The 56,146-nt window shown below is 68.5% G+C and carries 57 protein-coding genes and 1 pseudogene (2 of these 58 running past the window's edge); 32 read left to right on the forward strand and 26 right to left on the reverse strand.

Annotated elements, in window-relative coordinates; translation table 11 throughout:
* Nucleotides 1-106, forward strand: the final stretch of a protein-coding gene (locus ACZ6DL_RS07665; protein WP_466049810.1) for a dTDP-4-dehydrorhamnose 3,5-epimerase family protein. 458 nt of this gene lie to the left of the window's left edge; 106 of the gene's 564 nt are visible here — the last part of the coding sequence; the start codon falls outside the window, past its left edge; the stop codon is at nt 104-106.
* Here ACZ6DL_RS07665 and ACZ6DL_RS07670 read toward each other — a convergent pair.
* Genes ACZ6DL_RS07670 through ACZ6DL_RS07685 form a run of 4 tightly spaced genes read right to left on the reverse strand, consistent with a single transcriptional unit; the run spans nt 84 to nt 3,824 of the window.
* A complete protein-coding gene (locus ACZ6DL_RS07670) occupies nt 84-1,118 on the reverse strand; it encodes an NAD-dependent epimerase/dehydratase family protein (protein WP_466049812.1) in 1,035 nt (344 codons plus the stop codon). The genes ACZ6DL_RS07665 and ACZ6DL_RS07670 overlap by 23 nt on opposite strands.
* Nucleotides 1,119-1,123: 5 nt before the next feature.
* The gene (locus ACZ6DL_RS07675) at nt 1,124-1,792 is read right to left on the reverse strand and encodes a PIG-L deacetylase family protein (RefSeq protein WP_466049814.1); all 669 of its coding nucleotides are present in this window, start codon (nt 1,790-1,792) and stop codon (nt 1,124-1,126) included.
* A complete protein-coding gene (locus ACZ6DL_RS07680; protein WP_466049816.1) occupies nt 1,771-2,544 on the reverse strand; it encodes a glycosyltransferase family protein in 774 nt (257 codons plus the stop codon). The genes ACZ6DL_RS07675 and ACZ6DL_RS07680 overlap by 22 nt, the downstream gene beginning before the upstream one ends.
* Nucleotides 2,544-3,824 (reverse strand): methyltransferase domain-containing protein, encoded by a 1,281-nt coding sequence (locus tag ACZ6DL_RS07685; protein ID WP_466049818.1) that lies wholly within the window; start codon nt 3,822-3,824, stop codon nt 2,544-2,546. Before ACZ6DL_RS07685 ends, ACZ6DL_RS07680 begins: the two co-directional genes overlap by 1 nt.
* Before the next feature lie 559 nt (nt 3,825-4,383).
* Between ACZ6DL_RS07685 and ACZ6DL_RS07690 the strand changes: the two genes are divergently transcribed.
* From ACZ6DL_RS07690 to ACZ6DL_RS07700, 3 genes are all read left to right on the forward strand, one after another.
* Nucleotides 4,384-5,793, forward strand: a complete 1,410-nt coding sequence (locus ACZ6DL_RS07690; RefSeq protein ID WP_466049820.1) for a sugar transferase — start codon at nt 4,384-4,386, stop codon at nt 5,791-5,793.
* A 203-nt stretch (nt 5,794-5,996) separates the two neighbouring features.
* The gene (locus ACZ6DL_RS07695; RefSeq protein WP_466049822.1) at nt 5,997-6,824 is read left to right on the forward strand and encodes an alpha/beta fold hydrolase; all 828 of its coding nucleotides are present in this window, start codon (nt 5,997-5,999) and stop codon (nt 6,822-6,824) included.
* 119 nt (nt 6,825-6,943) lie between these two features.
* The gene (locus tag ACZ6DL_RS07700; protein ID WP_466049824.1) at nt 6,944-7,351 is read left to right on the forward strand and encodes a hypothetical protein; all 408 of its coding nucleotides are present in this window, start codon (nt 6,944-6,946) and stop codon (nt 7,349-7,351) included.
* Nucleotides 7,352-7,439: 88 nt separating this feature from the next.
* Here ACZ6DL_RS07700 and ACZ6DL_RS07705 read toward each other — a convergent pair whose 3' ends face one another.
* From ACZ6DL_RS07705 to ACZ6DL_RS07715, 3 genes are all read right to left on the reverse strand, one after another.
* Nucleotides 7,440-8,624 (reverse strand): glycosyltransferase, encoded by a 1,185-nt coding sequence (locus ACZ6DL_RS07705; RefSeq protein WP_466050466.1) that lies wholly within the window; start codon nt 8,622-8,624, stop codon nt 7,440-7,442.
* A gap of 170 nt (nt 8,625-8,794) precedes the next feature.
* Nucleotides 8,795-9,538 carry a lysophospholipid acyltransferase family protein gene (locus ACZ6DL_RS07710; protein WP_466049826.1) on the reverse strand — a complete coding sequence of 248 codons (744 nt, stop codon included), beginning with the start codon at nt 9,536-9,538 and terminating at the stop codon, nt 8,795-8,797.
* 11 nt (nt 9,539-9,549) lie between these two features.
* A complete protein-coding gene (locus tag ACZ6DL_RS07715) occupies nt 9,550-10,299 on the reverse strand; it encodes a lysophospholipid acyltransferase family protein (RefSeq protein WP_040864199.1) in 750 nt (249 codons plus the stop codon).
* Between the two features lie 119 nt (nt 10,300-10,418).
* Here ACZ6DL_RS07715 and ACZ6DL_RS07720 point away from each other — a divergent pair, with 119 nt between their 5' ends.
* Both ACZ6DL_RS07720 and ACZ6DL_RS07725 read left to right on the forward strand, forming a co-directional pair.
* Nucleotides 10,419-11,342, forward strand: a complete 924-nt coding sequence (locus ACZ6DL_RS07720; RefSeq protein WP_466049828.1) for a hypothetical protein — start codon at nt 10,419-10,421, stop codon at nt 11,340-11,342.
* A 41-nt stretch (nt 11,343-11,383) separates the two neighbouring features.
* Nucleotides 11,384-12,922 carry a Rieske 2Fe-2S domain-containing protein gene (locus tag ACZ6DL_RS07725; protein ID WP_466049830.1) on the forward strand — a complete coding sequence of 513 codons (1,539 nt, stop codon included), beginning with the start codon at nt 11,384-11,386 and terminating at the stop codon, nt 12,920-12,922.
* Nucleotides 12,923-12,973: 51 nt separating this feature from the next.
* Here ACZ6DL_RS07725 and ACZ6DL_RS07730 read toward each other — a convergent pair whose 3' ends face one another.
* The 6 genes from ACZ6DL_RS07730 to serS form a co-directional block, all read right to left on the reverse strand.
* A complete protein-coding gene (locus tag ACZ6DL_RS07730) occupies nt 12,974-13,315 on the reverse strand; it encodes a BP74-related protein (protein WP_466049832.1) in 342 nt (113 codons plus the stop codon).
* A 166-nt stretch (nt 13,316-13,481) separates the two neighbouring features.
* Nucleotides 13,482-14,507: a TlpA family protein disulfide reductase gene (locus ACZ6DL_RS07735; protein WP_466049834.1), complete on the reverse strand. Its 1,026-nt coding sequence runs from the start codon at nt 14,505-14,507 to the stop codon at nt 13,482-13,484.
* Nucleotides 14,508-14,561: 54 nt separating this feature from the next.
* The gene (locus tag ACZ6DL_RS07740) at nt 14,562-15,515 is read right to left on the reverse strand and encodes a DMT family transporter (protein ID WP_466049836.1); all 954 of its coding nucleotides are present in this window, start codon (nt 15,513-15,515) and stop codon (nt 14,562-14,564) included.
* Between the two features lie 78 nt (nt 15,516-15,593).
* Nucleotides 15,594-17,003: an MFS transporter gene (locus ACZ6DL_RS07745; RefSeq protein WP_466049838.1), complete on the reverse strand. Its 1,410-nt coding sequence runs from the start codon at nt 17,001-17,003 to the stop codon at nt 15,594-15,596.
* Nucleotides 17,004-17,147: 144 nt separating this feature from the next.
* A complete protein-coding gene (locus tag ACZ6DL_RS07750; protein WP_466049840.1) occupies nt 17,148-18,935 on the reverse strand; it encodes a putative bifunctional diguanylate cyclase/phosphodiesterase in 1,788 nt (595 codons plus the stop codon).
* 175 nt (nt 18,936-19,110) lie between these two features.
* Nucleotides 19,111-20,373 carry a serine--tRNA ligase gene (serS, locus tag ACZ6DL_RS07755; RefSeq protein WP_466049842.1) on the reverse strand — a complete coding sequence of 421 codons (1,263 nt, stop codon included), beginning with the start codon at nt 20,371-20,373 and terminating at the stop codon, nt 19,111-19,113.
* A gap of 92 nt (nt 20,374-20,465) precedes the next feature.
* Here serS and ACZ6DL_RS07760 point away from each other — a divergent pair, with 92 nt between their 5' ends.
* From ACZ6DL_RS07760 to ACZ6DL_RS07785, 6 genes are all read left to right on the forward strand, one after another.
* Complete coding sequence (locus ACZ6DL_RS07760; protein WP_466049844.1) at nt 20,466-22,166, forward strand: aldehyde dehydrogenase family protein; 1,701 nt, start codon at nt 20,466-20,468, stop codon at nt 22,164-22,166.
* A 75-nt stretch (nt 22,167-22,241) separates the two neighbouring features.
* On the forward strand, nt 22,242-23,381 hold the full coding sequence (locus ACZ6DL_RS07765; RefSeq protein WP_466049846.1) for a septum formation family protein: 1,140 nt from the start codon (nt 22,242-22,244) through the stop codon (nt 23,379-23,381).
* A gap of 10 nt (nt 23,382-23,391) precedes the next feature.
* Nucleotides 23,392-23,742 carry a metallopeptidase family protein gene (locus ACZ6DL_RS07770; protein WP_393231410.1) on the forward strand — a complete coding sequence of 117 codons (351 nt, stop codon included), beginning with the start codon at nt 23,392-23,394 and terminating at the stop codon, nt 23,740-23,742.
* A 164-nt stretch (nt 23,743-23,906) separates the two neighbouring features.
* Nucleotides 23,907-24,218 carry a PE domain-containing protein gene (locus tag ACZ6DL_RS07775; protein WP_040864191.1) on the forward strand — a complete coding sequence of 104 codons (312 nt, stop codon included), beginning with the start codon at nt 23,907-23,909 and terminating at the stop codon, nt 24,216-24,218.
* A gap of 42 nt (nt 24,219-24,260) precedes the next feature.
* Nucleotides 24,261-25,430, forward strand: a complete 1,170-nt coding sequence (locus ACZ6DL_RS07780) for a PPE domain-containing protein (protein ID WP_466049849.1) — start codon at nt 24,261-24,263, stop codon at nt 25,428-25,430.
* Nucleotides 25,427-26,254 carry an ESX secretion-associated protein EspG gene (locus ACZ6DL_RS07785; RefSeq protein ID WP_040864189.1) on the forward strand — a complete coding sequence of 276 codons (828 nt, stop codon included), beginning with the start codon at nt 25,427-25,429 and terminating at the stop codon, nt 26,252-26,254. The genes ACZ6DL_RS07780 and ACZ6DL_RS07785 overlap by 4 nt, the downstream gene beginning before the upstream one ends.
* A gap of 19 nt (nt 26,255-26,273) precedes the next feature.
* Here the strand turns inward: ACZ6DL_RS07785 and ACZ6DL_RS07790 are convergent, their stop codons facing one another.
* From ACZ6DL_RS07790 to ACZ6DL_RS07800, 3 genes are all read right to left on the reverse strand, one after another.
* Nucleotides 26,274-26,942 carry a histidine phosphatase family protein gene (locus ACZ6DL_RS07790; RefSeq protein WP_466049851.1) on the reverse strand — a complete coding sequence of 223 codons (669 nt, stop codon included), beginning with the start codon at nt 26,940-26,942 and terminating at the stop codon, nt 26,274-26,276.
* A complete protein-coding gene (gene pheA / locus ACZ6DL_RS07795; RefSeq protein WP_466049853.1) occupies nt 26,939-27,853 on the reverse strand; it encodes a prephenate dehydratase in 915 nt (304 codons plus the stop codon). The genes ACZ6DL_RS07790 and pheA overlap by 4 nt, the downstream gene beginning before the upstream one ends.
* A 96-nt stretch (nt 27,854-27,949) precedes the next feature.
* A complete protein-coding gene (locus ACZ6DL_RS07800; protein ID WP_466049855.1) occupies nt 27,950-28,363 on the reverse strand; it encodes a hypothetical protein in 414 nt (137 codons plus the stop codon).
* A 199-nt stretch (nt 28,364-28,562) separates the two neighbouring features.
* Between ACZ6DL_RS07800 and ACZ6DL_RS07805 the strand changes: the two genes are divergently transcribed.
* The 5 genes from ACZ6DL_RS07805 (at nt 28,563) to ACZ6DL_RS07825 (ending at nt 33,067) form a co-directional block, all read left to right on the forward strand.
* A complete protein-coding gene (locus ACZ6DL_RS07805; protein WP_466049857.1) occupies nt 28,563-29,330 on the forward strand; it encodes a DUF2470 domain-containing protein in 768 nt (255 codons plus the stop codon).
* A 264-nt stretch (nt 29,331-29,594) separates the two neighbouring features.
* Nucleotides 29,595-30,389 carry a CPBP family intramembrane glutamic endopeptidase gene (locus ACZ6DL_RS07810; RefSeq protein ID WP_466049859.1) on the forward strand — a complete coding sequence of 265 codons (795 nt, stop codon included), beginning with the start codon at nt 29,595-29,597 and terminating at the stop codon, nt 30,387-30,389.
* Between the two features lie 128 nt (nt 30,390-30,517).
* Nucleotides 30,518-31,885: an LCP family protein gene (locus ACZ6DL_RS07815; RefSeq protein WP_466049861.1), complete on the forward strand. Its 1,368-nt coding sequence runs from the start codon at nt 30,518-30,520 to the stop codon at nt 31,883-31,885.
* Between the two features lie 10 nt (nt 31,886-31,895).
* The gene (locus ACZ6DL_RS07820; RefSeq protein WP_466049863.1) at nt 31,896-32,447 is read left to right on the forward strand and encodes a ferritin; all 552 of its coding nucleotides are present in this window, start codon (nt 31,896-31,898) and stop codon (nt 32,445-32,447) included.
* Between the two features lie 71 nt (nt 32,448-32,518).
* Entirely contained in the window at nt 32,519-33,067 is a 549-nt protein-coding gene (locus tag ACZ6DL_RS07825) for a ferritin (RefSeq protein WP_357043446.1), read from the forward strand.
* A 220-nt stretch (nt 33,068-33,287) separates the two neighbouring features.
* Here the strand turns inward: ACZ6DL_RS07825 and ACZ6DL_RS07830 are convergent, their stop codons facing one another.
* The 4 genes from ACZ6DL_RS07830 to ACZ6DL_RS07845 form a co-directional block, all read right to left on the reverse strand.
* Nucleotides 33,288-34,208, reverse strand: coding sequence for a DUF5926 family protein (locus tag ACZ6DL_RS07830; protein WP_357043131.1), 921 nt, complete (start codon nt 34,206-34,208; stop codon nt 33,288-33,290).
* A 404-nt stretch (nt 34,209-34,612) separates the two neighbouring features.
* The gene (locus ACZ6DL_RS07835) at nt 34,613-35,380 is read right to left on the reverse strand and encodes a glycerophosphodiester phosphodiesterase (protein ID WP_466049866.1); all 768 of its coding nucleotides are present in this window, start codon (nt 35,378-35,380) and stop codon (nt 34,613-34,615) included.
* Entirely contained in the window at nt 35,377-36,330 is a 954-nt protein-coding gene (locus tag ACZ6DL_RS07840; protein WP_466049868.1) for a DUF4328 domain-containing protein, read from the reverse strand. The genes ACZ6DL_RS07835 and ACZ6DL_RS07840 overlap by 4 nt, the downstream gene beginning before the upstream one ends.
* Before the next feature lie 110 nt (nt 36,331-36,440).
* Nucleotides 36,441-36,809, reverse strand: a complete 369-nt coding sequence (locus ACZ6DL_RS07845) for a rhodanese-like domain-containing protein (RefSeq protein WP_373686182.1) — start codon at nt 36,807-36,809, stop codon at nt 36,441-36,443.
* 516 nt (nt 36,810-37,325) lie between these two features.
* On the opposite strand from ACZ6DL_RS07845, the gene ACZ6DL_RS07850 reads away from it, so the two are divergent.
* Complete coding sequence (locus tag ACZ6DL_RS07850) at nt 37,326-37,937, forward strand: hypothetical protein (protein ID WP_393231445.1); 612 nt, start codon at nt 37,326-37,328, stop codon at nt 37,935-37,937.
* A gap of 73 nt (nt 37,938-38,010) precedes the next feature.
* Here the strand turns inward: ACZ6DL_RS07850 and msrA are convergent, their stop codons facing one another.
* The gene (msrA, locus tag ACZ6DL_RS07855; protein WP_466049871.1) at nt 38,011-38,691 is read right to left on the reverse strand and encodes a peptide-methionine (S)-S-oxide reductase MsrA; all 681 of its coding nucleotides are present in this window, start codon (nt 38,689-38,691) and stop codon (nt 38,011-38,013) included.
* A 191-nt stretch (nt 38,692-38,882) separates the two neighbouring features.
* Between msrA and ACZ6DL_RS07860 the strand changes: the two genes are divergently transcribed.
* The 3 genes from ACZ6DL_RS07860 (at nt 38,883) to ACZ6DL_RS07870 (ending at nt 41,411) form a co-directional block, all read left to right on the forward strand.
* Nucleotides 38,883-39,506: a superoxide dismutase gene (locus ACZ6DL_RS07860; protein ID WP_039794275.1), complete on the forward strand. Its 624-nt coding sequence runs from the start codon at nt 38,883-38,885 to the stop codon at nt 39,504-39,506.
* 309 nt (nt 39,507-39,815) lie between these two features.
* Nucleotides 39,816-40,343, forward strand: coding sequence for a peptidase (locus ACZ6DL_RS07865; RefSeq protein WP_357040772.1), 528 nt, complete (start codon nt 39,816-39,818; stop codon nt 40,341-40,343).
* 291 nt (nt 40,344-40,634) lie between these two features.
* Entirely contained in the window at nt 40,635-41,411 is a 777-nt protein-coding gene (locus ACZ6DL_RS07870) for a TMEM165/GDT1 family protein (protein ID WP_466050468.1), read from the forward strand.
* 313 nt (nt 41,412-41,724) lie between these two features.
* Here the strand turns inward: ACZ6DL_RS07870 and ACZ6DL_RS07875 are convergent.
* Nucleotides 41,725-42,153 (reverse strand): annotated as a pseudogene (locus tag ACZ6DL_RS07875) (TetR/AcrR family transcriptional regulator); the annotation flags it as partial.
* Here ACZ6DL_RS07875 and ACZ6DL_RS07880 point away from each other — a divergent pair.
* A complete protein-coding gene (locus ACZ6DL_RS07880; RefSeq protein WP_040864299.1) occupies nt 42,128-42,895 on the forward strand; it encodes an SDR family NAD(P)-dependent oxidoreductase in 768 nt (255 codons plus the stop codon). The pseudogene ACZ6DL_RS07875 and the gene ACZ6DL_RS07880 sit on opposite strands and share 26 nt — an antisense overlap.
* Nucleotides 42,896-42,958: 63 nt before the next feature.
* Here ACZ6DL_RS07880 and ACZ6DL_RS07885 read toward each other — a convergent pair whose 3' ends face one another.
* From ACZ6DL_RS07885 to ACZ6DL_RS07895, 3 genes are all read right to left on the reverse strand, one after another.
* Nucleotides 42,959-43,777: a class I SAM-dependent methyltransferase gene (locus ACZ6DL_RS07885; protein WP_357040779.1), complete on the reverse strand. Its 819-nt coding sequence runs from the start codon at nt 43,775-43,777 to the stop codon at nt 42,959-42,961.
* Nucleotides 43,778-43,952: 175 nt separating this feature from the next.
* The gene (gene htpG, locus ACZ6DL_RS07890; RefSeq protein ID WP_466049874.1) at nt 43,953-45,911 is read right to left on the reverse strand and encodes a molecular chaperone HtpG; all 1,959 of its coding nucleotides are present in this window, start codon (nt 45,909-45,911) and stop codon (nt 43,953-43,955) included.
* Nucleotides 45,912-45,938: 27 nt separating this feature from the next.
* Entirely contained in the window at nt 45,939-47,621 is a 1,683-nt protein-coding gene (locus ACZ6DL_RS07895; RefSeq protein ID WP_466050469.1) for a TM0106 family RecB-like putative nuclease, read from the reverse strand.
* Between the two features lie 225 nt (nt 47,622-47,846).
* Here ACZ6DL_RS07895 and ACZ6DL_RS07900 point away from each other — a divergent pair, with 225 nt between their 5' ends.
* The 9 genes from ACZ6DL_RS07900 (at nt 47,847) to rraA (ending at nt 53,835) form a co-directional block, all read left to right on the forward strand.
* The gene (locus ACZ6DL_RS07900; RefSeq protein WP_466049875.1) at nt 47,847-48,491 is read left to right on the forward strand and encodes a DUF6474 family protein; all 645 of its coding nucleotides are present in this window, start codon (nt 47,847-47,849) and stop codon (nt 48,489-48,491) included.
* 14 nt (nt 48,492-48,505) lie between these two features.
* Nucleotides 48,506-49,042 carry a hypothetical protein gene (locus ACZ6DL_RS07905; protein WP_466049876.1) on the forward strand — a complete coding sequence of 179 codons (537 nt, stop codon included), beginning with the start codon at nt 48,506-48,508 and terminating at the stop codon, nt 49,040-49,042.
* Between the two features lie 37 nt (nt 49,043-49,079).
* A complete protein-coding gene (locus tag ACZ6DL_RS07910; protein ID WP_466049877.1) occupies nt 49,080-49,739 on the forward strand; it encodes a YcnI family copper-binding membrane protein in 660 nt (219 codons plus the stop codon).
* Entirely contained in the window at nt 49,736-50,275 is a 540-nt protein-coding gene (locus tag ACZ6DL_RS07915; RefSeq protein WP_357040794.1) for a copper resistance CopC family protein, read from the forward strand. Before ACZ6DL_RS07910 ends, ACZ6DL_RS07915 begins: the two co-directional genes overlap by 4 nt.
* A gap of 50 nt (nt 50,276-50,325) precedes the next feature.
* On the forward strand, nt 50,326-51,234 hold the full coding sequence (locus tag ACZ6DL_RS07920) for a CopD family protein (protein ID WP_466050471.1): 909 nt from the start codon (nt 50,326-50,328) through the stop codon (nt 51,232-51,234).
* 102 nt (nt 51,235-51,336) lie between these two features.
* Complete coding sequence (locus ACZ6DL_RS07925) at nt 51,337-51,792, forward strand: SRPBCC family protein (protein ID WP_466049878.1); 456 nt, start codon at nt 51,337-51,339, stop codon at nt 51,790-51,792.
* A 184-nt stretch (nt 51,793-51,976) separates the two neighbouring features.
* Nucleotides 51,977-52,351: a DUF5313 family protein gene (locus ACZ6DL_RS07930; protein WP_040864169.1), complete on the forward strand. Its 375-nt coding sequence runs from the start codon at nt 51,977-51,979 to the stop codon at nt 52,349-52,351.
* A gap of 49 nt (nt 52,352-52,400) precedes the next feature.
* Nucleotides 52,401-52,766, forward strand: coding sequence for a DUF5313 family protein (locus ACZ6DL_RS07935; protein WP_466049879.1), 366 nt, complete (start codon nt 52,401-52,403; stop codon nt 52,764-52,766).
* Nucleotides 52,767-53,346: 580 nt separating this feature from the next.
* Nucleotides 53,347-53,835, forward strand: a complete 489-nt coding sequence (gene rraA / locus ACZ6DL_RS07940; protein WP_396988080.1) for a ribonuclease E activity regulator RraA — start codon at nt 53,347-53,349, stop codon at nt 53,833-53,835.
* 50 nt (nt 53,836-53,885) lie between these two features.
* On the opposite strand, the gene ACZ6DL_RS07945 is transcribed toward rraA, so the two are convergent.
* Nucleotides 53,886-54,104 (reverse strand): RNA-binding S4 domain-containing protein, encoded by a 219-nt coding sequence (locus ACZ6DL_RS07945; RefSeq protein WP_466049880.1) that lies wholly within the window; start codon nt 54,102-54,104, stop codon nt 53,886-53,888.
* Nucleotides 54,105-54,406: 302 nt separating this feature from the next.
* Between ACZ6DL_RS07945 and lysX the strand changes: the two genes are divergently transcribed.
* Nucleotides 54,407-56,146: the 5' portion of a bifunctional lysylphosphatidylglycerol synthetase/lysine--tRNA ligase LysX gene (gene lysX / locus ACZ6DL_RS07950; RefSeq protein ID WP_466049881.1), read on the forward strand. It continues 1,584 nt past the right edge of the window; only the first 1,740 of its 3,324 coding nucleotides appear in the window; its start codon is at nt 54,407-54,409; its stop codon lies off the right edge, out of view.

Here is a 56,146-nt window from a genome sequence, read left to right on the forward strand (position 1 = left end):
GGACTTGGGGATCGCATGGCCGCTGCCGGTGACGGCGGTGTCGGATCGCGACGCGAACGCCGGACGATGGAGCCATCTGCGGGCTACCCTGTCACCGGCGCGGTGACCGCACGCAGTCGCGGGTCCAGTGCGCCGGACGCTCGCAGCCGCTGCAGCCGCGCGAGCCGGGTGAATCGCTGGAAGAAGTCCTCTTGGGTGAGGCCACGCTCGGTGTATTCGCGGTAGAGCTCGGCGGCGCCATCGGACACCGACCACTGTGCCTCGAAGCCGAGCACCGCGCGGGCCGCGGAGAAGTCGACCCGGTAGGAGCGGGGGTCGGCCCCGGTCTCCCCGGTGATCAGCAGTCGCGAACCCGGGACGGTGGCCACTACCGACTCGGCGATCTCGGCCACGGTGAGGTTGTTTCGCTCCGTGCCGATGTTGAACGCCCGGCCGGCGACGGCCGTCGCCGGTGCGGTGAGGCAGCGTTCGAACGCCGCCGCGATGTCGCGGGCGTGGACCAGCGGCCGCCAGGGCGTGCCGTCGGAGAGCACCTTGACCGCACCGGTGAGGACGGCGTGTCCGACGAGGTTGTTGAGCACGATGTCAGCGCGAGGACGAGGCGAGAATCCGAATGCGGTGGCATTGCGCAGGAAGACGGGAACGAAGTCGTCGTCGGCCAGCGCCGCGACATCGTCTTCGACCCGCACCTTCGACTCGGCGTACGGGGTGATCGGCCGCAGCGGCGCCGACTCGGTCACCAGCTCGTCTCCGGCGGCGCCATACACCGAGCAGGTGGAGGCGTACAGGAACCGGGACACGCCGGCTTCTTTCGCGAGCCGAGCCAGACGCACCGAGGCGCGATGGTTGATCTCGTGGGTGACTTCCGGCGCGAGCGCGCCCAGGGGATCATTGGACAGCGCGGCGAGATGGACGACCGCATCGATGCCGCGAAGGGCATCGATCTCCACCGATCGCAGGTCGAGGCGCAAGCCCACCGGATCGCCGGAGAACTCACCGAGCAGGCAGTCGGCGAACCAGCCGGTGTCGAGCCCGACGACTTCGTGCCCGGCGGCTCGCAGTATCGGGACCATGACGGTGCCCAGGTATCCCTGATGCCCGGTGACCAGGACTCGCATCGTTGTCACTCCTTTTCCCATGAGATGACGGCCTTGCCCACCACGAAGGCTTCGGCGTACTCGGTGCGGCACTGCACGCCGCGGATCCGCGCGGACGCCAGGAACGCGGTCTCGTCGAACCAGTCGCGACCGGTCTGGGACGGGTAGTACCGGTGCAGCAGTCGCGATTTGCGCCGGATCAGGTCCGCATCGACCGGATGGAATACGGTCGGCGCCGGTGTGTCGACCTCCGCCTTGAGAATCTCGTAGCCGAGGATCAGGTGGTCGCGGAACTCGGTCGGCACCAGCTCCGCGAGCGTGCGGTGATCCTGGTGCGCGTCGCCCGGTTGCGGGGCGAACACCAGGTCCGGTTCACCCGCCAGGCGAAACTCCGCTACGGCCGTCTTGATCCGGTCCCAGTGCGCCGGTGCGCGTCCGTCCGGGACGTCGAGCACCGTCAATTCCGGTGTCCGTCCCGAGCAGAAGGCGGTGAGCGCCGCCCGCTCCTCCTGTTCGCGCTCCGTGCCGGCACCGGAAAGGACCAGCGCGCGCACCCGCATACCCGGATGGGTGCGGGTCAGCGACAGCAGCGTGGCTCCCATGCCGATCGGGATGTCATCGCAATGCGCGCCGAGCAGGGCGATCTCGGCAGGCCGCGGGGAAAGCAGCGCGATCACCGCTCCCACACCATCCATGGCCGGTGTCCGCTGCTGTAGGCCGCATCGAGTTCGGCGCGCTCCTTGAAAGTATCTGCCGGCTTCCAGAATCCGTCGTGGCGGTAGCCGAACAACCGGCCCTGGCCCGCGAGCGTCCCACAGGCGTCCTCCACCAGATCGCCACCGGGTGGCAGCAGGTCGAAGATCTCTCGGCCGAGGACGAAGTAGCCGCCGTTCTCCCACAGGGGCATACGCGCCACGGGAACGATCTCCTTGACCTCGCCGGTAGGACTGAGATCCACGCAGTGAAACGACGATTGCGGTGGCACCACCAGGAGAGATGCCGCGGCCCCCGAAGCGTGGAACTGGATGATCATCTCGTCCAGGGGAGCGTCGGTGAGGACGTCGGCGTAGTTGGCCAGGAAGTGCTGGTCGTCGCCGAGGTGCTCGCGAACCCGGCGCAATCGCTCTCCGATGGCCGACTCCACGCCGGTATCGACGAAAGTGATCGTCCAGTCGTCGATATCGCTGCCGAGCAATTCGACCCGGCCGTTGCGGATCACGAAGTCGTTGGACGCCGACTCCCGGTAGCTGAGGAAGAAATTCTTGATGTGCTCGGCGCCGTATCCGAGACACAGGATGAACTCGGTGTGACCGTAGTGCGCGTAGTACCGCATCACGTGCCAGAGCAAGGGGCGGGGGCCGACGAGTTGCATCGGCTTGGGCACCATGTCATCGGTGCCGCCGCGCATGCGCATGCCGTAACCACCGCAGAACAGGACGACTTTCATCAGCGCCGGTTTCCCGTCGATTCGGCTCCGGCCGGCACGGACGACGACGGCGACGCCGGGTCGACCAGGTGCAACTCGGGCAAGGGATAGGCGAGCTGACCGCCCCACTCGGCGACATGCCGCAGTTGCGCGGTGATTTCGTGCTCGAGATTCCAGGGCAGCACCACGACCACGTCCGGACGATCGGCGTCGAGCCGAGCCGGCGGGTGGATCGGGATTCGCGATCCGGGCGTGAATCTGCCGTGCTTGTAGGGGTTGCGGTCGACGGTGTACTCGAGTAGATCAGGCCGGATCCCGCAGTAGTTGAGCAGCGTGTTGCCCTTGCCCGGCGCACCGTACCCGACGACGCGTTTGCGCTGGTGCCGGCAGTCGAGTAGGAACCTCAGCAGCTCATGCCGCACGGATTCGGCACGCCGCCGCAGTGATGCGTAGCCGTCCGCCGAGTGCAGTCCCGCGGACCGCTCGAGGTCGAGCACGTCCCGCACCCGGTCGCTCACCGCCGCCATGGCGGCATCGGGGCGCACCCACAGCCGGATCGATCCGCCGTGCGTCGGCAGCCGATCGACATCGACCACGGTCAATCCCGCTACAGCGAGCGCACGTTGCGCCGACAGCACGGTGTAGTACTGGAAATGCTCGTGGTAGATGGTGTCGAACTGGCCGAGCCCGACCAAGTTCAGCGCATGGTGCACCTCGATGGTCAGCATGCCGTCGTCCGCCAGCAGGGTACGTAGCGCACGGGTGAATCCGCGTAGATCCGGGATGTGGGCGTAGACGTTGTTGGCGATCACGAGATCCGCGGGACCGTGTTCGGCACGGATCCGGCGTGCGGAACGCTCGTCGAGGAAGGCGGTTTCGGTGGGTACGCCCGACTCGCGAGCCGCCGCTCCGACGTTGACCGAGGGCTCGATGCCCAGGCATCGGATGTCGCGGGCGACGATGTGGCGGAGCAGGTAGCCGTCGTTGCTGGCGACCTCCACCACGAAGGAGTCCCTGCCCAGCCCCAGCCGTGCAGCCGCGGTGTCGACGAACTCGCCCGCGTGGCGGACCCAGCTGTCGGAGTAGGAGGAGAAGTAGGCGTATTCGGTGAAGGTGTCCTCCGGTGTGATCAGTGCCGGAATCTGCAGCAGCAGGCAGTCGGCGCACACCCGCAGATGCAAGGGGTAGGTCGGCTCGGGCAGGTCGAGTTGGTCGGCGGTGAGGAACGATTCGCACGGCGGCGTCGCACCGAGATCCAGAATGCTGGACAGTCTGCCGGAGTCACAGAGTCGACAGCGCACAGATCCGATCCTTTGCTCTAAACGTTCCGGCCCGTCGGAACGCCTGTCGCGGCGCACGGAAGCATCAGCTGCCCGGCGTATCACGAAATGCGCGTGACGAGAACATCATTCGTCGTACGGGCCGGCACTGTTGCGACCGTCAGCGTACCGACGGCAATATCGGTCGGATTCCACATCAGCGTTACAAACTGTGATATAGAGCACATTCCATATTCACCTTCATGGTGTTATTCCAGATGCGTATCGAGATGGGTCGCCGGGTTGATCCGGAGCAGTTAACATCCCGATCACGCTACTTCGCGCATACCTTCCGACCGGTGAGAGATGTTGTGACACTTGCCGATCAAGTGCCGATGAAGCGTTCGGTAGAGGCGGTCGGGACGCTGCCGGGAAAGACGATCTCCGGATCAGGTAGCAATTCCACCGTTGCCCCAGGAGGGGTGTTCTCTTGATGAAATCCAAGGCTGTCCCGAAATGGAATGGGACCGCCGAATCCCTACGATCCTTCGCGGCTCTGCCGGTTGACAATTCGAGCCGTAAGGCCTGGCGGTCGGAGTACGTGCGTCGTCTCGCCATCACCGACTTCGCCGCCGTTTCCATCGCTGTGGGGAGTGCGCAGCTGATCCGTTTCAACGGGGGCGGCGCTCCGCCGCTGGCCTGGGAGCAGCCCTACCGGGTCGGTTACACGGTGGTATCGGGCGTGCTCGCCCTGGGCTGGTTCGCGATCCTCGGCAGCGCGGGTAGCCGTGCGCCGCAACTGGTCGGCAGCGGTGTCGAGGAATTCCGGCGGCTGATGTCGGCGACCATGCACCTGTTCGGCGTCCTGGCACTCATGTCACTGGCACTCGAAATCGACTTCGCGCGGGGTTATCTCGCGATCGCCTTTCCGGCCGGCCTCCTCGCGGTGGTCGGTGGACGACTGTGGTGGCGCCACCAGCTTGCCAGGGAACGCCGCCGGGGACGCCACCGTTCGGCCGTACTCGTGGTCGGCACTGCCGAAGCGGCCGCGGCGATGTCCGCGGCGTTGGCCGCAGACCCGGGCGCCGGTTACGACGTCGTGGGCGCCTGCGTTCCGGGTGGCCAATCGGGCGATGCGCCATTGGCCTTCGCCGGCGGTACGGTCGCCGTAGTCGGTGACGACAGCGCTGTGCTGCGGGCGGTCCTGCACACCCACGCCGACACCGTCGCCATCGGTCCCTCCCGCCATCTCGGCCCGACCGAGCTCCGCAGGCTCGCTTGGGAACTGGACGCGCTGGGAGTCGAGTTCATGCTGGCGCCAGGGGCGATCGACATCGCCATATCCCGGCTCACCAATCGGCAGGTCGCGGGGATGCCGATGATGCACATCGCCGAACCGCAGTACGAGCGGGCTCGGTCGGTCAGCAAAACGGCCTTCGACATCGGCTTCGCCACAGTGTGCCTGCTGCTGCTCCTGCCGGTGTTCCTGGCGATCGCGATCGCGGTGAAGACCACCAGCCGCGGCCCCGTCTTCTACCTGTCGGAACGCATCGGCCGATACGGCCTGCCCTTCCGCATGATCAAGTTTCGCAGTATGTACGACGACGCCGACCGGTATGCCGAAGCCTTGATCGCACAGCAGGGTGGAAATCCGGTCTTCTTCAAGATGAAGGTCGACCCCCGGGTCACGCCGGTCGGGCGGTTCCTGCGCAAGTACAGTCTCGACGAACTGCCGCAGTTCCTCAACGTGCTGCGTGGCGATATGAGCGTTGTCGGGCCTCGACCGCAGGTGCGGCGGGAAGTCGACACCTACGACCACATGATGGGCCGACGCCTGCTCGTGAAGCCGGGGCTGACCGGCTTGTGGCAGGTCAGCGGCAGGTCGGACCTTCCGCTCGAGGACGCGGTGCGACTCGACCTGTCCTACGTGGAGAACGTGTCCATGCGGATGGACCTGCGGCTGATCGCGCGCACGGTCGGTGTCGTGGCGCGAGGCGACGGAGCGTACTGATGACGCCGCGGGCGGTGGTTGCCAAGTCCCGACCATCGCCACGGCGAAGGACGAACTCAGCCCGCATCGGGATGCCGGATACCCCAGCCATTCGCGAGCCGAATGCCGACTGATCGCTCGATCGAGTAGGGACCGCACGGTGTCAGTGGCCGTATCAGACGAGTGTCAGCGTGGTGTCAGGCCGGACACCGAGAGTGGCTGCCATGACGAAAAACAGCCACCTCGCCACCGCTTCGAAGTGGAGCGGCATGGTCCCGGTCGACGATACGGCGCTGGCCGTCACCGACACCGGCGGTCGCGGTATCCCGGTGATCTACTGCAATGGCCAATTCGCCACTCAGGGGTACTGGCGGCGGGTCATCGCCGAACTCGGCACCGACTACCGGCACATCACCTTCGACGAGCGGGCTCGCGGCAAATCGCGGCGTTCGGCGGACTATTCCTTCGAGGCCGCGGTCCGGGATGTCGATGCCGTCCTGGCCGCCCGTGACGTGGACCGGGCGTTGCTGGTCGGCTGGTCCTACGGGGCGGTCGTCGCGGCGCACTGGGCCGGCCGGAATCCCGAGCGCGCCATGGGCGCGGTGCTGGTCGACGGCGCGTTCCCGTACGACTGGCTCGACGAGGCCATGGAGCAGCGGATCCGCAAGCTGTTCAAGCGGCTGAGCTGGTTCACGCCGCTGCTGCGCCCCACCGGCCTGACCCCGCGGATGACCGCCGAACAGATGGCCGAAAGCAATATCGAACTCGGCAGGCTCTCCCGCGAGCACGAGCTGGGTCCTGTGCTGGACGAGATCAGCGTGCCGTTGCGGTATGTGGTTGCTTCGGGGACGTCGTTCGGAAGCCGAGGGGACGAGCAGGAACGGATCCGCGCCGGCCTCGACGCGGTGTGCGCCCGCAACCCGAATATCCGCGTCAGCGCGAAGGTCGCCGGCAACCACGGCGCGCTCCTGCGCAAGGATTTCCGCGCCATCGCCCATGCCGTCCGCGAGACCGCATCGGCCCACGACCAGCAGGGTTCGCCGAGCCGCTGACCGACCACCGGCGTGGGCGACCTCGTGCGCCGACAACCGACCCCCGGCAATCCGGGCACCCCGGCGCGATCGACCACCGATCGCGTCTTCACACAACAAATTCCGAAGGAGACACCACCATGTCCATCACCCTGACCGACCAGGACAAGGCCACCATCCGGACCGCCGCCTACGGCGCTGTCTCGCTGCTGGCAGCGGCTGACGCCACCGGCTCACCGCACAAGGCCGCCACCCACGGCTCCATCGCCCTGTCGTCGGCGACCGGCCTGGTCGGGCACGTACTCGCCGCGAAGTCCAAGGACATCACCCTGAACGGCAAGAACGTCGCCGAACTCGCCGACCAGGTGCTGCCGGCCCTCACCGCTGCCATGAACCTGCTGCACAAGCAGGATCCGGCCGAGGCCGACAACTTCCGCGGCACCGTCCTCGTCGCCATCGACGCAGCCATCGGAACCCGCAAAGGTGCGCCCAGCCCCGTCCTGGCCGACATGACCCGCAAGATCACCGCAGCGCTCGACGCCGCCTGATCGGATGCCGGCCGGCACCGCCACCCACGGCATGTCACGGGGTCCTCCGCAGACCTCGTGACACGGCAGGGGGTGAAGCGGCGTCGGCTCAGCCGATCGCGTCGAGCAGTAGTTTCGCGGCCACCGTTGCTCCGTCCGAACGGATCATGCCGGCCACTTCGTTCGCGCGCGCTCGGGTGGTAGACGCCAACGCCACATCCAGAGCAGCAAACAATGTCGCCGAGCTGGGATCCGCGTCCGCACATGCCGCGCCGATGCCGAGATCGGCCACCCGGCGCGCCCAGTAGGGCTGGTCCATCATCTGGGGTACCACCACTTGCGGCGCACCGGCTCGGGCGGCGGCCGTCGTCGTGCCCGCACCACCGTGGTGGATGACGGCGGCGACCCGGGCGAACAACGCCTGATGGTTGACCTCATCGATGGCCATGCAGTCGGGGAGGTCGTCGATCAGCGCCAACTCGGCCCAGCCACGAGAGAGAAGCACACGGCGGCTGTGGGCGCGGATCGCTTCGATCGCCACCCGGGCGATGCCGGGGCGCATCGGCATACTGCCGAACCCGACGTACACCGGTGGTGCGCCCGCATTCAAGAACGCCGACAACCCGGCAGGCAACGGGCGTTCGTCGGGCACGATCCAGGCACCGGTCTGCACGACATCCAGACCCGGCGCTTGCGACCATGGCCCCAGCACCGGGTCCGCGGCCAGCCATGGGCTCCCGGTGATGACGTGGTCGCGGACATCGGCCACCGGCGGCAACCCGAGCGCTGCCCGGCCGGTGTCGAGCGCATGGCCGAACTGTGCGTTCCAACCATGGGCGTCGATTTCCCACAGCAGTTGATTGTCGATCCCGTCCGGGGCGGGCCGATCGCCCGGCAGCGGCATCGGCGCATGACGCGGCGAGGGCAGCGTGGTCGGCTGGTAGCTCACGTATCGGTAGTGGACGCCGAGCTTCTCGGCGACGGACCGGGCCGCAACCTGTGTCACGCCGGAGGCCACTACAGCGTCACATCCCGCGGCCGCTGTGCCGATCGTGTCGAACTGGATCGTGGGCCAATCGGTTACGTACTGCGACAGCTCGGCGCGCGACGGCCTTCCGGCTCCCGAATCGGTCTTCAGCGGCACCAGCGGTATGCCGAGGTCGGCACAACGCGGCGCGCAGTCCGGTGGCGCGCATACCCGCACGCCGGCTCCGAATTCCCGCAACCACAGCGCGAGCCCCAACATCGGCTCGACGTCCCCCCGCGACCCGCTCGCCGTCAACAGCACTCGCACGGCTTCACCGACTTCCGGTGGCTGGATCCGCGCCTGCCCACTCGGTTCGAACGAGGTCATCGATGCCGCCCATACCGGCCATCATCGAGCCGAAGCACCTACGGCGACGCCACAGCCGTTCCCACCCCCGGGAATCGCCCTGCATCGCCATTCTGCGGGCACGCGTCGATTCACCGCGCCTTCGCGCGCCGCCGCCTCTCCATCTCCTCATGCTCCAGCACAGCCGCCTCCGCGAGAGTCGGGGCGGTCCCACCGAGCCGGGCGGGCACCCAGCGGGCGCCTTCCACCATCGGATAGTCGCGTTGCGCGCGTTCCAGCAATTCGCTCATCCGAGTGCGCAGGGTGGCGGTGAGTTTCTCGACCGGTTCGTCGGGTGGGATCGGCGCGCCTATGCGGATGTTGATCGGGAAGTTGTGGCGGCCGAGCTGTTTCGGAATGTCCTTGGTCCAGATCCGGTGGGCGCCCCAGATGATCAGGGGCACGATCGGGACATCGGCTTCCACAGCCATGCGCGCCGCGCCGGACTTGAATTTCTTCAGTTCGAAGCTGCGGCTGATCGTCGCCTCGGGGTAGACCACCACCACCTCGCCGTCGCGCAGCGCCGTCACCGCGCGGGCATACGACTCGGCCCCGGCCGTGCGATCGACGCCGATCGCCTTGCAATGCTTCATGAGAAAGCCGACGATGCCGTGCTCGAGCTCGGCCTTCATCATGAACCGGACGTTGCGGCCGGACTTCCGCCCGACCAACCCGACCTCCATGAAATCGAGGTAGGCGGTGTGGTTCACGGCCAGCACCGCGCCGCCGGAACGCGGAAAACGCTCTTGCCCCTCGACATCGATGCGCAGACCCTGCGCGAAGAAGATGGCGCGGGCCAAGCCGGTGAGAATGTCGTAAACCGGTTCCCGCGCCATCACAGCTCCCGTTACTGCCCCGCCGCGTCCTTGCGCGCGGCCTTGGCCTCGGCTTCGGCGGCATCCATCGCGTCGGCCTCTTCCAGCGTAGGAGCGCTGCCGCCCAGCCGGGCGGGAACCCAGTACGCGCCGGGCTCGTGCACGTAGTCCTTCTGCAGGTCCAGCAGCATGTCCTGCATGGTCGAGCGCAGCTCGGCGGTGAGTTCGGCGACGGGCTCGAACGGCTGGATCGGTTCACCGACGGCGATCGAGATGGGGGTGTTGGTGCGGCCGAGCCGCTTCGGGAAACCCTTCGTCCAGACCCGCTGCGCGCCCCAGATGACGATCGGGATGATCGGCACCTCCGCTTCGACGGCCATGCGCGCCGCGCCGGACTTGAATTCCTTGATCTCGAAACTGCGGCTGATCGTCGCCTCCGGGTACACGCCGACCAGCTCGCCCCGGCGCAGATATTCCACGGCGGCCTTGTAGGAGTCCGCGCCCGCCGAGCGGTCCACCGGGATGTGCTTGAGCGCGCGCATGATCGGGCCGGAGATCTTGTTGTCGAAGACCTCCTTCTTGGCCATGAACCGGATGTAGCGCTTCGGGGTGCGCACCGGCAGGCCCGCGTAGGTGAAGTCCATGTAGCCGGTGTGGTTCACCGCCAGCACGGCGCCACCGCGGGCGGGGATGTGTTCAGCGCCCTTGACGGTGAACTTCAGACCTTCGACGAAGAAGACGGTACGGGCCAGCCCGATGATCGTCCGGTAGACGGGTTCCACAAGTCCGCTAGCGTAGTCGCTGCTCGTCCCCGCCGGCAGTGCGCGCCATCACGCGCCGCGCCGGAGCGAGGACGCATGAGCAGCCCCGACCACACGCCTGAGAGAAGAGGATCGCCGAAGTGGAACGCGCCCGATCGGCACCGCGCGAGTACGACCGCAGTGCAGCACGCGAGCGGAATCGGGCCTCGGGTGGGCGATCGCCCCGCGCTGCGCTGGTCGGCGGCTCGGCTCTGATCGCAGCGATCGCGTTGTCCGGTTGCGACTCGGTCGTCGGGATTCCGGAGGAGAGCGCGCCGCAGGCGGCGGTGCGCACAACGCCACCGGCCGCCGTCCCGACCACGCCACCGCCCAGCACCTCCGCACTGCCTCCGGTTCCCGCCGACGCTCCGCCGGTCGGCGCGGTCGCCGGGCTGCCCGCCGCCGCGACCGCGATGCAGCGCTGGGCCGCCGACCTGCGCTCGCACACCATCGCCGAGATGCAGGACAAGTGCTGGACCATCGCGCCGAAGAACGTGGCCGACATGTACGCCGACCAGCAGGCCGTCTTCACCGCCTTGGCCCAGCCGGGCACGACGACCGAGGACGCCGTCGTCTGGAAGAGCCCGGCCACCACGGTCGCCGTGCCACGCGCCGAGCTCGAGAGCGGCTACGCCTGCCCACGCGTCGCCACGGAGGGCGCGGAGATCGCCTACAACGACGCCGATGCCCGCCACACCGTGCGCCGCTACCTGTCCCGGTTCGTCGGCACACCGCTGGACCCCGCCGACAAGGAGGGCGACTACCCTCTGATCTGTAAGGCGTCCCCGGCGACCTGGGACCCCAAAGGCACCGGGCGTCCGAGCCCCGCGCCGCTGGCGAACAATCAGGGCGTGCTCACCGGGGCCACCGAGTTCGCCGACCAGCAGATCCGGTCGGAGCAGGTGAACACCGACTACATCGCGGTGCTCGTGCCGGTGACCAACTCCTCCGGTGTGACGCAGACCCGCACCTTCACCTTGCGCTCCGGGCCGGACGGCTACTGCATCGGCGACATCTCGCCGTAACTACTACCCTGGTTGGCTGGTAACAGCAGGAGGAGCAGCTAGTGCAGATCACCAGCGTCGGACACGCCGGATTCCACATCCGCACCGCGGCCGGGTCGATCCTTTGCGATCCCTGGGTGAACCCCGCGTACTTCGGTTCCTGGTTCCCGTTCCCCGACAACACCGGGCTGGACTGGGACGAGCTGGGCGCGTGCGACTTCCTGTACGTCTCGCACCTGCACCGCGATCACTTCGACGCTCGGACGCTGACCGAGCACGTCAACAAGGACGCGACCGTCCTACTGCCGGACTATCCCGTGCCGGACCTGCGCCGCGAGCTCGAACAACTGGGCTTCCACAAGTTCTTCGAGACCGAGGACTCGGTCAAGCACACGGTGAGCGGTCCCGGCGGCGACCTGGAGATCATGATCATCGCGCTGCGCGCGCCCGCCGACGGCCCGATCGGCGACTCCGGGCTGGTCGTCTCCGACGGCGAGACCACCTGCTTCAACATGAACGACGCCCGGCCGGTCGACATGGACGTGCTGCACGACGCGTTCGGCCACGTCGACATCCATCTGCTGCAGTATTCGGGCGCGATCTGGTACCCGATGGTCTACGACATCCCGGCCCGTACCAAGTCGAACTTCGGCAAGCAGAAGCGTCAGCGCGGCATGGACCGCGCGCGCAGCTACATCGAGCAGGTCGGCGCGACCTGGGTGGTGCCGTCGGCGGGTCCGCCGGTGTTCCTCGACGACGAGCTGCGCTACCTCAACGACGACTGCGGTGACGAGGGCAACATCTTTCCCGATCAGAAGGTGTTCCTGGAGCAGATGGAGATGCACGGCAACGCCGGCGGCATCCTGATGATCCCCGGTTCGGTCGCCGACGTGCGCGGCGCCGAGCTGACGTTGACCCATCCCAGCGACCCAGCCGAGATCTACGAGCACAAGGCCGAGTACATCGAGCGGATGGCCCAGCGCCTGGCGCCGGTGCTGGAGGCCGAGAAGGCGACCTGGGAACGCGGCGACGGCTCCCTGCTGGAACCGCTGCGCAAGCTGTTCGAGCCGATCATGGCGCAGAGCGACGTGATCTGTGACGGCATCGGCTACCCGGTGGGCCTGGTGATCGGCGAGGAAACCATCGTGCTGGACTTCCCCAAGCGCGCGGTGCGCGAGCCGATCGAAGGCGAGGGCCGCTACCGCTACGGCTTCCGCATCGCGCCGGAACTGGTGCGCACGGTGCTGCGCGACCGCGAGCCCGACTGGGTGAACACCATCTTCCTGTCCACCCGCTTCCAGGCCTGGCGAATCGGCGGCTACAACGAGTTCCTCTACACGTTCTTCAAATGCCTCACCGACGAGCGGATCGCCTACGCCGACGGCTGGTTCGCCGAGGCGCACGACGATTCCGCCTCCACCGAGCTCAGCGGCTGGGAGGTGCAGCGCCGCTGCCCGCACTTGAAGGCGGACCTGTCGAAGTTCGGTGTGGTGGAGGGCAACACGCTCACCTGCAACCTGCACGGCTGGCAGTGGGATCTCGAGTCGGGGCGGTGCAAGACCTCCAAGGGGCACGAATTGCGTTCGCGCAAGCTGGACTGACCGGACCTCCGGCCGGCTGCACGCCGGCCGGAAGCCATTGCCGGTCGATTGCTACATGTTGGTGACTTCGCGGACCATCTTCGACGACCACGGGCACCACATACAGCCCGGCAGGAAGGCGCCACACGCCTCGTCGAGGTGGTCGTTGACGTACATGATGCTGGCGTCGCATACCTCGATCGCCATCGTGAAGAAGGAGATGGTCTCCGGGTCGAGGTGGAAGTCCCAGCCCGGGTTGTAGGGCGCCGGAACCTTCCGGATACGACCCATGACGTGCACAGACATCTGTTCGTCACCCGACAGGATGCGACGGGCTTCCTCGATCCGCTGTTGGTTGTTCAACTGGATGATGAACTCTTTGCCCGAGTAGTCGGTGAACGCGAAGAGCGCCATGTCTTCCCCTCTTGTCGGTGGGTCCTCTGGTCGATGGATGACGAATTCCGCACCGGTGCGCCTCGATCCTATCCAGCCGAGGCAGCTCATTTGCTGAAAATTTGCTAACTAGCGCATAACCGAAATCCGGTCGGTCTCGGCCCCGAAAAAGAGGTACGGTCCGAAACTAACGGGAGGCCCCGGCCGGGATACGGTCGCGCGGTCGCTCGCGGGGCGCGGTTCGCACCGTGTTGATCAACTCCCGGATCGCGATACCGCCTCTTGCCACCGGTGCGGCGACGCGCCCCTCGGCATCGATCAACACGGCCGACGGAGTGCCGCGCACGCGGTAACGCAAGGCCGCCTCGTTACCCTGCTGCACGAGCGAGGGAATGTCGCCCAAGCCGTTCTCGATGCCCCACGCGGCTTGCTCGGCGGCATCGCCGTTGCCGACCGCCACGATCGCCAGAGCATCACCCGTCCGCGCGCGCCAGCGGGGCAATTCCCTGGCCAGTGCCGCGCACAGCTCGCAGCCCGGGTGCACGAAGACAAGCAGGACCGCTTTCTGTCCGGTCAGCAGATCCTCGAGCGTGGTCGTGGCTCCCTGTGCGTCGAGCAGTTCGAACTCCGGCGCCACCGAGCCGACCGGCAAACCCTCCGCGCCGAGGGTGGACAGCGCCTGCTCGTCCACCCGCCGGCGCAGGACACGCAGCTGGCCGGTCAACCACACCAGCACCGCGACCAGCCCGGCGACCAGCGCGCAGCCGATGGCGTTGTCGGCGGGCAGGTCCATCGGGACGCGCGGATGTGTCCGCGCGCCGATACCGACGAGCACGGCGAGCACTGCGAAAAGGCCGTTACGCGCCACGATCTTCGGCCCGATCGGCGTGGCGCTCGCCGCGCCGAAGCAGGCACAGGACGGGTGCTCACCACGCCGCAGCAAGCGCCCGATCACCACCGTGAACACGCCGAGCAACAGCAGCGCCGCCAGCGCGGCTACGCCCGAAACCCACGGAAGCAGCACACCCACCGCGATGATCGCCTCAGCGATCGACAGACACCAGGCCACCGTGGGCACCCAGCGCAGCGGTACCCCGAAATCCCCCACCGCCTGCCGCGTCGCGCTCCGATCCGTCAGCTTGCCCCACGCCGACAGTCCGAACACGACACACAGCCCCAGCCGCGAAACCCACACCCCGTATTCGATCAGCATGAGCGCACCATCCCACACTCATGCGCTTCGAGCATGAATGCGCGGCGAGTGTCCTCAGGACTGCGACCGAGTGGCGATGGCGACCGCGACCAGGGTCAGCGCGCAACCGACGATCGCGGTGGCGGACAGACCGGCGCTGGTCGGGGTGAGCACATCGAGGATCACCGAGACCAGCAACTGCCCCGCCACGGAGGTGAGCCCGAGTAGAAGGACGCCGATCCAGCGAACGGTCAGCGCGGCGAGGGCGATGAAGGCGACGCCGATGAAACCGCCGAGATACAGCCAAGGCTCGGTCGGGAATTCGGCCGGTCCGCCGGAGGACGCGACGACCACGGCCTCGATGACGAGCAGCGCGGCCAGACCGGCGCAGAAATTCACCATGGCCGCCGAGAGCGACCCGCCGACGGCGCCCACCTTGCCGTTCACCGCCTGCTGCCAGGCCAGTCCGATGCCCGCCAGCGCGGGCAGCACGATCAGCAGAGCGGTCGGCGTGCCGCGCAGCGCGTCGGGCACCGAGAGCCCACCGCTGACGCGAGTGTGCCCGAATCCGGCGACGAGCACCGCGACCACGCCGAGCGCCGCCCCCACCAGACGCACCGTGGTGACCGGCGTGCGTCCGCTCGGACCGAGCCCGAGCCGGTCGACCACCAGACTGCTGAGCAGCTGGCCCGCGACCGCCGCCACGGTGAACGCGGTGACGCCGATCGCCGCGACGGTCAGCCCCTGGCATGCGACGAAGAACGCGCCGCACAGACCGCCGAGCAACTGCCAAGGCCGCAGCACGCCCTCCGACAACGCCCGCCGCACCCGCCGCCAGCCCTCCCGCAGCCGCCCACTGACCGCGAACGCCACCGCCAGCACGACGAATCCCGCCCCGAAACTGATCACCGCCGCGGCGACCCCATCCTCCAGCCGCGCCCCCAACGCGCCATTGATCCGCGCCTGCACCGCCACCCCCGCACCGATCCCGAACCCGAAAACCAGCCCCACCCTCGCCTCCGCACTCACCTTCCGCACGCTACCCAACCGCGAGTGGGGCATGATCGCGGCGTTTCCCGAGAGGGGCTCTCGGTGGTGGGCCGCTCGTCAGTCGGCGCGGGGTGGGAGCCAGCGGGGAGCGAGGGTGGAGAGGGCGAGGATGGAGGCTCCGAGGAGCGCCAGGAGGGTGGCCATGGAGGACCAGAGGGTGATCACGGCGGCGAAGCCGAAGACCGCTAGGGCGATCACCTCGCCCAAGAAGCCGGAGACGGAGGTGACCGTCGCCCGAGCCGGGCCCTCGATGGCGTCCTGGAGGCGCGCGCCCGCGACGATGCCCGCGTTGTAGACGATGCCGTAGGAGACGCCGATCGACGCGAAGCCGAGGCCGGTCAACAGGTAGATCGCGTCCGGACGACCGGTCGCGAGGCCTGCGATCAGCGCGCCGCCGAGGAAGAGCACGCCTGCAACGCCCACCGCGATCGACATCGTGCGGCCCGACATTCCTTCGGTGCGCCCCGCCAGCACGGAACCGGTCAGCGAACCGAGCACAGTGAGACCGACCAGCAACGGCACCACAGCGGTCGAGACGCCCGATTCCTCCGCCAGCAGGGCGAAATACTCGTCGAACGCCGTGATCCCGAACAGCAGCGCTTCCAGCAGCACGCCGTGACGCACCGCCCGCACGCGCACCGCCTCGCCCACACCGGCCTTCAGCATGGTGAGGTATCGCGCGAACGGGCGAGGCTGGGCCGCTTCGCGATTCCCGGCGAACGCCGCCTCGTCCGTCTCGTCCCGGCCGCCGGACACCGAGACGCAACCACGTCCATCCGCGCCGGGCGCCCCACCGGGCCGGGCGGAGTCACCCGCGAAGCCGAGGGGGGAAGCGACGTTCCCGACTGCCGCGTCCGGGGCCGACACAGCGGTGTGCGCAGCGGATGCCGATGCCGGCGCTTCCTCTTCCAGGTCGTCGATGTCCGCCGCCGACACCGCCTTCGGCGCGGTGGGCAGCGACAGCGCGATCAGTGTATGCACGGCCGCGACGGCGACACTGGACCAGCCGACCAGGCCATAGCCGCCGTAAAGATACAGGGGTGTGGCGGCGATGATCGCGATGACGACGGCCGCTTCCGCCCCGGCGCGGGTGTAGCCGAGGACGCGCGGGTATGCCGACGACTCGCCCCGGGCGGCCAGCTCGTCGTACAGCAGCGCCTCGAAGGTGCCGGAGGCCAGCGCCCCCGAGGTTCCCCACAGCACGAATCCGGCGGCGAAACCCGCGAAGGAGGGCGCCGCCGTCCACAGCGCGAAGCCTGCCGTCAGCAACGCACCGCTGAGCACGAGCAGTCCGCGCCGGGAGACCGTGTCGGCCCACGCACCGGAGGGCACCTCGAGGAGGAACGAAGTCGCCGACCAGATGGCGAACAGCAAGGAGATCTGCCCCGTGCTCATGCCGTGGTCGGCGAACAGCAGGGCGTACAGCGCGTACAGCGGAATCAGTTCACCGATGCTCTTGAAGAACACCGCCCGAACCGTCAGCGAGCGCAGGCCGAAGGTATGTGCGCTATCCGCCCGCGGGGGGCGCAGCGATTCGGCGAATCAATAGGCGTAGACGAGCAATCGCATGTCGACCAGCATGCTCACCGTCGGCCCGTACGGTCAAGCGATTTACGGCAGTGGCACCCAGCCGTTGGCGGGCACCGAGTCCCCATCACCCAGTTCCCGGTCGGTGATGCCCGGGCCGATCCGGCCTTTGTTCTCGTTGAGGTCGCTGATCAGCTCCGATACCGGGTGCGAATCGCTGTAGTGATAGCCCTGCGCGAGCGCGAAGCCCAGTTCAGTGAGCACGGCCGCTTGGTATTCGGTCTCCACGCCCTCGGCGATGACCTGCAGGTCCAGCGCATTGGACAGGGCGGCGATCACGCCGAGCAAAGGCGGCGCGGGCGAATCGGAGCGGATCGCGGCGACGAAGGACTGATCGACTTTGAGGATGTCGCTGGGCAGGGTGGCCAGCCTGCTGAGCGAGGAGTAACCGGTGCCGAAGTCGTCGATGGCGATGCGCACGCCCCGGTCGCGCAGCAGGTGCAGGTTCTCGATCGCGGTCTGTGATTCGGCGGCCAGCTCGCTCTCGGTCACCTCGAGCACCAGCTGATCGGCGGGCCATCCCGTAGCGGCGAGGATGCCCGCCACCCGGTCGGCGTAACCGGTCTCGGCCAGCTCCAGCCCGCTGACGTTCACATTCAGCGTCAGATCCAGCTGGGCGAAGGTTTCCTGCAATCGCGCGGCGTCCGCGCAGGCCCGGCGCAGCACCAGTTCGTCCAGGTCGGAGATGAGGTCGTACTCCTCGGCGACGCGGATCAGACCCTCGGTGGTGACGTCCGGCTGCGCGCTGGACGACCAGCGCAGCAGTGCCTCCACGCCGACCGCCTTGCCGCCGCCTTCGGTCAGGCTGACGATCGGCTGGTAGTGCACGTCGAGTGCGCCGCGGTCGATCGCCTCGCGCAGCTCCACCGCCAGCGGCAACTGCCGGGAGGACTCCAGCACCGTCCGGTTGCGCCCGGCCTGCTTGGCCCGGTAGAGGCCGACGTCGGCGCGGCTGACCAGCAGCGACCCGGATTCCCCCGGCTGCCAGGAGGTCACACCAGCCGAACAGCCGGTGGTCACCGCCGCGCGCAGCTGTTCGGTGAGCAGGATCGCGGCCTGCTCGGTGGTGTTCGGCAGCAGCAAGGCGAACGCGTCACCGCCGTAGCGCGCCAGGCGCTGGTCGGGGGCCAGCAGCTTCGACCAGGTGTCGGCCACCCGCTGCAGGACGGCGTCACCGGCGCGGTGGCCGAGATGGTCGTTGATCTTCTGGAAGCGGTCCAGGTCGACCAGCACCAGTGCGAGCCCGTGACCGGACCTGGTGGCCTGCTGGATCGCGGTGTTCAGCGCCCGGTCGAAGCCGCGCCGGTTGAGCAGTCCGGTGAGCACGTCGATGTCGGCCTCGGACGCCATCCTGGTCAGAATTCCGACCACGACGCCGACGCCGAAGGTCACACCGGCCGGGATCAGGCCCGACCACCACGGCAGCCCCGGACTCACCGGCCGCGCGGGCAGCACCCACAGGCACAGCGCCAACGCGAACGCGATGTGGGCGGCGGCCTGCGACCAGGCGAAGAACAAGGCGGCGTCGCAGGCGATGAATACGTAGAACGCGGCGAGGCTGATCGCGCCCACCGTATTCGGGAAGGAGTGCACCGCGATCGTCACCAGCACCGTCGCGATCGCGACGTACACGTGGTGGATCGAATGCGGCAGCCGCGGCCCCCACGCGAGCAGCGTGAGACCCAGCACCAGCGCTACCGCTGCTGCCCCGCCGACCAGCGGCCGATTACCCTCCTGACCAGGGGCGATGGCGGTGATCAACAGACCGAGCACCCCGCCCATGACGTAGAACGCCCCGGTGGTCCGAGCCATGACCATAGCCGTCGCCAGCGCAGACGCGGCCCGCACCCGGGTTCGGGTATCGCCGCGAGACCCGATTCCTCGCACGACGAACAGCCTATCCACAAGGAATCCCGCCGGTTGCCACATCCCGGGAATCCGGCATGGCGAACCAGTAGCTATTCACCTGGACGTCATTCGCGCGTCGTCAGTTCGCCGGTCGGAGCACGTCGGTCCCGACGAACGGGACCAGGGCGGACGGAACCCGGACCGACCCGTCGGCTTGCTGATGATTCTCCAGCAGGGCCACGATCCAGCGGGTGGTCGCGAGGGTGCCGTTCAAGGTGGCGGCGATCTGCGGCTTGCCGTTCTCGTCGCGATAACGCACCGACAGCCTGCGTGCCTGGTAGGTGGTGCAGTTGGAGGTCGAGGTGAGCTCGCGGTAGGTCTGCTGCGTCGGCACCCACGCCTCACAGTCGAACTTGCGCGCGGCGGAGCTGCCGAGATCGCCGGCCGCGACGTCGATCACCCGGTAGGGCACCTCGATCGCCGCGAGCATCTCCTGTTCCCAGGCGAGCAGGCGCTGGTGTTCGGCGTCGGCCTGGTCGGGCGTGGTGAAGACGAACATCTCCACCTTGTCGAACTGGTGCACCCGGATGATGCCGCGGGTGTCCTTGCCGTAGCTGCCCGCCTCCCGGCGGAAACACGACGACCAGCCCGCATACCGCTTGGGCCCGCCGCTCAGGTCGAGGATCTCGTCCGAGTGGTAGCCCGCCAGCGGCACCTCCGAGGTGCCCACCAGGTAGAGGTCGTCGTCGGCGAGGTGGTAGACCTCCGCCGAATGCTGTCCGAGGAACCCCGTGCCCGCCATGACCTCCGGGCGCACCAGCACCGGCGGGATCATCATGGTGAAGCCGTTGGCCACGGCCTGCTGCGCGGCCAGTTGCAGCAGCCCTAGCTGCAGCAGCGCGCCGTAGCCGGTCAGGAAGTAGAACCGGGCGCCGGAGACCTTCGCGCCGCGCTCCATGTCGATCAGGCCGAGCGACTCGCCGAGTTCCAGGTGGTCCTTCGGCTCGAAGTCGAACTCGGGGGGCGTGCCGACGGTTTGCAGCACGACGTAATCGTCCTCGCCGCCCGCGGGCGCGCCCTGCTGCACCACGTTGGAGATGGCGCGATGCGCGGCGTCCAGATCCGCGTCGGCGGCGTGCTGTGCGGCCTCGGCCTCCTTGACCTTGACCGACATCTCCGACGCCTGCGCAAGCAGCGCGGAACGCTCTTCCTTGCTCGCCTTGCCGATCAGCTTGCCCATCGCCTTGTGCTCGGCGCGCAGATTGTCCGCGGTGGCCACCGCGGCACGCCGCGCCGCGTCCGCCTCGAGCAGCGCGTCGACGAGAGCGGGGTCTTCGCCGCGGGCGCGCTGCGAGGCACGGACCGCATCGGGGTCGTCCCGCAGGAATCGGAGGTCGATCATGGGCAACCAGCCTAGTGGTCGCTGTGCCGACCTTTCACGCCGATATCCCAGGATGCGGTACATCCGCGCGAGATCGCGCGCATAGTGGGCTTGTGGGCACTCCGTTCGATGAGACAGCCATCGACAACGCGCTGGCCGACCTCGTCGCGGGCGAGAAAGCGTGGGCCGCGACCTCGCTGCGCCGCCGGCGCGAGCTGCTCGACGAGATCCACGCCAGGACCGCCCGCTTCGCGGAGGACTGGGTGCGGGCCGCGTGTGTCGTCAAGGACCTCGCCCCGGATTCCCCGCTGGTCGGCGAGGAATGGATGTCCGGCCCGCTCACCCTGCTGCAAGCCACGGCCGCGCTGTCGGCCACCCTCGCCGCGCTGGAGGCCGGGCGCACCCCGCTGACCGGCATCACGCTGCGGGAGGCGCCCGGCGGACGGGTCGCGGTGCCGGTATTCCCGCTCGGCGTCTACGACCGGCTGCTGCTCAACGGTTTTCACGGTGAGGTGTGGCTGCGACCCGGCGTGGACGCGGGCGCCGCACGCAGGCGAGCCGGACTCGGCCAGCTGGATCCCACCGCGACCGGCGGGATCGGCGCCGTGCTCGGCGCGGGCAACATCACCTCGATCCCGCCGCTGGACGCGCTGTACGAGCTGTACGCGCACAACCGGGTGGTCGCCCTGAAGCTCAACCCGATCACCGACCCGCTGTTCACGGTGTTCGAGATGGTCTTCGAACCGCTGCTGGAACTCGGCGTGCTGCGGATTCTCACCGGCGGCGCACCGCAGGGTGGCTATCTGGTCGGTCATCCCGATGTCGCGCACGTGCACATGACCGGCAGCGCGCAGACTCACGACGCCATCGTGTGGGGCCCCGGCGCGCAGGGCGCGGAGCGGAAGAAGGACAACCGGCCGCTGCTGGACAAGCCGATCACCAGCGAACTGGGCGGGGTATCGCCGACCATCGTGGTGCCCGGCGACTGGTCCGACGCCGATCTGCGCTACCAGGCCGAGCACGTGGCGACCCAGCGGCTGCACAACGGCGGCTACAACTGCGTGGCCGCGCAGGCGGTGGTGATCGGCGCGGAGTGGGACCGCAAGGACCGGTTCCTCGCCGAGCTGCGCCTGGCCATGGAGCGGGCGCCACAGCGCACGGCGTACTACCCGGGCAGCGACGCGCGTGTCGCCGACGCGGTGGCCTCGTATCCGGAGGCCGAGCGTCTCGGCGGGCAACGGGTGCTGGTCGACGGATTGCCGCCCACCGGCACACCGCTGTTGCGCACGGAGTACTTCTCCCCCGTGCTCGGCGTGGTCGAGTTGCCCTTCGCGGGCGGCGAGTTCCTGCAACGCGCGGTCGACTTCGCCAATGCCGAACTGACCGGAACGCTCGGCGCGAACGTCATCGCTCATCCGACGACCATCCGCAGGCTCGGCGTCGCCTTCGACCGCGCGATCGAGCGGCTGCGCTACGGCGCGATCGCGGTGAACACCTGGACCGGGCTGGCCTTCCTCGCGCCGCGGGCCGCCTGGGGAGCCTTCCCGGGCCACACCCTCGACGACGTGCAGAGCGGGATCGGCGTGGTGCACAACGCGCTGCTGCTCGACGACGTGGAGCGCACGGTGGTGCGCGGCCCGTTCCGGCCCGCGCCGCGCTCGTTGCTGGGCGGCGAACTCGCCCTCTCCCCGAAGCCGCCGTGGTTCGTCGACAACGCCACCGCCGCGACCACCGGGCGCAGGCTCACCGAGTTCTACGCCGACACCAACCCCGCCCGGCTGCCCGGCGTCTTCCTTTCGGCTCTGCGCGGCTGACCGCCCGTGACTCGTGCCGCGCCGATCGGGGCAGGTCGTGGCACCAAGGCACGGACGCTGCCATGATGGACCGCGATGTCCTCCGAACCTGTGTCCCGGTCCCCGCAGGCGCCCAAGCGCGGCGCGTCGTCGCGTGCCGACTCGGTACGCCGCTCGATCGACTCGGCCAAGGCCGCTCTCGCCGACAGTGATCTGCGCGATGTGCAGCTCTCGGCGCCCACGTTGCGCTGGGGTCTGCTCGCGGTGGCCGTCGGCGCCGTGGTCGCGGCCCTGGTGACGCTGTCCATCACCGGCTTCGACAACGGGAAGAACCTGGAAGTGCACAATCCCGGCTCCCCGGCGCAGCCCGTGCTGGACAAGGAATTCGGCACCGCCGCCAAGGGCGACTGCCTGAGCTGGACCAAGCCCGACCGGTCCGACCTGGTCAAGGTGAACTGCTCGAGCAAGCACATGTTCGAGGTCGCGGCCGACATCGATATGAGCAGGTACCCGGGCAAGGAGTTCGGTCCCGGCTCGCGCTTCCCGGACTCGCTGCGGCTCACCGAGCTGAAGGAAGAGCACTGCGTGCCCTCGGTGCAGAAGTACATGTCGGGCCGCTTCGATCCGCGCGGCAAGTACATCGTCGGATTGATGTACCCGAGCCCGGACGGCTGGCAGCACGGTGACCGCACCCTGCGCTGCGGCCTGCAGGTCGCGGCCAGCGTCGGCACCCCGCCGTCGGTCGGCAGCGCCACCGAGCACGACCAGTCCAAGGTGTACGAGGCGGGCGTGTGCCTCGGCATCAACCAGAACCTGCCCACCGATCCGGTGGACTGCACGCTGCCGCACGCCGTCGAGATCGTCTCCACGGTCGATCTGGCCGGGCACTTCACCGGCGGCCCGCCCGCCAAAGAGGATCAGGACAAATTCGTCGAGGAGGAGTGCACCCGCACCTCGACCGACTACCTGGGCGGGCCGGACGTCATCCGCAACAAGACGCTCACGCTGTTCTTCGACTACATCGATGCCCGCAGCTGGATGGCGGGCAGCCGCAAACTGGACTGCATGATCGGCAAGGGCGCCGATCGGGAAGGTTTCGCGCCGATCACCGGCTCGGCCAGGGGCGACATCCTGATCAACGGCCAGGCTCCGGTGCCGCCGCCGAACACCGGGCGTTCCACGCCCGCACCGCTGCCCGGCGCCGCGCCGCTGCCGCCGCAGCCCCAGCCGAGGTAGCCCGGCGCCGATGCCTGTATCGATGTCCGACGACCGGTTCGAGGAATTGGTCGGGGACGCATTGGATCTCATTCCGCCCGAGCTGACCCGCGCGATCGACAATGTGGTCGTGCTGATCGAGCCGCGCAATCCGGAGGATCCGCATCTGCTCGGCCTGTACCACGGCATCGCGCTCACCGAACGCGACAGTCATTACGGCGGAGCGCTTCCCGATACCGTGACCATCTACCGCGAGGCCATTCTCGAACTCTGCGCCGACGAGAAGGAAGTGGTGGAAGAGGTGGCGGTCACCGTGATCCACGAGATCGCACACTATTTCGGCATTGACGAAGACCGCCTGCATCAGCTGGGATGGGGATAGTCTGAACCGAGCTGTATTGCGCACCCCGAGCGGTGGGTGTGTAATCGGCACGGAGATCGAAAAGTTGGGGATTCGATGGAACCGATCGCGTTGCTGTCGCGTCCTATCACTCGAAGGGGGAATTCTCGTGGTTCCGCCCCACAGCCACTAGAAGGAGTCGAGTCATGGTTGGACATGTACTGATCGCACCCGAAGCCATTCTCGCCGCCGCGGCCGAACTCGACCTCGTCGCCGAACGTCTGGCCGCCGCCGCCGCGATCACCGCGCCCGCGACGCACGTGCTGCCCTCCGGCGCCGAGGAGGTCTCCTTCCTCGGCGCGAGCCATTTCAACCAGGGGGCGATGTCGCACGACCGCGCGATCGCGCAGGCGATTCTGGAATGCCACCACGCCGCGGCGACGCTGCGGATGCAGCTGGCGCAGCACGTCGCGGGTGACGTCGTGCGCGCCGCGGGCATCAGCGCCATCCAGGTGTAGTTCCAGACCCATCAGCAACGCTTAGCAGGGGAGAAGTCAAACATGGTTGCAGGAGTCACCGGGGTGATCTGGGCGGCGCGCCCGTCGGAGATCAATTCGGCCACGCTTCACGCGGGCGCGCACGCGATTCCGATCTCGGCCGCGGCCACCGCCTGGGGCGGCCTCACCGCCGCCTGGATCGACGCGACGACGACCGTCGCCAGGGTGATGGCCGAACTCGGCGTCGGGATGCAGGGCATCAACGGTATCGCCGCGCTGAGCAAGCTCACCGGTTTCCTCGGCTGGTCCGAGCAGCAGGGCGTGCAGGCGGCCGCGATGGGCGCGAAGGCCGCGGCGAACGCCACCGCCTACACCGTCGCCTCGCTGGCGATGCCCAGCCCGCCCGAGATCGCGGCCGTCAACGCCGCCTTGGCCGCGTCTGCGAACCCGCCCGGCGTACTGAGCGGCGCGTTCGAGGTCGCGGAAGTCGCCAGGAACGCCATGGACATTCGCGCGGCGTTGGTCATGGAGACCTACGAGGCCGCCACCAGCGCCATGGTCGCCACGCCTGCCGAGTTCCTGCTGCCGCCGCCGATCGCCAAGGGCGCCGGAACGGCCAGCCCCGAACAGGCGGCGGATGCGGCCGCCACCGAGGTCCCGGCCGATCCGATCCAGGCTGCCGTGGCCGCCACGCAGGCGTTCTTGAGCAATCCCGGTGTGGCGAGCGCCGCCACCCAGGCCGCTCAGGCCGTCGGCTCGATCGCCACCACCGGTGTCTCCACCGTCGGAAATGTCGCCGGCAGCGCGATCGCGGCGGCGACCACCACCTCCGCGCCCACCTTCTCGGGCATGGCTCCGATGGCCATGGGAGCCGGTGCGGCAGCGACCGCCGTCGGCGCAGCGACTCGGGCGGTGTCGTTCTCCGGCCTCGGGTCGTCCGCTATCAGCAACGGATCGCTCAAGCTTCCGGAAGGCTGGGGCTCGAGCGGCACGATCGGTGGCTCCGCCCCGGTGCAGGAGACGGTGGCGGTCAAGCCCGTCGAGGCTGCCCCGGTCCGTCCGGCGAACAACGGCAACGGCAATCCGCTGCTCGGTAACCAGGCTCGCAGCGACGAGGAAGACGAGAGCGAGCACAACGGCCGGGATTACCTGCGGTCGACCGAGCACTTCAACGACGGCCGCTTCACCGCCGATGGAGTCATCGGCGGTGACTTCAGCGGGACGGTTAGGTGACCGTACTCGGTGCGGGCCGCGACCCTTCGACGCTCGAGGCGGTCGTCCTGTCGCTCGATGAGATGCAGTTTCTCGTGGAGAAACTGCAGATCGAAGTCCCCGTCGTCTTGAACGCTCGGGCACGTTACGACAACCTGACCGACCACAGAGCGGCGATGGACGCGGCCGCCGAGTCTCTCGTCCAGCGGGAACTCCTCATCGATGATGTGCTCCATCGCGACCTGGAGAATCGGCTGCGCGCGCTGAACCGGCCGCATTGGATCATCGCGCTGCGATTGATCGTCGACGGTTGGGTGAGTCGCTTCTGTCTGGCGAAGGGCGCCGACCTCGCGGTCGTCGCCCTTCGGGGACAGGACTCCTATGTCATCGACGAGGCGGGAATCGACCTGCCCGGCACCATTCTCGCGGCACTCGGCTACGCCGAGCCGCTGGAGCTGTACGGCATGAACGCCCCCACCGAAGAGCTGGCCACGATCTTCGGCGACACGGGTGACGCCGCGGCCACCGCCCAGCGGCTGACGAAGGTGGGCAACCCTGCCCACGATGCGAAGACCTTGGCGGCGGCTTTGGTCGAAATCCACTCGTACGCCGAGATCGTCGGCGTCATCTACGGCGACGGCACCAGAGATATGGCCGACAACCACATCGCCGTCTTCAACACGCGCGCAGGGCGATTCATCGCGACCGCGAGCAAGTCCGACGACGGCGTGAAGTGGACGTCACTCAGCAGCGGAACCCCCGCCCGACTGCGCACGGCGGTGCAGGACTTGATCAACTCCCTGCCGGAACGCGAAGAGTTCCCGCGGCATCCGAAGCTGTCCTGAGCACGCCGAACACGCGTCCCTAACCCATGGGGTCGTCGGAGGTAGGCGCGACGTCGTAGCCGAACGGCGGTGTGAACCGGCCCCAGCGGATGCACTCCCACCCGCCGCCCGGCATCGGCACCAACTCGATGGTCTCGGTGTTGTCCAGGTGGTTGTTCGTGGTGAACGGCGGTCGAACATCCGCGAGCGTGCGGCCGACGAGCCGCATGGCCGCACCGTGGCTGACCACCATCACGTCGCCGTGCCCGTCGTCCTCCGGCGTCAGATACGTGCTCCGCAACTCCGCGATCACGGGCAGGTACCGATCCAGCACATCCTGAGCGGACTCGCCGCCGGGCACCCGCAACGTGAGATCGCCTTCGTGCCAGGCGCGGTAGATCTGCTGGAACCTCTGGTGCGCTTCCTCGCTGTGCTGGCCCTCCAGGTCCCCGGCCTGCACCTCGTGCAGTCCGTCCAGGACCATGGCGGCGACACCGGTCGCCGCCTCGATGTAGCTCGCCGTCTGGCGTGCCCGCAGCGCCGCCGAGGAGAACAGCACCTTCGGCGCGCGGAGCAGGCCTTCACCGAACGTCTTCGCTTGTGCCGCACCGCGTTCGGTCAGCGGTAGTCCTGGAATTCTGGTATCCAGCAGCTTGGCGACGTTACCTTCGGTCTCCCCGTGCCGGACCAGAATCAACCTCCCGGTCATAGGTCCGCCTTCCCCTTTCTCAGCTGGATCAACCACTCCGACGCGGCTTCGTCGGACGGTGGCGGCGTGCCGGTCGCCGATGTCGCCGGCCAGGACCCGAGAAAGCGGATCCGCGCGGCGCGGTGCAGCGCCTTGAGCGCCTCGGCCACCGCCGTGTCGTCGATGTGCCCGACGCAATCGAGATAAAACCGGTAGGTGCCCATGCCGGTTCGGGTGGGCCGCGACTCAATCCTGGTCAGATCAATACCACGCGTGGCGAATTCGGCGAAGGCGCGCATCAGCGAGCCCGGTACGTTCGGCAATTCGAGCACGATCGAGGTGCGGTCGGCGCCCGTGGCGGGCGGCGCGACCGTGGGCCGGGTGCACAGCACGAATCGCGTGATGGCCTGCTCGTGGTCGGCGACTCCGGAGGCCAGCGCGATCAACCCCAGCCGCTCGCCCGCCAGGGCGGTCGACACGGCGGCATCGGCGTGGCCGGCCACCACGTCTTCCGCGGCCGCGGCATTCGATGCCGAGGTGTAGGGCTGCGCCTGCGGCAGATGCCGCGCGACCCACAGCCGCACCTGTGCCGCGGCCACGGGGTATGCGGCGAGGGTGCGCACATCCGGAAGCGCCGTGCCCGGCTTGCCCAGGATCGTGAAACTCACCTCGAGTTCGGTCTCGGCGACGATCTGCAGACGCGGGCCGATTGCCAGCGAGTCGAGCGTCGCCGAGATCGACCCCTCGACGGAACTCTCGATCGGCACCACCGCGCCGTCCACGTCGCCGGAGCGGATCAAGTCGAGCGCGGCCCCTTGGCTGGGCGCGGCAATCCGCTCGACGGGTCCGTCGAAGGTTCCCGAGGATTCGAGTTGGGCGAGGGCCATCTCGGTGAAGGTTCCGGACGGCCCGAAGTACGCGATTCGCGGCACGGTTACGAGATTACTTGCGCGCTCGCCCGGCCCCCCACCAATCGCGGAAGGCCCGGCCACCGCGCGGCCGCTGTTCCACGGCAGCCCGAGCACCGTTCAACCTTCGTTGAGCACCCGCAACGCGTCCTTCACCCGGTCAACGGTCGTGGTTTCGATGGCGAGCAGGACGGATCTGACCGCCTCGACGGCCGGTGGTTTCAGAGAAGTCAGGAAGGCGATATCGGGGTTGCGCAGTGCGGCGCCGATGTCTTCGCCACACAGGGCGGCGGCCGTCGCGGCGACGATGGCCACCGCGCGCTCACCGGAGACGGTACGCGCGACGAAACCGGTATCGGAGTGTGCCGCCTGCGCGAGGAAGTCGGCGATCCCGCTGTCCGGCGCGTCCAGTTCCACGGTCGGCGCGGCGGGGCTTGCGCCGATGTTGCGGACCAACCCGTCGACCAGACTGCGCCGCGGCGGCGTCGACAATGTCACCAGCACCGGTTCTCCGGATTCCGTCCCTTCCGACACGCCCTCACCGTAACAACACTGTTCGATCCGAGGCCGGCTGCCCGCGGGACCGGTGCACAAGAGGTTCGCCGCGGTCGGCCCGTATGCCACGCGTCGCTTCGATTCGGCTCGATCGGAACGCTTGCGGAACCCCCACGCCGTCACTTAGCTTAGGGTAACCTAATCAATATTGCGCGCCGCCCGCTCCACGGAGGTTTGTATGCCGAGTCCGTCCTCGACCGTCGCACCGTCCACCGCCGAGCGGGTGCGCAGCGCGTGCGCCCACGCGGAGCAAGCGGTGCTGGCCATGCCGGGCATCGACCCCACCCCCGCGTCGGTGCACCACGTACGCCAGTGCGGCGACGCCGTCATCGCGGTGCCCACCGCCTCGGTCGCCGCGATCCTGGCGGGTAATTCCGGCGAGCAGGGCGCGCCCGCGGTGCTCGAACTCACCGATCACGCCCCGCTGCCGCTGCGCGAGCCGGTGCGCGCACTGGTCTGGCTGCGCGGCTGGGTGCGTGCGGTGCCCACCCGGGCGCAGCGCGCGCTGGCCACCGAGGTGGCCAAGGACCACCCGCATCCCGGGCTGCTCGACATCGGCTTCGGCGCCACGCTGCTGCGGCTTGTGATCAACTCCGCGGTGGTGGCCGACTCGACCGGCGCGGAATCGGTGAGCAGCGACGAGCTGCGCTCGGCGCAGCCGGATCCGTTCTGCGCCATGGAATCCGCATGGCTGCAGCACATGCAGGCCGACCACGCCGATATCGTCGCCCAGCTGGCCAGGCACCTGCCGCCGCACCTACAGCGCGGCATCGTGCACCCGCTCGCCATCGACCGCTACGGGCTCACCCTGCGGGTGGAGGGACACGACGGCGACCACGACTTCCGCTTGCCGTTCAGCGCTCCGGCCGACGACATCGAAGGCCTCAGCCGGGCCGTACGCACGCTGGCAGGCTGCCCGTTCCTCAACGGCCTGCGCCGCATCTGACCCGGTGATCACCCCCGCACCGCACAGCAGAACCAGGTGACCCGAGCACGGTACGGCCCGACTCCGCGGGCCTGGCCGCTCGTTCACGAACCGGCTCGATCATGTGACCGCGCTCGAGCACCAGTCAGGCCGACCACAGCGGCGGCCGACGTGTAGCGACTACGACACGATGCGTGGTGACGCACCGAGCGGGTTCCGGACCGTCGCGGAACTCGACGGTGACGCGCCGCGCGCCCGACCGGGCGAGCGCAATAGATTCGACCCATGCGTGCGGAGTCCGATGCCCAGTGGGACGAGGCCGAGCCGACCCATCGCGAGCGGCTGGCGCTCAAACTCGAGATCGCGGTGGTGCTGCTCGTCACCTTCGGGCTCAGCGGACTCAGCGCCGCGCTTTCGTTGGTGGAGAGTGCGCTCGCGCCGGGCGGGATCGGTGGGCGGACCGTCGCGCTGAACCCGTCGCGGTCCACCCAATCCACCATCGACCTGCTGTTCCAACTGCTCAGCGTGCTGCGGCTGCTCGGCTGGGCGGCCTTGGGCCTGTATGTGCTGTGGCGCGGCGGCATCGGGCCGCGACTGATCGGGCTGGCGAATCGGCTCCGGTGGCGCGCGGACGTGCTACCCGGCTTGACGCTCGCCGCGATCATCGGAGTACCGGGGCTGGGACTGTATCTCCTTGCCCACGCACTGGGCCTCAGCGTGACGATCGTGCCCGCCTCGCTCGGCGACTACTGGTGGCGGTTGCCCGCGCTCATCCTCTCGGCCTGCGCGAATGCCCTGGCCGAGGAGGTCATCGTGGTGGCGTTCCTGCTCACCCGGCTGCGCAGGCTCGGATGGTCGGCGAACTCGGCGCTGCTGGCCTCGGCGCTGCTGCGTGGCAGCTATCACCTGTATCAAGGACTGGGCGGAGGACTCGGAAATTTTGTGATGGGCGTCATATTCGGTCGCTTTTGGCAGCGCACGAACCGGCTGTGGCCGCTGGTGCTGGCGCACGCGACCATCGATGCGGTCGCCTATCTCGGCTATACCGTTCTGCGTGGCCATGTTTCGTGGCTCCCGTGACGCAACCGTGCCCTGCGGAACGCTAACAACCCGGCGCCGCCCGCGAATTAGGAAGCAGCGCCGCTTCCGTGTGCGCCCGGTGTCCACATGCGACACCTCACACCCGCCCGATAAGTAGAGTTTCAGTGATGAACGGCGACGACCCCCAGCGCAACGCGCACACGCGCCGGATGCCGCCGCCCGGCAGGCCCGGTGAGCCTCCGATGCGCCGCCGCGTGCCACCGCCCGCTCCGGGCGCGCCGCCGCCGATCGAGCCCACCCAGGTGATGCGTCGCGATGGCGCGGTCGACCCGCACGGGCAGCCGCTGGCATATTCGCAGGTCCCGCCGGAACAGGCACGACGCATGCCGCCGCCTCCCCCGGCGCGCAGGCACGCCCCCACGCAGCGCCCGGCGCCGCATCGCGAAGCTCCTACGCACGCGCCCACGCAGCGCCCGGTGCCCTATCACGAAGGTCCGCCGCCCACGCCGCCCCGGAAGCCACGGCCGTTCCGCGAGGGCCCACCGCCCGTGCCGCCGCGTGGCGACCGCCCGCCGCGAGCGCCGCGACCGCGCCGCAAGCGACACCCGTTCCGCTGGTTCCTGGTGATCCTGCTGGTGCTGGTGATCGCGGCCGTCGGCGCGGTCATCCAACTGGACAACTCGCTCAACCGCATCCCCGCCCTGGCGAACTACGCCAAGCGGGTCGGAAACACCCCCGGCACGAACTGGCTGCTGGTCGGCTCCGACGGCCGCGGCGAGCTGACCCCCGAGCAGGAGCAGGAACTCGCCACCGGCGGCGAGGTGGGCCCCGAGCGCACCGACACGATCATGCTGGTGCACGTGCCGAAATCGGGCAAGACCACCCTGGTCAGCCTGCCGCGTGACTCGTACGTCGGCATCCCGGGCCAGGGCAAGGACAAGCTGAACGCCGCGTTCGCCATCGGCGGCCCCGCGCTGCTGGTGCAGACCGTGGAGATCGCCACCGGCTTGCGCATCGACCACTACGCGCAGATCGGTTTCGGTGGCTTCGCCGGCGTGGTCGACACCCTCGGCGGCATCGACGTGTGCGTCCCGAAGGCGATCGACGACCCGCTCGCCGGCATCGACCTGCCCGCGGGCTGCCAGCGGCTGAACGGACCACAGGCGCTGGGCTTCGTCCGCAGCCGGGCGACCGCGCTCGCGGACATCGACCGGATGAACAATCAGCGCCTGTTCATGGCCGCCCTGCTGAAGAAGGCGACCAGCGGCGCCACCCTGGCCAACCCGTTCAAGCTCTGGCCGCTGGCCTCCGACACCGCGAAGTCGCTGAAGGTCGACAACGGCGACCACATCTGGGACCTCGGCGGACTGGGCTGGGCGCTGCGCGGCGAAACCGTCGCCACGACGGTACCGATCGGCGGATTCGACGACACCGACAGCGGCAACGTGCTGCTGTGGGACAAGGAGAAGGCCGGCCGCTTCTTCGACGCACTGGCCGCCGACCGTGCCGTTCCGGAGGATCTGCTGACGCGGTAGCGTCGATGCCATGCCGGACACCGACGAGGCCGACGAGTCCTTCCCCGACTTGCTGCGCGCGCAGATCCGTCACGAATTCACCGCCGCCCAGCAGTATCTCGCCGCCGCCGTGTACTTCGACGCGCGCAGACTGCCGCAATTGGCCGGACACGCCTACGGCCGGTCACGCGAGCACCACGGCAATGCGCTGCGCATGGTCCAGTACCTGCTGGACCGGGATCTCCCGGTGCAGATCGGCGGCCTGGAGGAGATCACATCGACCTTCGAAACCCCGCGCGGCGCAATCGCTCTGCTGCTGGAGATCGAGCAGGACCGCAGCACCCGGATCAGCGATCTTGCCGGTGCGGCCCGCGGCTCCGGTGACTATCTGGGCGAACGATTCGTCCGGTGGTTCCTGGAGGAACAGGTGAAGAGCGTCGCCCGGATGACCACGCTGCTGGCCGTACTCGACCGCGCCGACGGGCAGTTGTTCGACGTCGAGGAGTTCGTCGCCCGGGAGATGCGGGTGCGGCAGCGCACCGATATACCGGCGCCGAAAATGGCTGGAGCGGCGCGGAATTAATTAGGCAACACTAGCCTCAATAAGGCTGTACTTGGATGACATGCGATCTCACCAGCGCTAATGTCGATGCCATGTCAAGCCATCCGGACGCACCCCGCAGCAAATTTCACAGCCTGTTGCACGATCAGATCCGGCACGAATTCAATGCCGAGCATCAGTACATCGCGATTGCGGTCTGGTTCGACAATGCCGACCTGCCGCAGCTGGCCAAGCGGTTCTACAAGCAGTCGGTCGAAGAGCGCAATCACGCGATGATGATCGTGCAGTACTTCCTGGATCGGGATATCAGCATCGAGATTTCCGGCATCGACGCGGCGAAATCGCATTTCGAGAGCGCTCGGGAGCCGATCGCGCTCGCGCTCGCCCAGGAGAAGACGGTCACCGAGCAGATCATCCAGCTGGCGAGCACCGCCCGGGAAGAGGGCGACTACCTCGGCGAACAGTTCATGCAGTGGTTCCTGAAGGAACAGGTCGAGGAAGTCGCGAACATGACCACACTGCTCACCATCGCCGATCGCGCCGGGTCGAACCTGTTCGACCTGGAGGAATTCGTCGCCCGGGAAATGAGCGGCCCGAGCGACACCTCCGGTGCGCCTTCGGTGGCGGGCGGCTCCGTCTGACGGAACTCTCGTCGAGAAGGCGAACAGGCCCGGTTTCTTATCAGGAACCGGGCCTGCCGCTGTTCGGGGTCTTTTTCCCGCCGAATCCGCGCGAGACGGTTTCGGCGCTTTTCGCCGCGAGTTCGGTGAGACTTCCCTATCTTCCAGCGTTATCGGCGGCAATCGAAAAGCGTCGCCGCGGATCGATAGGAAATTCGCATGAATCCCGTCGACTCCGGGCTCAGCGCAGTGTGACCTGACGTGACCGCAGGCCGTCACGGGAGCGGCGCTCGTCGGCCGTCAGCGGGGCGTCGACAGCCAGCGCCTCGGACAGGCGCGCACCGAATTCGGTTGCGGGCTTCACCCATTCGTCGGGGTGCCGCTCCGGGTCCAAATCGAACACCGGGACCAGCACGCCGTGCGTACGGAACGACCCGGCGAATCGGGAACCCTCACCGAGGTGCAGGCCGCCGGAGGCGTGCAGGCGAGCCAGCGCCAGCATCAGCGCGTCCTCGTCCTCCGGCCGCACCCAGCGGATATGCGCCTTCTCACCCGCGTCCACCCACCAGGCCGCGCCGATCGCGTCGGCGTCCAGCCCGAGCCGCGCCGACGGCATGATCGCCTGTTTGGCCTGCTCGATGGTGGCGGCGACCTGCGCGTCGGGCTCGACTCCGGCAGGCACCCACCAGTCGAAGTCCTGGTGCACGGTCAGCTCCAGGCTCGCGGCGGGATCGATGACATCGGCCAGCCGCGGGCCGCCCGCGACGCTCGCCACGGAGGACAGCGAATCACCGGGCTCGGCGGACTGGGTCCACAGGATCGCCGCGGCCAGATCGGCTGCCGGGTCGGCGCCCTGGAATTGCGTCTGCACCCCCACGTACCCGCTGGGCTCGTCGCCGGCGCGCACCAGCGCGGCCACCGCGCCGGGCAGCACCGTGGCGAGCACGACCGGCCGCTCGGCCGCGACCGACGCCACCGGCGTCAACCGCGCGGTAGCCGAGGGAACGAATTCACGGAGCGCGACCAGATCGCACTCCGCGGCCAAGCCCTCGAACGGACGCGTGACGGCCTGTGCCGCTTGCTCCTGCGCTGCCCGCCGCTCGGCGAGACGCTGGGCCCGGTTTCCGCCGGGCTTAGGACTGTTGCGCTTGCTCTTACCCACGAGGGGTCAACCTACACAGTGTTGGACCGGCCGCGCTTGCGGCGCGGCGTGTTCACTGTGTTGGTTTTCCAGCGCCTGCGGCGCTGGGTGTGCGCGGCCCCTTCATGGCTCGCGTCCGAGTGACCCGCCGCTGGCGACTGCGTCGCGGACGCGGCGGCCACTCGGACGCGAGATGCATTCGGTGACGGTCGGCCGAGTTCGGCGATGCGGCCATGCCCGCATCGTTGGAGGTAACCGCATGAACTGGAGCGCGCCGTTGTCAGGCAAGCGGCAGGGAAACGCTGTCGCCGCGCGTGCGCCCTAACCCGCGATTCCGATCGAGACCGCGGGTAGCAACGACTCGGCGCGGCTGATGGTGGCGAGCCGGCTGACGCCGACGTCGGCGCACAGTCCCAAGCGGCGATTCACGCCGCGGGGAGCAGCGACTTGGTGCGGCCGGGGTGATTGGTGGCGATCCAGCTGACGCCGAGGTCCGCGCACAGTCGGACGTCGTCGGCGTCGTCGACGGTCCAGCAGTAGGTGGCGCGGCCTGCGGCGGCGGCCTTGTCGACCAGTTCGGGATGTTCGCGCAAGGTCTTCACCGAGGGGCCGACGGCCGTGGCTCCGACGGTTGTGGCCGCGGAGCCGCCCAGGTAGCGCGATGATTCGCCGAGCAGAACGGTGGGCAGCAGCGGCGCGGCGCGGCGGATGCGCCACACCGCGGTGGCCGCGAACGACATGACGACGGCCCGGGAATGATCGGCGGAGGCCGGGGTGGCGATGCCGAAGCGCTGGAGCTCGGCGAGCAGTTTGTTCTCGACGAGCGCGCCGTAGCGGACCGGGTGCTTGGTTTCGATGAACAGCTTGGTCGGCCTGCTGCGCCAGTCCAGCACCAGGCTGATCAGCTCGCCGAGGGTCAGCACCGAGGCGGGCGAGCCGTCGGCGCCGAAATCGAGAGCCCGCAGTTCCTCCAGCGTCATCTCGCTGACCAGCCCGCTGCCCGAGGAGGTTCGGTCGACGGTGCGATCGTGCACGCACACCAGATGCCCGTCCCTGGTCAGCCGGACATCGCATTCGACGCCGTCGGCCCCCTCCTGCAGCGCCAGCTCGTATGCGGCGAGCGTGTGCTCGGGACGCGCCGCCGAGGCGCCTCGATGCGCGACGACGAATGGCGCGCGACTGCCCTGGCTCACTTGGCCATAACCTCCTCCTGCTCACGGTCCTGAGCACCGTTGTCCTCGGGTGCCTGCTCGGCGTCCGCCGGTTCGGCCGCGTGTCCGCGTCCGCCGGGATGCACCGGCTCGATCACCGGCACGGCGGGGTCGACCGCGATCAGCCAGCGGCGCGCGGTCCGGTGGCGACCGAGCAGGTCACGCCCCTCGAGCGTGCGCAGCACCCACAGGGTCAGCAGCGCGACCGCCGCGGCGACCACGTCGGTGAACGCGGTGAACAACACCCCGTCCGCCTCCGCCTGCAACGAATCCGCGGTGCGCCACAGTAGCGCGGCCGCCGCGACGACCCCGCCGAACACCCACGCCGCCCACCAGATCCGGGCCGCCCGTACCGCCCGGGGATCACCTTTCAACGCGGCCACTTCGATCAGGAAGATCCCGGGCCACAGCAAGTTGACCACCGGGATCAAGCAGCCGGAGATCAGCGCTCGCGGCGAACGCGGGTCGCTCCGGCCCACGGCGTCGTAGGCCGCGCGCCTGAGCTCGATCAGCCTTCCGACCGCGGACAAGACCGCCAGCAGCGCGATCAGGATCGCGAGCACCCCCGCGCCGATCACGAACGCGTCGGAGGCGAAAAGCACGACGGGGTGGATCAGGCGCGTCCGGTTGTGCAGCAAGAGCGCATAGCGCGCCAGCTCGGCGACGGCCGCCAGCCCGAAAACGCCCGCGGCCGCGACGAGCAGTCGGGTCACCGAGTCGGTCAACTTGCCCAGCGGGCGGCGTACCGCGCCCCCGGCCTGCGGTGGCGCATCGATCAGACCCCAGCGCGGAATCCGCGTGTAGCGAGGTGTGCGGCTCTGCTCGGCGGGCCCTGGCGGCTGCCTGCGGACGCGTCGATCCGGTTTACGGGCCACCCAGCGGTAGTTGCGGCGGTCGGCGGGCGCGTCGATCGGCGCCGGCGAGAGGAGCACGCCGCGGCAACGCGGGCACCAGTGCATCGGCGCCCTTTGCACGGCCCAGCGCGCACCGCAGCGCGCACAAGGTTGTACCACCGTACTCACCCGCGCACCTCGTTCTTTCGTCAGTAGATCTTCGCCTCGTGGTCGCCCTCCGCGACCAGCGGGCGGCCGGCCTGCTGCCACGCCACCATGCCCCCGCGGACCTGAACGGCCTCATAGCCGATGTGCGCGAGATATTCGACCACCTGCAAGGACCGGCCGCCCTGCCTGCAGATGACATAGAGTTCCGCGTCGTAGTCCAGTTCGTCGATCCGGGCGGGGACGTCGACCATCGGGATGTGGGTCGCACCCGGGGCATGTCCGAGCCGCCACTCGTCGTCCTCGCGGACGTCGAGCAGGATCGGTCGCGGCGTGTCGGCCGACGCGGGCGCGCTGTCGAATTCGGCAGGCACGTCCTCCACCGTGACCGACGGAACGTGGGGGCTCGTCACAGATTCGATCCTGCCATGGGCGGCGGGCGGCCGTGCAGTTCCATGCCTGGGGAGCGGCCTCGACAGCGGGCGACGACTTCGGGTATGTTCTCCCTTCCGGAACCGACCACCCCCCCGCTCGATGCGGGTTGTGCATAACTCGGGCGAAGTTATCCACATAATCCACAGGTTGATCCACAAGGCGCAGCTGTCGAGGGCATTTTGCCGCGTTGGCGGAGCGTTTGCGCAACTTATCAGCTACCACTTCGGGGTGTTTCCGTACTTCTGGTCCGGATCACAGCGCTGATACCTGATAGGTGACAGGATTCCCCCCCTAACGGCCGTGCGGTGCGAATGGCCGATCCGGGACTCCCCTCCTATCGATCCCGGAGCGGCCATTCGTCGCCGACATCGGAACCTGCGGCCGAAGGGGTTCCGACATCTACTTGGACGGGGCCGGGGCGCGTTCGGTTCCATGAAATTCAGAACGCCGCCGAAATGCCGCGATCCGGCGTCGACGATCGGTAGCCTGAGCGCATGAACGTGAGCAGGGGGCTTCGCCACGGAATGGACACCGAAGGGCTCAACGTCGCGTTGTCCGAGGCCACGTGCCTCGGCCTCGCGGTCGACGAGACCGCGGGCGAGTTGCGACTCGACCTCGAAGTGCTGACCCTCCCCGAACACGGGACGGCCGCCGAGGACAGCCGGGTGCAGGTGCGGTTCACCCGCGTGAGCCGGGTCGCCGCGTCACTGCGCACGCAGCACTGGGACGACTTGGAACCCCGGGTGCTGCCGCTGCAACTGGACGGCCTGGACGAGGCGATCCGCAGCTTCGGCGGCGGGCGGCTGCACGGCTGGGAGTTCATCGATCTCGACGACAGCAGCTGGGCGCTGTGGAGCGAACTGCTCAGCTTCGATACCAGGATCGACGATCACGAGTCCGCGCATGTTCTGGAGTTCTCCCAGGAGGAGGGCATCGATCCGCGCGAGCTGGACGTCCGGGTGTGGTTCGACGACATCGTCGTATACGACACGCGGGGCAAGCAGATTCCCCTGGCGGACTTCGTCGAGGGTGGTGCGCGGTGGTGGCGGGCGCACGATGCGGGTGATCCACGGGCGATGCGTCCCGGTATCGCTCCGCCACTGTGAGCGCCGCCCGGGATCTTCGCGAGCCGACCGCACATCCGCCCGACCGGATGTGCGGTTTTTCGTGTCGAGGGGCTCAGGCGCCCGTGCCCACCGGGCAGCTCACTCCGGTGGCGTGCACCGGGCAATATCCGCCGGGGTTCTTCGCCAGGTATTGCTGGTGATAGCCCTCGGCGTAGTAGAAGGCCGCCAAGCCGGGCAGCGGCGCGATGTCCGTGGTGATCCGCCCGTACCCCGCCGCGGCCAGGCGCTTGCCGTACGCCTCGGCCGTCGAGCGCGCGAGATCGGCCTGCTCCGGGCCGAAGGTGAAAACGGCCGAACGGTATTGGGTGCCGCGGTCGTTGCCTTGACGCATGCCCTGGGTGGGATCGTGGTTCTCCCAGAAGTGCCTGAGGATGCCCGCGTAGTCGATCACCGCGGGATCGAACACGACGAGCACGGCTTCGGTATGTCCCGTCCGCCCGCTGCACACCTCTTCGTAGGTGGGGTTGGGCGTGTATCCGCCGACGTAGCCGACCGCCGTGGTGTAGACGCCGTCGAGTTCCCAGAAGCCCTTTTCCGCGCCCCAGAAACAGCCCATCGCGACGACCGCGAGCTGAAGCCCTTCGGGAAACGGCGGGTGGATCGGGTGACCGTTGACGTAGTGGGTATCCGGCACGTCGAGCGGCTCCGCCCGGCCGGGCAGGGCTCGCTCGGGTGCGATCATGACGGGCTCGGGGAGGCTCAGACGCCCCACTAGTTCGTCGTACCACGACATGGTTCGATGCTACGCGTGCGTTTCCCGTGGGGCCGATGTGCGTGATGTGACGGTGCGCGACCCGCAGGCTGTGAGCGGCGTCACCGGAATGTGCGGGCGTGGGCCCGAGTTGGAATCGACCGGGTGTACGAATGATGGTTGGCTGTGCTCGGAACAACGGGCACAACCGGCCCGACATAGGAAGGGACATCGTGGCTGAGTACACGCTGCCAGATCTGGATTACGACTACAGCGCCCTGGAGCCCCACATCTCCGGGCAGATCAACGAGCTTCATCATTCCAAGCACCACGCCGCGTACGTCGCCGGTGCGAACACCGCGTTGGAGAAGTTGGAAGCCGCTCGCGAGTCGGGCGATCACAGCGCCATCTTCCTGCACGAGAAGAACCTCGCGTTCCATCTGGGTGGGCACGTCAACCACTCCATCTGGTGGAAGAATCTCTCCCCCAACGGCGGCGACAAGCCGGTCGGCGAACTCGCCGCGGCGATCGACGACCAGTTCGGTTCGTTCGACAAGTTCCGCGCGCAGTTCACCGCGGCGGCCAACGGTCTGCAGGGCTCGGGCTGGGCGGTGCTCGGCTTCGACACCCTCGGCCAGAAGCTGCTGACCTTCCAGCTCTACGACCAGCAGGCCAACGTCCCGCTGGGCATCATCCCGCTGCTTCAGGTCGACATGTGGGAGCACGCCTTCTACCTGCAGTACAAGAACGTCAAGGCCGACTACGTCACCGCCTTCTGGAACGTCGTCAACTGGGCCGACGTGCAGGAGCGCTTCGCCAAGGCCACTTCGCAGGCCAAGGGCCTCATCTTCGGCTGAGCCGGATCGAGCACCGGAACCGGGTCCGCGAATCCGGCCGCCACGCGCGGCCGCATTCGCGGGCCCGTTCTGTTTCCCGGTGACGCGGGTACTTTGCCCAGAACCTCGCCCGGTGACCAGGAATTCGGACCCTGCGAGGTGGGGCCGGATCCGCCGCATGCGCAGCCCGATTGCCCGCCGATCTCCGTCCGAATGTCCGATTGGCACTCTTTGGTACTTGTGTGCCAGGTGACTCGTGGTTCATATTCGGGATCCACACCAAAAAGGGACGGGCAAGGTCGCCCCCGGGTTCGACAACGGGAGGCAGAAATGCGCACGAACGAACCGATCGGCATCACGCCGTTCCATTCGCGCGGGTCGCTGCGTGGCTTCTTGATCTCCGGCCGCTGGCCGGACACCACCAAGGAGTGGGCTCAGGTGCTGGTCCTGGCCGTGCGCGTGGCCACGCTACCCGGGTTGCTGACGACCTCGACGGTGTTCGGGGTCCGCGAGGACCTGCCCGACGATCCCGCGCCCGGCACGGTCGGCCTGGTGCTGGCCGAAGGTCCGGTGTTGGGCGAGGAAGCCGTCGAGCCGGGCCACTTCGCCGAGCATGTGCCACCGGCGCTGCTGATGTTGCATCCTCCTTCCGAAACCCGCCCCTCGCTGCCCGAGTGCGCCGGCGCGGCGTCCGGCTGCGTGCTCCTGCCCGGTGTGCCCCATCTGGGGCTGGAGCACCGTGCCGCGTGGGTGGAAGCGGAGTCGGACGGAACGATCACTTCACTGGTCAGCCGGGTCGGACTGGACCCGATCAGTGATCCCGACACCGCGGTTCTGGCTATGCTGCTGGCCGCGTGAGGGTAACCGAAATTCGCCGGTTGGATCGCCAAACTTATTGTGCGCATAGCGATTTCGATGACAGCGGGTTGGCAGGAGCCGGCTGGGCCGGGTAGAGTCGGCTACAGCGAAGGGGAGTAGCCCCCAATCACACAGTCGACATACTGACCCTCCGGCCCACCGGCGGGTCCGGCTGTGTGAACCGGCATCCGTCCGGTGGGCGAGACCTTCGGCCTGGACAACCATTTCGTTGTCGGCCGGAGCCCCCGCATCTCCGACCGGCAGGCCGGAGACCTGGGAGAACCGCCACACATGATCGCCACCGTCTTGCTGAGCATCGGCATCGTCTTTCTCGCCGAACTGGGTGACAAGTCCCAGCTGATGGCGCTGACGTTCGCGCTGCGCTATCGCTGGTGGGTGGTCCTGGGCGGTATCGCGACGGCCTCCGCCGCGGTCCACCTGATCTCGGTCGGCGTCGGTCACTTCCTCGGCGCCGCCCTGCCCACCAGAGCCATCGCGCTGGTCGCCGCCGTCACCTTCCTGGCCGTCGGACTGTGGACCCTGCGCGAACACTTCGGCACCGGCGACGACGATCCCGAACCGAAGACGCCGAAGGCCGCCGGGGCGCCGTTCTTCGTAGTGCTGTCCGCGTTCCTGCTCGCCGAGCTGGGCGATCGCACCATGTTCGCGACCGCCGCGCTGGCCACCGACTACGACTGGGTTGGCGTCTGGCTCGGCTCGACCATCGGCATGGTCGCCGCCGACGCGCTCGCCATCGCGGTGGGCATCCTGGTCGGCAAGCATCTGCCGGAACACGCCATCGGCATCGGCTCGGGCCTGCTTTTCCTCTACTTCGGCTCGGCGACCCTGCTCGGCGCGGCCGCACCGGCCCTCGGCGGCGCCGCCGTCGCCGGACTCGCGGCGCTGGCTCCCGCCCTGGCCGGCGCGGCGCTGCTGCTCACGCGGATGGCTCGCCGCACGAGTCCAGCGCGGCTCCATACAGTCCGCCACCCCGGCGCAGCAGATCCAGTAGCGGTTCCCGCAGCGCGGGCAGACCGCCCACGTCCCCTGCCGCGATCCGAGCGGTGACCATCGAACCGATGGCCGCGGCCACGGCCTGACACGCGAAGCGCTGCGGCTCGGTCCGAGCGTCGAGCACGTCGGCGATCAACTCGACGAACCGCTCCAGCAGCCGGGCCCGGCGCGCGATCGCCGCCGAGCCCACCGCGAAGACCTCGACCAGGAACAGCCGCGCGCTGGCCGGGTCGTCCACCAGATACTGGAGATAGGCGCGAAGGATCCGGTCCATGCGAGTGATGGCGTCCGCCTCGTCTTCCGTCCCGGTGGCCTCGGCGATCCGGTCGAGCAACAGCTGCACCGCACGCTCGTAGGCCGCCTCGAAGCAGTCCTCTTTGGACCGGAACTGCTCGTAGAAGGTCTCCCGCGATACGCCCGCCCGTTTCAGGATCGCCGCGACGGAAGTTCCGATGTACCCGTTCTCGGCCATGGCCTCCGCCGTCGCGACGAGGATCCGCTCGCGCTGCGAGGCGATCACCTGCTCCCGCGGCAGACCGTGCCTGCCTCGGGGCAGACGTGCGCTGAGGGCCGATTCGGTCATGCGGTGACTCCGGTGTTCGGTCGAGCTGAACTGGGCTGCTTCATTCTGCGCGGTCGGGTCCGCAGGCCGGTCGAAGAGGGTGTGCGCCGGGAACGAGTCGCGGGAGCCGTGCAGGGCCGCGCGCCGCGCACCGGTTAGGGTGCAATTGACGAAAGGCCAACTGGCTGTCACGAACGAGAGGACCATCGTGGAGATTTCGGGTTCCGCCGCCATTGTCACCGGAGGCGCATCGGGCCTCGGCGCCGCCACCGCCAAGCGCTTCGCCGAACTGGGCGCCACCGTCTTCGGGCTCGATGTACCGCAGTCGATCGAGCGCGCGGGCGACAACGTGCCCGCCGGGGTCACCCTCATTCCCGCCGATGTCACCAGCAACGACGAGGTCGCCGCGGCCGTCGCGCAGGTCGTCGAGTCCGGCGCGCCGCTGCGCATCGTGGTCAACTGCGCCGGCGTCGGCTGGGCGGGCCGCATCCTGTCCAAGAACGGCCCGCACGACCTGGAGCTGTTCCGCACGGTCATCACGGTGAACCTGCTCGGCACCTTCAACGTCATGCGACTGGCCGCCGACGCGATCGCCAAGACCGACGCCGTGGACGAGTACGGCCAGCGCGGCGTCGTCATCAACACCGCCTCCGTCGCGGCGTTCGAGGGCCAGATCGGTCAGATCGCCTACTCGGCCTCCAAGGGAGGCGTGCACGGCATGACCGTTCCGGCCGCGCGTGACCTGGCCCAGTTCGGCATCCGGGTGAACACCATCGCCCCCGGCATCATCGACACCCCGATGCTGGCCGGCGTCACCGAGGAATACCGCAAGGGTCTCGAGGCGGGCGTGCCCTTCCCGTCCCGCCTGGGCCGTCCGGACGAGTACGCGCAGCTGTCGCAGTACATCGTCGAGCACGACTACCTGAACGGCGAGACCATCCGCATGGACGGCGCGCTGCGCATGGCGCCGCGCTAGATCCCGCTGCGCTACTCCGGCAGCGCGCGGCCCCTCCCTGGAAGGGCCGCGCGCTGCCGTCTTTCACGCCTGCGGCTTGTGCCCGATGCCGAGATAGGCCGTGGTGGACAACGGATAGTTCGGCCGGTACTTCTCGGCGAGAAACGCTTTCATGACGGCGGCGCGCCGACCCCAGACCTCCGCGCTCACACTGTGGCGCATGAGCTCCAACGGGGCGCTGCTGCGCACCATGGCCTCCCACATCTCCTCGGGGCTGCCGAAGGTGAGGGCGATCGAATGCCGCTGGATGGACACCGCCTCGAAACCCGCCCCGCGCATCTCGGATTCGAAGACCTCGGGATTCTCCAGGCTCAAGAAGTTCGGTTGCGGCTCCTGGATGTTCGGGTCGGCGGCGGTCAGGGCGCCGAACATCATCCGCATCAGCGGTGAGTCGGCGATCGGCGCCCAGCTCGACACCACCGCGGTGCCGCCCGGCCGCAGCACCCGGAACAGTTCGGCGAAGCCACGAGCGCGGTCAGGGAAGAACATCAGGCCGAACATGGAGAACCCGGCGTCGAACCGGTCGGACTCGTACGGCAGATTCTGCCCGTCGCCCACCCGCGCGCGGATGTTCGTCAGCCCGGCGGCAGCGGCGTCCTTCGCCAAGCGGGCGATCATCGACTCCGCGAAATCGATCGCCTCGACCTGCGCGACCTGGCCCGCGGCCAGCAGACTGAGCGTGCCCGGCCCCGCAGCGACATCCACGATCCGCGACGCCGGGGACAACGAGGCGAACTCGAGCGCCCGCGCCGAGAACGGTCGCATGATGGTTGGCGCGAACTCGGCGTACCCGTCGGCGACGAGATCCCATGGCTCGGCGACGGCAAGCGGGTTTGCGGACATGTTGTGACGATCCTTTCAGGCATCCACATCTAACCGCGCCACCCGGGGGCATACTCCCCAGTCCTGCGAATATGCCATCTCGACGGTCACCGTAACCGAGAAATGGCCGAAACGTCGCCGGCCGCACCGGCCGCGACCGGAGAACCTCGATGTGGCCCTCCGGTCGCGGGCGGGTTCACAGCGTGCGGGTCAACCGATCGGTGAGGATGTGGGCGAAGTGCGCCGGATCCTTCAACTCACCGCCCTCAGCGAGCACCGCCGTGCCGAACAGCAGTTCGGCGGTTTCCGACAGCTCGGTCGCCGAGCCCGCGTCGGCCTCCTCCTTTTTGGCGGCGTACGCGTCGCGCAGACCGGTGACCAACGGGTGGGCCGGGTTGAGCTCCAGAATCCGCTTGCTCTCCGGCAGCGCCTGACCCGAGGCGCGGTACATCCGCTCCAGCATCGGCGTGAAGTCGAACACGTCACCGACCAGGCAGGCCGGGGAGGTGGTGAGCCGGTTGGTCAGGCGCACCTCCTTGACGTTCTGTTCGAGCGTCTTGCCCAGCCACGTCAACACCTCGGCGAAGTCCTTGTCCTGCTGCTCACGCAGCGCCTCGGAGGCCTTCTTCTCCTCCTCGGTCTCCAGGTCGACCTCGCCCTTGGCGATGGACTGGAACGCCTTGCCGTCGAACTCCGGCACCGAGCCGACCCACATCTCGTCGACCGGGTCGGTCAGGATCAGCACCTCGCGGCCCTTGGCCTTGAACGCCTCCAGATGCGGGGAGCTCTCGACCTGGTGGCGGGTCTCGCCGGTCATGTAGAAGATCGTGTCCTGCCCCTCGGGCATCCGCTCCACGTACTGGGCCAGCGTGGTCAGTTCGGTCTCGGAGTTCGTCGAGGCGAAGGAGGAGACCTGCAGGATGGTCTCGCGGTTGTCGAAGTCCGAGAGCAGGCCCTCCTTCAGGACGCGGCCGAATTCCTTCCAGAACGTCTGGTAGCTGGTCTGGTCCTCGGCGCCCTGCAAATCCTTGACCGTGGACAACACCTTCTTCACCAAGCGCTTGCGGATCATCTGGATCTGCCGGTCCTGTTGCAGGATCTCGCGCGAAACGTTCAGCGACAGATCTTGCGCGTCCACCACACCCTTGACGAAGCGCAGGTACTCCGGCATCAGCTCTTCGCAGTTGTCCATGATGAACACCCGCTTGACGTAGAGCTGCACACCACGCTTGTGCTCGCGGGTGAACAGGTCGAACGGCGCGTGCGAGGGGATGAACAGCAGCGCCTGGTACTCGAAGGTGCCCTCGGCCTTCAACGGGATGATCTCCAGCGGATCGTCCCAGCCGTGGCTGACGTGCTTGTAGAACTCCTTGTACTCCTCCTCGGAGACCTCGCTCTTGGGCCGCGTCCACAGCGCCTTCATCGAGTTGAGCGTCTGGTCCTCGAGGATGGTCGTCTCCTTGGCGTCCTCACCCTCGCCCTCGGTGACGGTCCGCTCCACCTGCATGCGGATCGGCCACGCGATGAAGTCGGAGTACTTCTTGACGATCTCGCGCAGCTTCCACTCCAGGGTGTAGTCGAAGAGGTGATCCTCCTCGTCCACCGGCTTGAGATGAAGCGCGACCGACGTGCCCTGCGGGGCCTCGTCCAGCTCTTCGATGGTGTAGGTGGAGCTGCCCGCACTCGACTCCCACCGGGTGCCGGTGGTCTCCCCGGCGCGGCGGGTGGTCAGCGTGACCTTGTCGGCCACCATGAACGTCGAGTAGAAACCGATGCCGAACTGGCCGATCAATTCCTCGGCCGCGGCCTCGGACTTCGCCTCGTTCAGCTTCTTGCGCAGCTCGGCGGTACCGGACTTGGCGAGGGTGCCGATCAGGTCGACGACCTCGGCGCGCGACATGCCGATGCCGTTGTCCCGTACGGTCAGGATCCGGTTGTCCCTGTCGACCCCCAGCTCGATGTGCAGGTCCGAGGTGTCGACGCGCAGATCCTTGTCCCGGAAGGACTCCAGGCGCAGCTTGTCCAGCGCGTCGGAGGAATTCGAGATCAGCTCCCGCAGGAAGGTGTCCTTGTTGGAGTAGACGGAATGGATCATCAGCTCGAGCAGCTGATGTGTCTCTGCCTGGAACTCGAGTTGTTCGACGTGCTCTGTCACGTCGGCGATGGTACCGCCGCGCTCGGACTACGTGGCCGAAGGTGGCACCGAGGCGTAATCCGGGACGACACCGTGCGATCGCGGATCGGTAACCGGCCGGAAGTCGGCGAGACCGGGAACCTCTTCGTCGGCACGGGTGGTCATCCATTCGCGCAGCACCTGGGTGGCGCGCACGTCGTCCTCGTTGTACTCCAGCAAACGGGTGCGCTGGGTGTGATCGGGCGCGGCGCCGTCGTAACCGACCGCGAGCCGATACCAGCTCATCGACGCCTCGCCGCTCGCCTCCGGATCACGCCACGAGAACCCGGCGACCGGCGCGATCTTCTTCAGTCCCTTGCCGTTCGGGCAGATGAACTGGTCCGACACGGCTTGGAACATGTCCACCCACTGCGGCCCGTCCACGAACGCGCGCACCTGCTCCACCGTCGGCACGCCAGGGCGGCCCGCGAACCGGCGCGCCGATTCGTACAGCCACTTGTCCTCCGCCGTGCGCGAATAGCAATACGCGGCAAACGTTCTGCCCGTCGCGGCCGCCTCCGCGCGCACCGTCATCAGCCAGGTCCAGAACTCGCCGAAGGAGCGGCCCTCGTCCTCGGTGGGCAACGGATCCCAGGTGACGAACGGGCGGTACACGCCGTCGAGCAGCGTTCCCCACAGGTACGCGCCGTATTCCTGGAAACTCTCCAGGTCGACGTCGACCTCCACGTCCGCCCGTCGCACCCGCACCTGCTCGACCCGCCGCACCAGCCGCGAGCCCGCGATCCACGCCCGCGCCGTCACCACGGCCTCGTCGAACGGGCCGTGCTGCCAGTCCTCGGGTTCCTCGCCCACCCAGGCGGCGAGTTCGTCGATGGTCTCGATGTCGTGCCTGCGCAGTACCTCCGCTCGGGAGCCGGGCGCCACCAGGCTGACGTCGCGATGCTCGATCAGCCAGCCCTCGCAGCTCGGCCCATCGACCCCGCGCGTCCACCACGGGCACTGCCTGCACTCGGGCACTTTGGACGGGATGGTGGGCAGCTCGCCGCGCACCACCGCGATCCGGTCGGCGTAGCGGCGGTCGTAGTCGGCCAGCAGCGGAGCCAGATCGTGCACCAGAATGCGATCGAAGTCGAAGCCGATCACGCCGCCGAGCAGCGCGGGGCTGGCCAGGCCGTGCCGTTGCAGCATCCGGTGCAGATGGGCGAGTCGCTGCTGGTCGCGGGGCTGCTGACGGAGTTTGCGGTGCGGATCCGGTTGCGGATCCCAGCGATAGGGGTCCGAGGTGATGGGGTGGAAGTCGGCCCGCTCGGGTTGACGCGGATCGGTCACCTTGTGGTTCACCACGATGATCGGGATGTACCCGCCGCGATCGGCGTCGCGCAGCAGGATCTCCGAACCTCCGCGCCTGCCGGTGTCCGGCTCCTGCGGTAGCAGGCCGCCCCAGATGTGCTGTGCGCCGATCTCGCACGCGCGCATCGTCGCTTCGGCGCGCTCGGCGGCGCGCAGTCCGGGATCGATCACCACCCAGGCGTCCGGGTCGGCGCCGACCAGCGCGTCGCGCACCCGGGCGCGGTGCGCGACCGCGGCATCCCGGCGCTGGCGTACGCCCGCGTCCTCGGAGATGCCCACCAGTGCGTCGGGGTGCTCAGCGTCCAGACGCAGGCGATGGCGGCAGCCGATCAGCGCCCTGGCATCGATGAAGGCGGTCGGCGCGCCGGTGGCCCGATCCACGGCCGTTCCGTCGCGCTTGAGACCGTCTTGGTCACCGATGTCCGAATCCACGCTAAGCAGTATGGTCCCTACCCCCGACAGTGTTGAATTCCAGCGCCTGGGCCGCACTACCCTCGCAGCGGACGCGGCGGACCCGATAGGGTGGCGGCAAAGCGTGTGACATGGGCGGACGGGCTTCCCCGGCGTCGTACTGCCATGGCGAACCAGCATGACGGAGGGCCTTCGATGGGGTTGTTCACGAAGCGCAAGCGGCGGCCGAGCCGCAGGGCCGAGGCGAAAGCCCTCAAGCACAAGGCCGCGATCGAGGCCAGGCTCGCCGCGAAGAACGACCGCAAAGCGCGCCGCGCCGAGGCCCGCACCCAGCGCAAGGTCGCCAAGGCGCAGATCGCTGCGTTCCAGGCGGAGGAGAAAGCCGCGCTGAAGGCGGCCGCCAAGGCCGAGCGCGATCCGTTCAGCGCAAGCCAGGTGAAGAAGTACCTCGGCGTGGCGCGTGTACTCATCCCGGTGCTCGCTCCGCTCGCCTACCGTGGCGCGACCTTCCTGCGCGGGCAGCTCGACACCCGCCGCGCCCAGCAACTCGGCGTTGGTGTCGACCAGCTCGGCGACTTCACCGGACACGGCGCCAAGCTGCAGGCGCGTATCACGAATGCCGAAGCGGCGCTGCTGAAGATCGGCGCGCAGAACGGCAAGGACAAAGGCGAGACGCAGAAGTTCGTCGCCGCCACCAAGGATCGCCTCGGCAGCCTGACGGCCGCCGTGCACACCGCCGACCAGATGCCCGCCAACCGCCGCCGTTCGGTGCACACGTCGATCTCGCACGAGCTGTCCGGGATCGAGTCCGACATCCTGGCCCGGCTCGGCGTGCGCTGACCCTCCCTGTCTCGATGCCCCCGCACCCGGTCACCGGCCACCTGCGTGGTGGCCTGGTCGGCGTGCTGGTCGGCGTGCTCGCCGTGGCGGCGCACGGGGCGGCGGGTGGCGGTGCGCCGGGCTCCACCGAGCTGACGTTGCTGTTGCTGATCGCCGCCGTGGCCGGCTCGGCCGCGGGAGCCGTGCGGGCGTGCACGCGCCCGTCCGTCCTGGCCGCGCTGCTGGGCGTCGGCCAGCTGCTGAGCCACGCCGCGCTGTCGGTTCTGCTCGGTCACGACCACCCCGGGACCGGCTCGCCCACAACGGCTTCCCCGCTGCCGGCCGGATGGATGCTGCTCGCGCACACCGCCGCGACGGTCGGCTGCGCGGCATTGATCGTGCTCACCGAGCGGCTCTACGCCGCGGCCTCCGCCGCCCTGCGCGCGATATTCGCTCCGCCGCGCCCAGCGCGGATCTCCGGTTCACCGCACTGGTCGGATCCCGGTCTCCTGCCCCATCGCTGTGCTCCGCTCGGTGCGCTCGGCCCGCGCGCGCCGCCGGTGTCGGTCTGATCCCCGACACCTTTCCCTTCGTACAAGAGGCTTCAGCATGCACAGCTCGATCTCGCGCGCCGTCGCAACGACGGTCACCACAACGGCACTCGCCCTGTTCGCAGGCGGTACCGCCGCGGCCCACGTCACGGTGGACGCTCCCGGCGCGACTCAAGGCGGATACACCGTCGCCACCTTCCGGGTGCCCACCGAATCCGACACCGCGAGCACCACGGCGCTCACCGTCACCCTGCCCAACTCGAAATCGGCTCGGACCGAATCGATTCCCGGATGGTCGGCAAAGGTCGAACGCAACGACAAGAAGGAGGTCACCGCGATCACCTGGACCGCCGACCCTGGCGCACCGGGCATTCCGCCCGGTCAGTTCCAGCGTTTCGCGGTCTCCATCGGCCCGCTGCCCGCCCTGGATTCGGTCAGTTTCCCCGCCGAGCAGACCTACTCCGACGGCAAGGTGGTCAGCTGGGATCAGCCGGTCGGCAAGGACGGCGAAGAACCCGAACATCCGGCTCCCTCGGTGACCCTGACCGCGGGCGAATCCCACGCGCCGGACGGGCACAAGGTGAGCAGCGAAGCCGAGGCGGACGACGACGACCACGACGACGAGACGGCCCGCTGGCTCGGCGGGATCGGTCTCGCGCTCGGTCTACTCGGTGTCGCGCTCGGCCTCGGCAACGTGATCCGCGGGCGGCGCGCATGACCCGCCGTCTCCTCGCCGCCGTGGTGGCGGGACTGTTCCTGCTCGGATTCGGTATCGCCGCAACGGGAGTCGCCGCCGCGCACTCCGCGGCGACGGGAAGCGTCCCGGAGGACAACGCGACCGTCGACGCGGGCCCGGAGCGCGCGAGCGTCACGTTCAACGAGGAACTGCAGCCCAGCTTCCCGTCGCTCACCGTCGTCGGGCCGGACGGCAATCTGTGGTCGAAGGGTGATCCGGTGGTCGACGGCAAGACGGTCAGCGTGGCCCTGGGTGAGCTGGGACCGGTCGGCGAGTACACCATCGCCTACCGGGTGACCTCGGCCGACGGACACCCGGTCAGCGGCAAGCGGCACTTCACGCTCGGCAAGCCCGGTAACGGCACGCCGGGACCGAAACCCCATGCGAAAGCCAAGGACGGCTCGGACGGCTCGGACGGTATCCCGCTGTGGGTGTTCATCGTCGGCGCGGTCGTCCTGTTCGGCGGCGGGCTCGCGTTCGCGCTGTTCGGCGGCAGGAACCGCGACTCCAAGCGGTGAACGGCGTGCAGATCGGCGGCCGGGGTGGCGCTCGGCGCGCTCCCGGCCGAATGCCCTGGCCCGTACTCCTGCTGACCGTCCCGGCCGGGCTCCTGGGCGTCGCGCTCGCCTGGGTTCTGATCCGGCCGGTCCCGTTGCCGGGGGAGGCCGTGGTCCGGGTGGTGGCCGATGGCGTCGGGGCGGCCGCGCTCGGATTGGCCGCACTGCCCAGGGTCGCGCCGCGCTTGCTCACACCCTGGCGGCTACTGGCGGTGCTCGCCGGGATCTGGGCGGTAGCCGAGTTCGCCGTGCTGGTCTTCGAGGCCGCCGACGTGGTCGGCGTTCCGGTGCGCGAACTCGGCGCCGGGGAGTTCGGCACCTATCTGGTCGACGTCAGCGGTGGGCAGGTCGGGATCGCGATCCTGATCGGCGTCGCGACGGTGGCCGGTGGCTCGGCGCTGGCCTTCCGGCGGCCCGGGTCCGCCTCCGCCGACCTCGTCCTGGTGTTCGCGGCGGTCGCGCTGGCATTGCGGCCGATCACCGGGCACATGTCGCAGCAGACGTTCGGCTCCGTGCTCGCGGCGGTGCACGCCTTGGCGGCGGGCGCCTGGTTCGGGTTGCTGATCGCGCTGGCGCTGGTCGTGCGCACCCGCGGTGAGTGGGCGGTCGTGCTGCCGAAGTACTCGGCGGTGGCGCTGCCCCTGGTCGCGGTCGTGGCGGTGACGGGACTGTTCAACGGACTGATCCGGGTCGGAGGGGTAACCCCGTTCGTCAGCACCGGTTACGGCCGGATCCTGCTCGCCAAGACCGTGGTGCTGCTCGGTTTGCTCGCCCTCGGCTGGTGGTGGCGGCGCAGTTGGGTGCCGAAGGCGGCGGATCACCGGATGGACGCGAAGGACTCGCTGCGCCGCGCGGTAGCCGAGGTGGTCGTGATGGCGCTGGCCTTCGGGCTCGCCGCGACCCTGGCGGTGACAGCCTGAGCCGTACCGCCGGGGCCCGGTTATGCGTTACCTCCGCCTTCGCTCCGGCCATGCGCGGGCTGAGGACGGACTACGTCCGACCGCACCCGTTATGGTCTGCGCATGACCGAAGTGAAGATCGTCGAGGATTGCTCGGCCTCGGCGGAGTCCGCGTTCGCCTATGTGAACGACTATCGGAACCTGTCGCGATTCCTGTACGGCATCCAGTCCTTCACCCCGGTCGGTGAGCAGACCGAAGGGGTCGGGGCCGTGTTCGACGGGAACATGAAGCTGGGGCCCGCCTCGCTGAAGTCGCGTATCCAAGTGGTTCGCTGGGAGAAGGACTTCGCGATCGGCGTCGAGTCCATCAAGGGTTTCGACGTCTCGTCCACGTTCTTGTTCCACGACAAGGGCGAGGGCTTGTGCACCGTCGACGCGATCGTGGACTACCGGGTGCCCGGCGGCCTGGCGGGGCGGGCCCTCGGTAAGACCATCGAGCCGTTCGTCAAGATCGCCGTGCAGCACACCGCGCAGAACTTGGTGACCCAGATCGCCGCATTCCACGCGGACTCGGTCTGATCCGTTGTTCGTTTTGCCGCGCCTGCGGCGCAACACCGTGTTTGTCCGGAGGGTCGCCCCCCAGACCCGATGGTCGCGGTCGGTCGAGGCCTATGGCGCCGGCCGAGCGCCTCGGGATGCCATGCCGCTCGCGGCGCGGTGGGATCGGTTGCGCCGGTGGTGGCGGGGTCGGAATGCTGGAGTCGTGAGCGCTACACCTTCGTTCGGACAGCGGATCGGCTACGTCTTCGGCCGCACGCTGCCGGAATCGATGTCCGAATGGGTGCGGGAGGATCTCGTCGGGCCCGGCGCTACGCGACGCTATCTGCTGCGGTTCCTGGTGCCCGTGCTCCCGGTGCTCATGCTGTTCCTGTTGCTGCCAGGCCCGCTGTGGATGGGTCTGGCGATGATGGCGCTGCTGTACATCCCGCTGATCTACTTCACGGTGGCGCTGCTGTACGTCTACCGGCGCCACCGGTTGATCAAGCATGGTCTCGACCCCGCGCTCGCCGACGCCGACGCCCGCCGCCGCGATGAGCGCGACCGCCTCGACTACGAGCGCAGGCACGGGCGCGCCTGAGACCACCGAAGTCTAGCGGTGACTTATACCACAGGCATAGCCTATAAGCATGAAAAAACCCACATTTGGGCAGCGAATCGCCTACGACCTGGGCCGAGAGCTCCCCGAGGAGCTGCACGAGTGGGTCACCCACGACCTCGTCGGCCACGGGGCCATGGAGCGCTATCTCGTCCGTTTCATCGGGCCGATCATCCCGTTCTTCGCGTTGGTGCTGCTGTTCCCCGGACCGCTGCCCCTGAAGATCGGCTTGATCGTGATGATGATCGTCCCGCTGATCGTCTTCACGGTCGCGCTCAGCTACGTCTGGCGCCGCTTCCGCTTGATCCAGCACGGCCTGAGCCCCGACCTGGTCGACCACGGCAAGTGCACCGACCACGACCGCGAACTGTACGAACTGCGCTACGGCCACCGATAGCTCCGCCCACCTCCCTCCGCGCGCCGAGAAACCACGCGCGAGGGCGAAGCACGTCCACCCCAGCCGCCCACCCGCGTCCCGGACCACTCGAGTCGTGGATCGTCGCCATCCCGCCCCGGGCCAGTCACCACGGCTATGCACTGGCCACAACCCCCGCAACCCCGAGACCTGAGCCCGACTTCAAGCGCTCACCAAGTCCCGGCCGGCCCGCGGCCCGCGCGATGAAGAAGCAAGCGCCCGGGAAGCTGAGCTCGAATTGTGCGATTCCCGCCCCACCCGCCCCGTGCACCTCAACTCCCGGTTTCGAGCGAAGCGAGACCGAGCATGCGCCGTTCGCGGCCCGGCTCGCGTTTGCGCGGCCGTCGCGTACGCGACGAAGGAGCAAGCGACGGTCGCGCAAACGCGAGTCATGAGGGGGCCGCGAACACCCAGTGCCGCAGGCGCTGGAAAAACCAACACAGCCCGGCTCGCGTTCGCGCGGCCGCCGCGTACGCGACGAAGGAGCAAGCGGCGGTCGCGCAAAGGCGAGCCAAGAAGGGGCCGCGAACACGCCGCGACGAAGTCGCGGCAAAATAACCCAGTGACCGAATCGCAGAATGTAATCGCCACCGCCGACCTGGCCGACGAGATCGGCCCGGAGATCCGCAGCTGCGACACGCAGTTCATCCAGTTCGGCGGACGTGCGGCGTTCTCCGGACGCATCACCACCATCCGCTGCTTCCAGGACAATCTGCTGGTGAAGCAGACGCTCGGCGAGCCGGGCGAGGGCAAGGTGCTGGTGGTCGACGGCGGCGCGAGCGTGCACACGGCGCTGGTCGGCGACATCATCGCCGGGCGCGGCGTCGAGAACGGCTGGGCGGGCGTCATCGTCAACGGCGCGGTCCGCGACTCCGCCATCCTGCGCACCCTGGACATCGGCATCAAGGCGCTGGGCACCAACCCGCGTAAGAGCACGCAGACCGGTAGCGGCGAACGCGATGTGCCGGTCGAGTTCGGTGGGGTCACCTTCGTGCCCGGCGAGGTGCTCTACAGCGACCACGACGGCGTCGTCGTGCGCGCCGAGGACTGAGCGGCTCGGCGGCGCGCACGGATCGCTCCGGCCGCCGCACGAACCCGCGATCAGGCCGACACGATCGCCTTGTGACCGGCGATCGCGACCACATCGCCGATCTGCAGTTGCCGCCCGCGCCGCAGTTCCACCTCGTCGTTCACCCGCACCAATCCGGCGGCGATCACCGTCTTCGCCTCCGAACCGGATTCGATCAGGTTGGCCAGCTTCAGAAACTGGCCGAGCCGAATAACGTCGTCATCGATCGGCACTTCGACTGGTTCCGACATGAAGTAAATACTTACTCCCCCATCCGAACTCGCCGGACACCGCCCCATCCCCTCGGCGATCTCCGGGCAACTCGAGCGGGACCTTCCGCACCGCGCGGAAATCCCACCGTCGAACCGTATGCGTCGAATTCCCGCCGATTTGATCGGCTACTCCGCCCAGGTCAGCGCGGAATCGGGAAAGTCGGCGTTCGGCTCCGCCCGGCGAGGAACACGCCGCGAAGAAGTCCGCCCGCGCAAACACCGCACAAACACGCGCACCGCAGGCTTGGCAAATCCGACACACTCACGTACACACTGGTTCCGTGACCTCCACGCAAGCCCAGCAACACCTCGACACCGCACCACGCGCGGATAAACCGACTCCGCCGGTTCCCCACCGGGGTCACGGACGACTTTCGGAAGTGCCGCATATCGCGGGGTTGACGCTCGGTGTATTCGCGGCGCTGTGCTTCCTTTGGAGCCTCTCGCCGGGACTGCGTTTCCTCACCCAGGTGCCGCGCCGCTATATCGATACCTATTACTTCGACGCGCCGGACACGAACCTGATGTGGGCGCTGGTGGTCGGTCTGACGGCGGGCGCGATATCCAGCCGCAAACGGATCGCCTGGTGGTTGCTGATCGGTTATCTCGCGATCTACACGATCGTCAACGGCGTCACCTTCGCCGACCGGGGCAGTATCCACGCGCTGGTGGCGATGGTGCTGCATCTCGCCGTGATCGGTGTGCTCGTCGCGGCATGGCCGGAGTTCTACACCAAGGTGCGCCGCGGCGCAGGGTGGAAGGCGCTCGGTGTGCTGGCTGGTGGCCTCGCGATCGGCGCTCTGCTCGGCTGGGGCCTGGTGGAATTGTTCCCGGGCAGTCTCCCGCGGGGTGTGCAGCGCCCGGGCTGGGCGATCTACCGCGTGACCGCGGCGGTGCTGGCCGACAACGAGCACTTCGACGGCCATCCGCCGCCGTTCGTGAATTTCCTGCTCGGCCTGTTCGGCGCCGTCGCGCTGCTGGCCGCGGTGCTGATCCTGCTGCGCTCGCAGCGGGCGGCGAACGCGATGACCGGCACCGACGAGTCGGCCATCCGCGGGTTGCTGGAGCGTTCGGACGTGGAGGATTCCCTCGGCTACTTCGCCACCCGCCGGGACAAGGCGGTGGTGTTCGCGCCCAGCGGCAAGGCGGCGGTGACCTACCGGGTGGAACTGGGTGTCTGCCTGGCCAGTGGGGATCCGATCGGCATCCGCGAGGCATGGCCGCAGGCGATCGATGCCTGGCTGCGCCAGGCCGATCAATTCGGGTGGGCTCCGGCGGTGATGGGCGCGAGCGAACTCGGTGCGACGGCGTACCGCCGGGCGGGTCTTTCCGCGTTGCGCCTCGGCGACGAAGCCATCCTGGACACCAGGAACTTCTCACTGGCCGGGCCCGAGATGAAGCCGGTGCGGCAGGCCGCGAACCGGCTGCGCAAGCACGGCGTGGCGGTCCGTATCCGCAGGCACGGCGATATCCCCGCCGAGGAATTCGCCCGGATCATCGCCCGCGCCGACGCCTGGCGCGACACCGAGACCGAGCGTGGGTTCTCCATGGCGCTGGGTCGGCTGGGCGATTCGCTGGACGGCGACTGCTTGCTGGTGGAGGCGGTCAACCCGCAGGAGCGGGTGCTCGGCATGCTGTCGCTGGTTCCGTGGGGCCGCACCGGTGTCTCGCTGGAGCTGATGCGCCGCGACCCCGGTGGCCCCAACGGTGTGATGGAGCTGATGATCTCGCAGCTCGCGCTGAATTCCGAGCAGTACGGCATCACCAAGGTGTCGCTGAACTTCGCGGTCTTCCGCTCGGTGTTCGAGGAGGGCGGCCGGATCGGGGCCGGTCCCGTGCTGCGCTTGTGGCGCGGCGTGCTGCTGTTCTTCTCCCGCTGGTGGCAGCTCGAGGCGCTGTATCGCTCGAATGTGAAGTATCAGCCGTACTGGGTGCCCCGGTTCTTCCTGTTCGAGGAGCGCAGGCAGCTTCCGCGCGTCGCGGTGGCCAGCGCGCTGGCGGAGGGCTTCCTGCCGCGGTTC

It is taken from the genome of Nocardia sp. NPDC041819, assembly GCF_055590505.1.

Excerpts from the sequence above, each read along its gene's own strand:
- ACZ6DL_RS07775 (WP_040864191.1), top strand. The coding sequence starts at position 23,907 with ATGGTTGGACATGTACTGATCGCACCCGAAGCCATTCTCGCCGCCGCG.
- ACZ6DL_RS07885 (WP_357040779.1), bottom strand. The coding sequence starts at position 43,777 with ATGTCCGCAAACCCGCTTGCCGTCGCCGAGCCATGGGATCTCGTCGCC.
- ACZ6DL_RS07695 (WP_466049822.1), top strand. The coding sequence starts at position 5,997 with ATGACGAAAAACAGCCACCTCGCCACCGCTTCGAAGTGGAGCGGCATG.
- ACZ6DL_RS07765 (WP_466049846.1), top strand. The coding sequence starts at position 22,242 with ATGTCCTCCGAACCTGTGTCCCGGTCCCCGCAGGCGCCCAAGCGCGGC.
- ACZ6DL_RS07810 (WP_466049859.1), top strand. The coding sequence starts at position 29,595 with ATGCGTGCGGAGTCCGATGCCCAGTGGGACGAGGCCGAGCCGACCCAT.
- ACZ6DL_RS07770 (WP_393231410.1), top strand. The coding sequence starts at position 23,392 with ATGCCTGTATCGATGTCCGACGACCGGTTCGAGGAATTGGTCGGGGAC.
- ACZ6DL_RS07790 (WP_466049851.1), bottom strand. The coding sequence starts at position 26,942 with ATGACCGGGAGGTTGATTCTGGTCCGGCACGGGGAGACCGAAGGTAAC.
- ACZ6DL_RS07915 (WP_357040794.1), top strand. The coding sequence starts at position 49,736 with ATGACCCGCCGTCTCCTCGCCGCCGTGGTGGCGGGACTGTTCCTGCTC.
- msrA (WP_466049871.1), bottom strand. The coding sequence starts at position 38,691 with ATGTCGTGGTACGACGAACTAGTGGGGCGTCTGAGCCTCCCCGAGCCC.
- ACZ6DL_RS07850 (WP_393231445.1), top strand. The coding sequence starts at position 37,326 with ATGAACGTGAGCAGGGGGCTTCGCCACGGAATGGACACCGAAGGGCTC.
- ACZ6DL_RS07935 (WP_466049879.1), top strand. The coding sequence starts at position 52,401 with ATGAAAAAACCCACATTTGGGCAGCGAATCGCCTACGACCTGGGCCGA.
- ACZ6DL_RS07735 (WP_466049834.1), bottom strand. The coding sequence starts at position 14,507 with ATGCTGATCGAATACGGGGTGTGGGTTTCGCGGCTGGGGCTGTGTGTC.
- ACZ6DL_RS07730 (WP_466049832.1), bottom strand. The coding sequence starts at position 13,315 with ATGGCGCTCTTCGCGTTCACCGACTACTCGGGCAAAGAGTTCATCATC.
- ACZ6DL_RS07780 (WP_466049849.1), top strand. The coding sequence starts at position 24,261 with ATGGTTGCAGGAGTCACCGGGGTGATCTGGGCGGCGCGCCCGTCGGAG.
- ACZ6DL_RS07825 (WP_357043446.1), top strand. The coding sequence starts at position 32,519 with ATGTCAAGCCATCCGGACGCACCCCGCAGCAAATTTCACAGCCTGTTG.
- ACZ6DL_RS07910 (WP_466049877.1), top strand. The coding sequence starts at position 49,080 with ATGCACAGCTCGATCTCGCGCGCCGTCGCAACGACGGTCACCACAACG.
- ACZ6DL_RS07945 (WP_466049880.1), bottom strand. The coding sequence starts at position 54,104 with ATGTCGGAACCAGTCGAAGTGCCGATCGATGACGACGTTATTCGGCTC.
- ACZ6DL_RS07900 (WP_466049875.1), top strand. The coding sequence starts at position 47,847 with ATGGGGTTGTTCACGAAGCGCAAGCGGCGGCCGAGCCGCAGGGCCGAG.
- ACZ6DL_RS07700 (WP_466049824.1), top strand. The coding sequence starts at position 6,944 with ATGTCCATCACCCTGACCGACCAGGACAAGGCCACCATCCGGACCGCC.
- ACZ6DL_RS07670 (WP_466049812.1), bottom strand. The coding sequence starts at position 1,118 with ATGCGAGTCCTGGTCACCGGGCATCAGGGATACCTGGGCACCGTCATG.
- ACZ6DL_RS07925 (WP_466049878.1), top strand. The coding sequence starts at position 51,337 with ATGACCGAAGTGAAGATCGTCGAGGATTGCTCGGCCTCGGCGGAGTCC.
- ACZ6DL_RS07710 (WP_466049826.1), bottom strand. The coding sequence starts at position 9,538 with ATGGCGCGGGAACCGGTTTACGACATTCTCACCGGCTTGGCCCGCGCC.
- ACZ6DL_RS07920 (WP_466050471.1), top strand. The coding sequence starts at position 50,326 with ATGCCCTGGCCCGTACTCCTGCTGACCGTCCCGGCCGGGCTCCTGGGC.
- ACZ6DL_RS07680 (WP_466049816.1), bottom strand. The coding sequence starts at position 2,544 with ATGAAAGTCGTCCTGTTCTGCGGTGGTTACGGCATGCGCATGCGCGGC.
- ACZ6DL_RS07820 (WP_466049863.1), top strand. The coding sequence starts at position 31,896 with ATGCCGGACACCGACGAGGCCGACGAGTCCTTCCCCGACTTGCTGCGC.
- ACZ6DL_RS07865 (WP_357040772.1), top strand. The coding sequence starts at position 39,816 with ATGCGCACGAACGAACCGATCGGCATCACGCCGTTCCATTCGCGCGGG.
- ACZ6DL_RS07675 (WP_466049814.1), bottom strand. The coding sequence starts at position 1,792 with ATGGATGGTGTGGGAGCGGTGATCGCGCTGCTTTCCCCGCGGCCTGCC.
- ACZ6DL_RS07870 (WP_466050468.1), top strand. The coding sequence starts at position 40,635 with ATGATCGCCACCGTCTTGCTGAGCATCGGCATCGTCTTTCTCGCCGAA.
- ACZ6DL_RS07905 (WP_466049876.1), top strand. The coding sequence starts at position 48,506 with ATGCCCCCGCACCCGGTCACCGGCCACCTGCGTGGTGGCCTGGTCGGC.
- ACZ6DL_RS07750 (WP_466049840.1), bottom strand. The coding sequence starts at position 18,935 with ATGGCTCGGACCACCGGGGCGTTCTACGTCATGGGCGGGGTGCTCGGT.
- ACZ6DL_RS07815 (WP_466049861.1), top strand. The coding sequence starts at position 30,518 with ATGAACGGCGACGACCCCCAGCGCAACGCGCACACGCGCCGGATGCCG.
- serS (WP_466049842.1), bottom strand. The coding sequence starts at position 20,373 with ATGATCGACCTCCGATTCCTGCGGGACGACCCCGATGCGGTCCGTGCC.
- ACZ6DL_RS07805 (WP_466049857.1), top strand. The coding sequence starts at position 28,563 with ATGCCGAGTCCGTCCTCGACCGTCGCACCGTCCACCGCCGAGCGGGTG.